The 55025-nt window shown below is 55.6% G+C and carries 61 protein-coding genes, 1 tRNA gene and 1 riboswitch (2 of these 63 only partly in view); of the genes, 28 read left to right on the top strand and 34 right to left on the bottom strand.

What is annotated here, in order from left to right; all coding sequences use genetic code 11:
- The 3 genes in view from leuS to holA are tightly spaced (at most 42 nt apart) and all read left to right on the top strand, a layout consistent with a single transcriptional unit that may run on beyond the window.
- Window positions 1-1313: the 3' portion of a leucine--tRNA ligase gene (gene leuS / locus QMN23_RS07680; RefSeq protein WP_282003142.1), read on the top strand. The gene continues 1162 nt to the left of window position 1, outside the view; only the last 1313 of its 2475 coding nucleotides appear in the window; its start codon lies off the left edge, out of view; its stop codon occupies window positions 1311-1313.
- Window positions 1314-1331: 18 nt separating this feature from the next.
- Complete coding sequence (lptE, locus tag QMN23_RS07685) at window positions 1332-1844, top strand: LptE family protein (RefSeq protein WP_282003144.1); 513 nt, start codon at window positions 1332-1334, stop codon at window positions 1842-1844.
- Between the two features lie 42 nt (window positions 1845-1886).
- Window positions 1887-2891 (top strand): DNA polymerase III subunit delta, encoded by a 1005-nt coding sequence (holA, locus tag QMN23_RS07690; RefSeq protein WP_282003146.1) that lies wholly within the window; start codon window positions 1887-1889, stop codon window positions 2889-2891.
- A gap of 117 nt (window positions 2892-3008) precedes the next feature.
- Here holA and rpsT read toward each other — a convergent pair whose 3' ends face one another.
- The 3 genes from rpsT to QMN23_RS07705 form a co-directional block, all read right to left on the bottom strand.
- The gene (gene rpsT / locus QMN23_RS07695) at window positions 3009-3272 is read right to left on the bottom strand and encodes a 30S ribosomal protein S20 (RefSeq protein WP_282003148.1); all 264 of its coding nucleotides are present in this window, start codon (window positions 3270-3272) and stop codon (window positions 3009-3011) included.
- A gap of 190 nt (window positions 3273-3462) precedes the next feature.
- Complete coding sequence (locus tag QMN23_RS07700) at window positions 3463-5817, bottom strand: GSU2204 family CXXCH-containing (seleno)protein (RefSeq protein ID WP_282003150.1); 2355 nt, start codon at window positions 5815-5817, stop codon at window positions 3463-3465.
- 24 nt (window positions 5818-5841) lie between these two features.
- Window positions 5842-6927 (bottom strand): GSU2203 family decaheme c-type cytochrome, encoded by a 1086-nt coding sequence (locus QMN23_RS07705; protein ID WP_282003151.1) that lies wholly within the window; start codon window positions 6925-6927, stop codon window positions 5842-5844.
- Window positions 6928-7202: 275 nt separating this feature from the next.
- On the opposite strand from QMN23_RS07705, the gene QMN23_RS07710 reads away from it, so the two are divergent.
- A complete protein-coding gene (locus tag QMN23_RS07710; RefSeq protein ID WP_282003153.1) occupies window positions 7203-8123 on the top strand; it encodes a LysR family transcriptional regulator in 921 nt (306 codons plus the stop codon).
- A gap of 63 nt (window positions 8124-8186) precedes the next feature.
- Here the strand turns inward: QMN23_RS07710 and QMN23_RS07715 are convergent, their stop codons facing one another.
- From QMN23_RS07715 to QMN23_RS07725, 3 genes are all read right to left on the bottom strand, one after another.
- Window positions 8187-9731, bottom strand: a complete 1545-nt coding sequence (locus QMN23_RS07715; protein WP_282003155.1) for a tetrathionate reductase family octaheme c-type cytochrome — start codon at window positions 9729-9731, stop codon at window positions 8187-8189.
- 136 nt (window positions 9732-9867) lie between these two features.
- Window positions 9868-10191: a hypothetical protein gene (locus QMN23_RS07720; RefSeq protein ID WP_282003157.1), complete on the bottom strand. Its 324-nt coding sequence runs from the start codon at window positions 10189-10191 to the stop codon at window positions 9868-9870.
- 157 nt (window positions 10192-10348) lie between these two features.
- Window positions 10349-11998 (bottom strand): DUF3373 domain-containing protein, encoded by a 1650-nt coding sequence (locus QMN23_RS07725; protein ID WP_282003159.1) that lies wholly within the window; start codon window positions 11996-11998, stop codon window positions 10349-10351.
- A gap of 508 nt (window positions 11999-12506) precedes the next feature.
- On the opposite strand from QMN23_RS07725, the gene miaB reads away from it, so the two are divergent.
- The 9 genes from miaB (at window position 12507) to QMN23_RS07770 (ending at window position 23234) form a co-directional block, all read left to right on the top strand.
- Window positions 12507-13826, top strand: a complete 1320-nt coding sequence (miaB, locus tag QMN23_RS07730; RefSeq protein WP_282003161.1) for a tRNA (N6-isopentenyl adenosine(37)-C2)-methylthiotransferase MiaB — start codon at window positions 12507-12509, stop codon at window positions 13824-13826.
- 33 nt (window positions 13827-13859) lie between these two features.
- Window positions 13860-14360 carry a bifunctional nuclease family protein gene (locus tag QMN23_RS07735; RefSeq protein ID WP_282003163.1) on the top strand — a complete coding sequence of 167 codons (501 nt, stop codon included), beginning with the start codon at window positions 13860-13862 and terminating at the stop codon, window positions 14358-14360.
- A 70-nt stretch (window positions 14361-14430) separates the two neighbouring features.
- A complete protein-coding gene (locus QMN23_RS07740) occupies window positions 14431-15501 on the top strand; it encodes a M42 family metallopeptidase (protein ID WP_282003165.1) in 1071 nt (356 codons plus the stop codon).
- Between the two features lie 214 nt (window positions 15502-15715).
- Window positions 15716-17191, top strand: a complete 1476-nt coding sequence (gene guaB, locus QMN23_RS07745) for an IMP dehydrogenase (protein WP_282003167.1) — start codon at window positions 15716-15718, stop codon at window positions 17189-17191.
- The gene (guaA, locus tag QMN23_RS07750) at window positions 17188-18738 is read left to right on the top strand and encodes a glutamine-hydrolyzing GMP synthase (protein WP_282003168.1); all 1551 of its coding nucleotides are present in this window, start codon (window positions 17188-17190) and stop codon (window positions 18736-18738) included. Before guaB ends, guaA begins: the two co-directional genes overlap by 4 nt.
- Before the next feature lie 160 nt (window positions 18739-18898).
- Window positions 18899-19384, top strand: coding sequence for a ferritin-like domain-containing protein (locus QMN23_RS07755; protein ID WP_282003170.1), 486 nt, complete (start codon window positions 18899-18901; stop codon window positions 19382-19384).
- A gap of 114 nt (window positions 19385-19498) precedes the next feature.
- Window positions 19499-20167 carry an HAD family hydrolase gene (locus QMN23_RS07760; protein ID WP_282003172.1) on the top strand — a complete coding sequence of 223 codons (669 nt, stop codon included), beginning with the start codon at window positions 19499-19501 and terminating at the stop codon, window positions 20165-20167.
- Window positions 20164-21918, top strand: a complete 1755-nt coding sequence (locus QMN23_RS07765; protein WP_282003173.1) for an aldehyde ferredoxin oxidoreductase family protein — start codon at window positions 20164-20166, stop codon at window positions 21916-21918. The genes QMN23_RS07760 and QMN23_RS07765 overlap by 4 nt, the downstream gene beginning before the upstream one ends.
- 140 nt (window positions 21919-22058) lie before the next feature.
- Complete coding sequence (locus tag QMN23_RS07770; protein WP_282003174.1) at window positions 22059-23234, top strand: class II aldolase/adducin family protein; 1176 nt, start codon at window positions 22059-22061, stop codon at window positions 23232-23234.
- Window positions 23235-23237: 3 nt separating this feature from the next.
- On the opposite strand, the gene QMN23_RS07775 is transcribed toward QMN23_RS07770, so the two are convergent.
- Window positions 23238-24404, bottom strand: a complete 1167-nt coding sequence (locus QMN23_RS07775; RefSeq protein WP_282003175.1) for a PAS domain-containing sensor histidine kinase — start codon at window positions 24402-24404, stop codon at window positions 23238-23240.
- Between the two features lie 309 nt (window positions 24405-24713).
- Between QMN23_RS07775 and flgM the strand changes: the two genes are divergently transcribed.
- The 3 genes from flgM (at window position 24714) to QMN23_RS07790 (ending at window position 26506) form a co-directional block, all read left to right on the top strand.
- Complete coding sequence (flgM, locus tag QMN23_RS07780) at window positions 24714-25049, top strand: flagellar biosynthesis anti-sigma factor FlgM (RefSeq protein WP_282003176.1); 336 nt, start codon at window positions 24714-24716, stop codon at window positions 25047-25049.
- A gap of 89 nt (window positions 25050-25138) precedes the next feature.
- The gene (locus QMN23_RS07785; protein ID WP_282003177.1) at window positions 25139-26413 is read left to right on the top strand and encodes a CCA tRNA nucleotidyltransferase; all 1275 of its coding nucleotides are present in this window, start codon (window positions 25139-25141) and stop codon (window positions 26411-26413) included.
- 18 nt (window positions 26414-26431) lie between these two features.
- Window positions 26432-26506: transfer RNA gene (locus tag QMN23_RS07790), tRNA-Gly, on the top strand.
- 412 nt (window positions 26507-26918) lie between these two features.
- On the opposite strand, the gene QMN23_RS07795 is transcribed toward QMN23_RS07790, so the two are convergent.
- Window positions 26919-27332: a thiol-disulfide oxidoreductase DCC family protein gene (locus tag QMN23_RS07795; protein ID WP_282003178.1), complete on the bottom strand. Its 414-nt coding sequence runs from the start codon at window positions 27330-27332 to the stop codon at window positions 26919-26921.
- Window positions 27333-27704, bottom strand: a complete 372-nt coding sequence (locus tag QMN23_RS07800; protein ID WP_282003179.1) for a pyridoxamine 5'-phosphate oxidase family protein — start codon at window positions 27702-27704, stop codon at window positions 27333-27335.
- Window positions 27705-27956: 252 nt separating this feature from the next.
- On the opposite strand from QMN23_RS07800, the gene QMN23_RS07805 reads away from it, so the two are divergent.
- From QMN23_RS07805 to QMN23_RS07855, 11 genes are all read left to right on the top strand, one after another.
- Complete coding sequence (locus QMN23_RS07805; protein ID WP_282003180.1) at window positions 27957-28406, top strand: Hsp20/alpha crystallin family protein; 450 nt, start codon at window positions 27957-27959, stop codon at window positions 28404-28406.
- A gap of 37 nt (window positions 28407-28443) precedes the next feature.
- The gene (locus tag QMN23_RS07810; RefSeq protein ID WP_282003181.1) at window positions 28444-28842 is read left to right on the top strand and encodes an Hsp20/alpha crystallin family protein; all 399 of its coding nucleotides are present in this window, start codon (window positions 28444-28446) and stop codon (window positions 28840-28842) included.
- 29 nt (window positions 28843-28871) lie between these two features.
- Window positions 28872-29354 carry an Hsp20/alpha crystallin family protein gene (locus tag QMN23_RS07815; RefSeq protein WP_282003183.1) on the top strand — a complete coding sequence of 161 codons (483 nt, stop codon included), beginning with the start codon at window positions 28872-28874 and terminating at the stop codon, window positions 29352-29354.
- Window positions 29355-29427: 73 nt separating this feature from the next.
- Entirely contained in the window at window positions 29428-29589 is a 162-nt protein-coding gene (locus QMN23_RS07820) for a hypothetical protein (RefSeq protein WP_282003184.1), read from the top strand.
- Between the two features lie 24 nt (window positions 29590-29613).
- Window positions 29614-30555 (top strand): DnaJ C-terminal domain-containing protein, encoded by a 942-nt coding sequence (locus QMN23_RS07825; RefSeq protein WP_282003185.1) that lies wholly within the window; start codon window positions 29614-29616, stop codon window positions 30553-30555.
- 13 nt (window positions 30556-30568) lie between these two features.
- A complete protein-coding gene (locus QMN23_RS07830; RefSeq protein ID WP_282003187.1) occupies window positions 30569-30871 on the top strand; it encodes a chaperone modulator CbpM in 303 nt (100 codons plus the stop codon).
- 19 nt (window positions 30872-30890) lie between these two features.
- Window positions 30891-31391, top strand: a complete 501-nt coding sequence (locus QMN23_RS07835; protein ID WP_282003188.1) for a phosphate-starvation-inducible PsiE family protein — start codon at window positions 30891-30893, stop codon at window positions 31389-31391.
- Between the two features lie 29 nt (window positions 31392-31420).
- Entirely contained in the window at window positions 31421-32551 is a 1131-nt protein-coding gene (locus tag QMN23_RS07840) for a S1C family serine protease (protein ID WP_282003190.1), read from the top strand.
- A 26-nt stretch (window positions 32552-32577) separates the two neighbouring features.
- Window positions 32578-33186 carry a hypothetical protein gene (locus tag QMN23_RS07845; protein WP_282003192.1) on the top strand — a complete coding sequence of 203 codons (609 nt, stop codon included), beginning with the start codon at window positions 32578-32580 and terminating at the stop codon, window positions 33184-33186.
- A gap of 1 nt (window position 33187) precedes the next feature.
- Window positions 33188-33631, top strand: coding sequence for a thioredoxin family protein (locus tag QMN23_RS07850; protein WP_282003193.1), 444 nt, complete (start codon window positions 33188-33190; stop codon window positions 33629-33631).
- A 12-nt stretch (window positions 33632-33643) separates the two neighbouring features.
- The gene (locus QMN23_RS07855; protein ID WP_282003194.1) at window positions 33644-34144 is read left to right on the top strand and encodes a DUF2127 domain-containing protein; all 501 of its coding nucleotides are present in this window, start codon (window positions 33644-33646) and stop codon (window positions 34142-34144) included.
- Window positions 34145-34247: 103 nt separating this feature from the next.
- Here QMN23_RS07855 and QMN23_RS07860 read toward each other — a convergent pair whose 3' ends face one another.
- The 17 genes from QMN23_RS07860 to QMN23_RS07940 all read right to left on the bottom strand — a co-directional run bounded on the left by QMN23_RS07860 (window position 34248) and on the right by QMN23_RS07940 (window position 48307).
- Entirely contained in the window at window positions 34248-34730 is a 483-nt protein-coding gene (locus QMN23_RS07860; protein ID WP_282003196.1) for a glutathione peroxidase, read from the bottom strand.
- A 14-nt stretch (window positions 34731-34744) separates the two neighbouring features.
- Window positions 34745-35314, bottom strand: coding sequence for an SOUL family heme-binding protein (locus tag QMN23_RS07865; protein ID WP_282003197.1), 570 nt, complete (start codon window positions 35312-35314; stop codon window positions 34745-34747).
- A gap of 111 nt (window positions 35315-35425) precedes the next feature.
- A complete protein-coding gene (locus tag QMN23_RS07870) occupies window positions 35426-36028 on the bottom strand; it encodes a nitroreductase family protein (protein WP_282003199.1) in 603 nt (200 codons plus the stop codon).
- A 44-nt stretch (window positions 36029-36072) separates the two neighbouring features.
- On the bottom strand, window positions 36073-36576 hold the full coding sequence (locus tag QMN23_RS07875; RefSeq protein ID WP_282003201.1) for a DUF2127 domain-containing protein: 504 nt from the start codon (window positions 36574-36576) through the stop codon (window positions 36073-36075).
- Window positions 36577-36594: 18 nt separating this feature from the next.
- Window positions 36595-36978, bottom strand: a complete 384-nt coding sequence (locus tag QMN23_RS07880) for a hypothetical protein (protein WP_282003202.1) — start codon at window positions 36976-36978, stop codon at window positions 36595-36597.
- A 58-nt stretch (window positions 36979-37036) separates the two neighbouring features.
- Window positions 37037-37732 carry a Bax inhibitor-1/YccA family protein gene (locus QMN23_RS07885; protein ID WP_282003203.1) on the bottom strand — a complete coding sequence of 232 codons (696 nt, stop codon included), beginning with the start codon at window positions 37730-37732 and terminating at the stop codon, window positions 37037-37039.
- A 169-nt stretch (window positions 37733-37901) separates the two neighbouring features.
- A complete protein-coding gene (locus QMN23_RS07890; RefSeq protein ID WP_282003205.1) occupies window positions 37902-38537 on the bottom strand; it encodes a VIT1/CCC1 transporter family protein in 636 nt (211 codons plus the stop codon).
- A gap of 143 nt (window positions 38538-38680) precedes the next feature.
- Window positions 38681-39529 (bottom strand): ABC transporter permease, encoded by an 849-nt coding sequence (locus QMN23_RS07895; protein WP_282003206.1) that lies wholly within the window; start codon window positions 39527-39529, stop codon window positions 38681-38683.
- Window position 39530: 1 nt separating this feature from the next.
- Entirely contained in the window at window positions 39531-40235 is a 705-nt protein-coding gene (locus QMN23_RS07900) for an ABC transporter ATP-binding protein (protein ID WP_282003208.1), read from the bottom strand.
- A gap of 135 nt (window positions 40236-40370) precedes the next feature.
- Window positions 40371-41330: a cation diffusion facilitator family transporter gene (locus tag QMN23_RS07905; RefSeq protein WP_282003210.1), complete on the bottom strand. Its 960-nt coding sequence runs from the start codon at window positions 41328-41330 to the stop codon at window positions 40371-40373.
- Entirely contained in the window at window positions 41327-41875 is a 549-nt protein-coding gene (locus QMN23_RS07910) for a hypothetical protein (RefSeq protein ID WP_282003212.1), read from the bottom strand. The genes QMN23_RS07905 and QMN23_RS07910 overlap by 4 nt, the downstream gene beginning before the upstream one ends.
- A 26-nt stretch (window positions 41876-41901) precedes the next feature.
- Window positions 41902-44460: a cation-translocating P-type ATPase gene (locus QMN23_RS07915; protein ID WP_282003214.1), complete on the bottom strand. Its 2559-nt coding sequence runs from the start codon at window positions 44458-44460 to the stop codon at window positions 41902-41904.
- A gap of 53 nt (window positions 44461-44513) precedes the next feature.
- A complete protein-coding gene (locus QMN23_RS07920) occupies window positions 44514-44798 on the bottom strand; it encodes a zf-TFIIB domain-containing protein (protein WP_282003215.1) in 285 nt (94 codons plus the stop codon).
- 12 nt (window positions 44799-44810) lie between these two features.
- Window positions 44811-45050: a PGPGW domain-containing protein gene (locus QMN23_RS07925; RefSeq protein ID WP_282003217.1), complete on the bottom strand. Its 240-nt coding sequence runs from the start codon at window positions 45048-45050 to the stop codon at window positions 44811-44813.
- A gap of 516 nt (window positions 45051-45566) precedes the next feature.
- Entirely contained in the window at window positions 45567-46835 is a 1269-nt protein-coding gene (locus QMN23_RS07930; RefSeq protein ID WP_282003219.1) for a magnesium transporter MgtE N-terminal domain-containing protein, read from the bottom strand.
- A gap of 14 nt (window positions 46836-46849) precedes the next feature.
- Entirely contained in the window at window positions 46850-47023 is a 174-nt protein-coding gene (locus QMN23_RS07935; RefSeq protein ID WP_282003221.1) for a hypothetical protein, read from the bottom strand.
- Between the two features lie 12 nt (window positions 47024-47035).
- The gene (locus QMN23_RS07940; protein ID WP_282003223.1) at window positions 47036-48307 is read right to left on the bottom strand and encodes an NRAMP family divalent metal transporter; all 1272 of its coding nucleotides are present in this window, start codon (window positions 48305-48307) and stop codon (window positions 47036-47038) included.
- Window positions 48308-48631: 324 nt separating this feature from the next.
- Window positions 48632-48799, bottom strand: a riboswitch (M-box (ykoK) riboswitch).
- Between the two features lie 145 nt (window positions 48800-48944).
- Here QMN23_RS07940 and QMN23_RS07945 point away from each other — a divergent pair.
- Window positions 48945-49295 carry a hypothetical protein gene (locus QMN23_RS07945; protein ID WP_282003225.1) on the top strand — a complete coding sequence of 117 codons (351 nt, stop codon included), beginning with the start codon at window positions 48945-48947 and terminating at the stop codon, window positions 49293-49295.
- 215 nt (window positions 49296-49510) lie between these two features.
- Here QMN23_RS07945 and QMN23_RS07950 read toward each other — a convergent pair whose 3' ends face one another.
- The 8 genes from QMN23_RS07950 to trfA form a co-directional block, all read right to left on the bottom strand.
- Window positions 49511-51007: a Fic family protein gene (locus QMN23_RS07950; protein ID WP_282003226.1), complete on the bottom strand. Its 1497-nt coding sequence runs from the start codon at window positions 51005-51007 to the stop codon at window positions 49511-49513.
- A 108-nt stretch (window positions 51008-51115) separates the two neighbouring features.
- On the bottom strand, window positions 51116-51430 hold the full coding sequence (locus QMN23_RS07955) for a hypothetical protein (protein WP_282003228.1): 315 nt from the start codon (window positions 51428-51430) through the stop codon (window positions 51116-51118).
- A gap of 1 nt (window position 51431) precedes the next feature.
- Complete coding sequence (locus QMN23_RS07960; protein ID WP_282003229.1) at window positions 51432-52319, bottom strand: ParM/StbA family protein; 888 nt, start codon at window positions 52317-52319, stop codon at window positions 51432-51434.
- 177 nt (window positions 52320-52496) lie between these two features.
- On the bottom strand, window positions 52497-53129 hold the full coding sequence (locus tag QMN23_RS07965; protein ID WP_282003231.1) for a hypothetical protein: 633 nt from the start codon (window positions 53127-53129) through the stop codon (window positions 52497-52499).
- A gap of 67 nt (window positions 53130-53196) precedes the next feature.
- The gene (locus tag QMN23_RS07970) at window positions 53197-53676 is read right to left on the bottom strand and encodes a hypothetical protein (protein WP_282003233.1); all 480 of its coding nucleotides are present in this window, start codon (window positions 53674-53676) and stop codon (window positions 53197-53199) included.
- A complete protein-coding gene (locus tag QMN23_RS07975; protein ID WP_282003234.1) occupies window positions 53609-54265 on the bottom strand; it encodes a sigma-70 family RNA polymerase sigma factor in 657 nt (218 codons plus the stop codon). Before QMN23_RS07975 ends, QMN23_RS07970 begins: the two co-directional genes overlap by 68 nt.
- Window positions 54266-54388: 123 nt before the next feature.
- Window positions 54389-54700 (bottom strand): hypothetical protein, encoded by a 312-nt coding sequence (locus QMN23_RS07980; RefSeq protein WP_282003235.1) that lies wholly within the window; start codon window positions 54698-54700, stop codon window positions 54389-54391.
- 252 nt (window positions 54701-54952) lie between these two features.
- On the bottom strand, window positions 54953-55025 hold the end of the coding sequence (gene trfA, locus QMN23_RS07985) for a plasmid replication initiator TrfA (RefSeq protein ID WP_282003236.1). Its footprint extends 767 nt past the window's final position; only the last 73 of its 840 coding nucleotides appear in the window; its start codon lies beyond the right edge, outside the window; it ends in the stop codon at window positions 54953-54955.

Raw genomic sequence — 55025 nt, forward strand, 5'->3', positions numbered from 1 at the left:
GGCCTTTCGACGGTCTGCGCAGCGACGAAGCCAAGGAACGGATCGCCGATTACCTGGAGCGGGAAGGGGTCGGACGGAAAACCGTCAATTACCGGCTCCGCGATTGGGGGATTTCCCGGCAGCGTTACTGGGGCAACCCGATCCCGGTTATCAATTGCGACATCTGCGGCGTGGTGCCGGTGCCGGAGAAGGACCTGCCGGTGGTGCTGCCGATGGACGCCACCTTTACCGGCGAGGGGGGGAATCCGCTGGCCAAGGTCCCCTCGTTCGTCAATGTCACCTGTCCCCAGTGCGGTGCCGCCGCGCGCCGCGAAACCGATACGATGGACACCTTCGTCCAGTCCTCCTGGTACTTCCTTCGCTACTGCTGTCCCGATTTCGCCGCCGGGCCGCTCGACCGGGCGCGGGCCGAATACTGGATGCCGGTGGACCAGTATATCGGCGGCATCGAGCATGCGGTGCTCCATCTTCTCTACGCCCGTTTCTTCACCAAGGTGCTCCGCGATCTCGGCTACGTGAATGTCGATGAGCCGTTTAAAAACCTGCTCACCCAGGGGATGGTGATCAAGGATGGCGCCAAGATGAGCAAGTCGAAGGGGAACGTCGTCGACCCCGACGCGCTGATCAACCGTTATGGCGCCGATACGGCCCGGTTGTTCTCGCTCTTTGCCGCCCCCCCCGAGAAGGACCTGGACTGGAGCGACCAAGGGGTCGAGGGGAGTTACCGTTTCCTCAACCGGGTCTGGCGGCTGGTTTACGACACGCTTCCTTTCATCTCGACGGCGGGGGCGGTCAAACCGGACCAACTCGGCGACGAGGCCAAGGTGCTCCGGCGGACGGTGCACAAGACGATCCGGAAAGTCACCGACGATATCGACGAGCGCTTCCATTTCAATACCGCCATCGCTTCGATCATGGAGCTGGTCAATGCCGTCTATGCTTTCGAGCCGAAGAACCTGCCGGCCAACGCCGCAGTGCTCAAGGAAGCGGTTGAAAGCATCGTCCTGCTCCTTTCCCCCTTCGTTCCCCATGTGGCCGAAGAGCTCTGGGCGGCACTCGGTCATGCCGGCGGGGTCGAGCAGGCCGGCTGGCCCGGCTTCGACGCCGCAGCGGCAGTGGATGAGGAGCTGCTGATCGTTATCCAGGTGAATGGCAAGGTGCGCGGCAAGGTGACCGTTCCTGCCGGCGCCGCCGAGGCCCAGGTCAAGGAATCGGCCCTTGCCGACGAACGGGTCGGCTCCTGGCTTGAAGGGAAGCAGGTGCGGAAAGTTATCTACGTCCCCGGCAAGCTGCTGAACATTGTGGTCGGGTAGGCTGCGGTGGCCGGCGTCATGCGGAAATACTCGCTCGTCTGCCTGCTGGTGCTGGCCATGGCGCTCGGCGGCTGCGGCTACCACACGATGATGCCGGCCCGCGGCGAATTCGGTCGCGGCGGCAAGACCATCGAGGTATCGATCTTTGCCAACCGCACCTATCGGCCGAACATCGAGGCGGTAATTACCGACAGCATCATCGATGAACTGGTCAGACGCGAGGGTGCCCAGGTGGTCAATTCGGGGGGTGAGATCGTCCTCTCGGGGACGGTGCTCTCCTATGGGACTGCCGCCGTCTCCTACACCGCCACCGATACGGTCAAGGAGTACCGGGCGACCATCACGACCGAGGCGACATTGCGCCGGGTTGGCGACGGCAAGGTGCTCTGGAAGGGGATTGTCTCGGCCAATACGGTCTTCCCGGCCAACGACGACCTCGTCCTTCAGCAGAACAGCGAAGACGACGCCATCCGGGCAATCTGTCGCAAACTGGCGCAGCAAATTTATCTGCATACAACCGAGGATTTCTGAGTTGCCGCTGGCAGTGGCTCTCGCTCCTCTCCTCCCATCCCCATGAAAGTTGAAGAACTCGAAAAAACGCTTTCCCGGGGCGAAATCGGCCCACTCTATTATTTCCATGGCGACGAGCCGTATCTCATGGAACGGGCGGCCAAACGCCTGGTGGACCGGGTGGTCTCCGCCGACTTCCGGGATTTCAATCTTGACGTTTTTTACGGCAATGAGGTCAAAGGGGAGGAGATTGCCACCGCTGCCCAAACGTTGCCGATGTTCGCCGAGCGGCGACTGGTGCTGGTCAAGCGGGCGGGCGACCTGAATGCGGCGGCGCTGGATCTTCTGCTGCCGACTGTTACCGATCCGCCATCATCCACCTGTCTGGTCTTTCTCGGCGAAAAGGTCGACCAGCGGAAAAAGTTCTTCCAGGAAGTGAAAAAGCACGGCGAGCTGGTCGACTGCAAGCGCCCCTACGAGAACCAGCTCGGCGCCTTCATCCGCGAGGAGGCGCGCGAACTCGGCAAGCGGGTTGAACCGGCGGCGGTGGAACTGTTGCTTTACCTCGTGGGGAACAATCTCGGCGAGCTGGCGACGCAGCTGGCCAAGGTCGCTACGTTTGCCGGCGAGCGCGAGACGGTTACCGTAGCCGACGTCAAGGAGATCGTTTCGGACACCAAGGTCGAGAGCGTCTTCGATCTGGCCAATGCCCTGGGAGAGCGTAACCTGGTCAAGGCGTTTCGCAGTCTCGCTACGATCCTCCGGGACGGCGAGGCGCCGCTGATGCTCCTGGCGATGATTGCCCGCCATTTCCGCCAACTCTGGCGGGTGCGCGAGCTCGTGGCAAAACAGGTCGGCCAGCAGGAGATTGCCCGCCAGACCGGCATCAATCCGTATTTTCTCAAGGGGATTGTCGATCAGGCCCGCAACTTTTCCGTAGCCGAGCTGCGGGACGTTTTCGAAGCGCTTTATATGGCTGACCTGGCCCTCAAGGGAGGCGAGGGGGGCGGGAAACCGGCGCTTGTCATGGAGCGGTTGGTAATGGGTATCTGCGGTCCGCGAGGCTGACTGCCTGCCGTCGGAAGGAGCTAGGTGACGGCTTCGTTGCGGTGAGACGAAATTCGGGAACAAAAAAAGGGACACCATGTATTGGTGTCCCTTTTCGTTTAACGGTTCGGGAGTGGACTAGCCGAGAGTATTGACCAGCTTGGCGAGACGCGATACGCTCCGTGAAGCGTTGCTGGTGTGGATAATCCCCTTCGAGGCGGCCTTGTCGATAACCGGGATGGCGGCCTGGAGTGCTTCCTTGGCCAGCGCCTGGTCTTTGGCCTCGACTGCTTCGCGTACACGCTTTATAAAAGTCCGCAGAGTGGAGCGGTAGTGTTTGTTTTTCAATTGACGCTTTTTGTTCTGCTTGATCCTTTTCAGGGCCGACTTGTGATGAGCCAAACTGCACCTCCATTTTGTGTATGAATTCAGGGGATTTTCGTTTTTCGAAAGGTACTTTGATACCACTGCCGGGCGGTTGTGTCAAGGGAAAAATGCCGGTGCGGGTGGGCGATGGGGAGAGAAAAAACGGGCGGGCCAGTTGGCCCGCCCCAATAACAACCCCTGAAGGAGACGGTGGTCAGAAACGCTTTTAGAACCGGTAGCCGATACCGAGCGATCCCGAATAGACGGTGCCGTCCTGGTCGCCGTACACGTAGGGGGCATCGTCGATGAACTGCTGGAAGCCGGCCTGGGCGGTGACGAACAGATTCGTCGTGACGTTATAGGTACCGCCGACGCTCAGGTCGATCTGCCGGTAGTGGAGATCGGAGTACTCCTGGATCGCCGGGAGGTCCTCCAGTGCGTAAAACGAGGATGTCAGGACGGCGTCGGTATAGCCGAGTTCGGCCAACGACGGGAAATAGAGCCCGTTGATCCGCGCCTTGGCGTCGTTGTACATCGCGTTGGCAAACAGTTTGAGCTGCTCAGTTGCTTCGTAGTTGGTGCTGAGTGAGACGGTGTGGACATCAATGTCGTACTGATAGTTGTCACAGGTCGACCCAAACTGGGTCGATACGATTACGCCCGCTCAGCCGTCGTAAAGTCCCTGGCACATCATGTTTTCCGTCTTCTGCTTCTGATAGTTGTATGCCAGAGTCATGGCTACCTTGTCGGTTGGGGCATACCAGACGGTAAGCCCGGGGCCGTGGGAGGTCTGCTTCCAGGCCCCCTTGTTGAGGTCGTTCCGCTCTGCCTTGATCCGGTAGTAGGCGGTCGTCGAGAAGCGGGGTCCGGGTGACCAGGTGGCGGAGACGTTTCCTTCGTGAACCGTGTCCGGCTGGTTGGAGAGGTCCGCGGTCCGCCGGTTGTAGAAGTCTATTCCGTAAGTCGGGCCGTTGCCGACGGTGATGTTACCGCTGACGTCGGTCATCGGCACGAGCGCTGCTGCCGGGGTAACGAAGGGGTCGTCGATTTTCTTGAAGGTGTAGCTTGCCCGGGCGGAAAGGGTGGTGGACGGACGGGTATTGATCGACGCCTTGACGGTGTGAATCTTGGAATCGCCGAATTCCTGCTCGTGCCGGTTTACTTCATTGAAGTCGTAGCCGAGTCGCAGGGTGGTCCGCCGGGCCAGACGATAGACCGCGTCGAGGCCGATGGTGTAGCTGTCGCGGCTGAGCGACGAGTACCGCGTGGCCTGCAGCGAGGTCGGATCGGGAACGAACTGGTTCGGGGCGGTGCCGGTACCGCTGAGAGTGGTGAAAGCGATCCCGACATCATCGTTGCGGATTTTTTCTGTCTTGCCGCGCAGCGTGAAGGTGAGCCGCTTGCCCACCTTGGTGGTAACCCGGCCGCCGAAGGAGTCGTAGGTGGATTCGAGCTTCTGCCGGTCCAGGGTGAAAATCCCCGGCTCGTCGCTCTTGCTGCTGTCGACCTTGGTATTGACGTAGCTGGCGAATACCGATGCTTCGCCGGGCAGGTCGACCTTCGCCTTGACGACATGGCTGTTCTTGTTCGAGTCGGGGGTGGCGTCGTAGCGAAGCGGCCCGTTTTCGTAATCGTAGAGCAGCCGGTTGTCGAACGGACCGTTGACCGCATAGGCCTGGCCGGGGGAGAGGGCCGGGTCGTACAGGCGGGTCGGCGCGGCGGCATTTTCCCGGAACTGGCGGTTGAGGAAGGTGTAGGTGAGGGTCAGCAGTCCGAACCGGCCGGTCACCCCCGCCGAGATGTCCCGGGTGTTCTCGTCGATGTTTTTCCCGCCGCCGGTGATATGGCAGGAGGTACACTTGCTCATGCCGATCGACTGTTCGACCCCCTCCCGCTGCTCGTTCCGGTAGTTAAAGTGGAACGTCAGGTTCGGCAACTGGGGGATGGTGAGATCGGTGTCGCTTTTCCATTCCCGGCGGACGATGGAAAAGTCGCTGTTCGGCGTCAGGTCCTCGCCGTAGAGGGTGGCGCGGCCGATCTGCTGGGCCTGGTAACCGGCCGGCGGCGTGGCTGAACTGCCGCCGTACGCCGGGGTGGTCGTCCCGGGGAGCGGCGTGTACCAGTAGCCGGGGACGGTATTCGGCGTCAGCGGCAACGGGTTGGCCGCATTACCGGTATAGCTGCTGGCGGGGGGAATCGCCGCGTCAAGGTAGTTCAACTGGTCGTGATCGAGCCAGTGCTGGAAGGCATCGTAGCTGAACGAGGTCCTGAAGACTCTTTTGACGTCGAGCGTCCCCTCATGGGTCTGGTCACGGGAATCCATGAAACGGCTGGTACCGTCAAAGACGATCCCCTGTTCCCGCACCCTAAGGTCGACCTTGCCATAGGGGTTGACCCCCGGTTTGGTCCTGATAACGGAATATTCGTTGACTCTCTTGATGTCGTCACTCACCGCGATCCCCGCACCGCCGGTTTCGACGGTGGCCGAGACGGAGCTGGCCGAGTTTTCTGCCGAAACCGACAGTGGGACGAACAGCATCAGGAGCGGCAACGGGATCAGCAGTTTTCTGGCAAAATTCATGGTTGCTCCTTTCCTTAAGCTGTTTTAGCGGGTCAGCCCCTTTGCACCGTCGGGCCATCCCTTGGTGCCCGTCGTGTTGACGGACGGAGCGGTCTGGGACGGCAGGTCACTGCCGTGAATCTGGGTATGGCAGACGGTGCATTTGGTGCCGAAGCCCATCCGCCATCCATCGGCACCGAACTTGTTGGTGTACTGGACATCGTTGGTGCCGGAAACCGTCGTCCCCGGGGTGATGCCGTTGATCTTGCTGGCGTCGAGGGCGGTGTTGCCCGGATCGACCGTGGCCCCATCGCGTACCGCGTGAAAGTGCATTTCGTGGCACTGGAGGCAGAGGAACGGTTCGTTCTGCCGCAGCAGGTTGTTGGCGACGGTGCCATGGGCGTCGTGGCAGATGGTGCAGTCGTCCTGAACGGGGGCGTGCTCGAAGACGAACGGCCCCTGGTAGCGGCTGTGGCAGTTGAAACAGAGATCGTTCACCCGCTCTTCGCTGCGCAGGTTCCTGAGGGTCGAGCCGTGAGCCTGGTGGCAGCTCGAACAGGTCATTTTCCCTTCCTTGATCGGGTGATGCGACGGGAAGTTGGCCTTGGCCTGGTATTCCTGATGGCAGCCGTAGCAGAGTTCCGGCTCCGCTTTTTTCAGGCTCTTTCGGACGGCGTTCTTCGGCTGATGGATGGCGTGGCAGTCGGTGCAGGCCACATCGTTGAGGGCGTGCTCGTTGCCGTGCCATTCCATGAGCGCGCCGGCGCTATGGCATTTCAGGCAGAGCGCGGAGGCCTGGTCAGCCGCCAGCTGACCAAACGTGAGGATTTTTGCCGGGTCGCCGTCCTGGGCGTGGAGGCTGCCGGGACCGTGGCACGATTCGCACCCCTTAGTTCCGCCCAGCAGTTCGAATTCGGCCAGCCGGCCGTGAACCGTGGCGGCGAAGGGCGCCATCTTGTCTTCGTGGCACTGGGCGCATACTGCGTCGCCCGTATAGGTTGCCCCGTCAATGACCGGCAGGGTAAGCATCCGTTCGCGAATGGCCCCGGTCGCGCAGGCGCCGAGAGCCAGCGAAATGGCGGCAAGAATCGCCAGATGCACCAGTCGGGTTGCAGGCAGCAAGTTTCGCATGACTTCTCCTTTCCGTGATGGTGTGACATTGCAGCGGTAAAACGGTACGTTGCACCATGAGGCGGGGAATTCCCCCGTGACGAACTCACCTCCTTTTCTGGTTGGCCGGCTGGCGGGAAAATTGCTTGGCTGCCGGGTGTATAAGTGTTGCTAATTAGCCTCTTGTGATGTATTGAGATTATCGATGAACCGAAAAGGAAACAAAAGCGAATCATTCTGATAGCGCTATAAGCACTGCTTATGTGTCGATCAGGGAGGGAGTAGGGAATCAGGAGATGGAAACACTCTATTTGAAGACGTTACTGGTGGCGGCGGACAAGGGGAGCTTCTCCAAGGCGGCGGCGGACCTGTGCATCACTCAATCGGCCGTATCGCAACGGATCAAGTTTCTGGAGGAACGCTACGGCTGCGAACTGCTCGACCGATCCGGACCGGTGGCGCTCCTGACCCCGGCTGGGGAGATGGTGGTGAAGAAGGCGCAGGCGATCCTCGAACTCGAGCACGCCTTGCACGAGGAACTGCAGAAGTTTCACGGTAAGCAGCGGTTGTCGCTCTGCTGCACTCCCTCCTTCGGGATTTCGTACCTGCCGGGGATTCTCAACCGGTTCATGATGGGCAATGCCGATATCGTCGATCTGAAGTTCATGTTCTATACCCCCGAACAGGCGGTCAAGGGGCTGACGGAACGTGAATTCGACATTGGCATCATCGAACATTGCGAAGATCTCGATCTGAGTGAGTTCACCACCATTCCCCTGCCGAAGGATGAACTGGTTTTCGTCAGCGCCCCGGCGCTCGGCCTGGAGTCTCCCGTTGCCGCCATCGACACGCTGCTTGAGCAGCGGCTGATCACTCGCAAGGACGGCTGCAGCTCGAAAAAGCTGTTGCGGCTCAATCTTGAAGCGCTCGGCCGTGAGCTGGAGGATTTCAAGAGTATGGTGATTTACGACGATCTACGGCTGACGGTGGAAACGGTCCTCTCCGGCGGTGGGATCTCTTTCATGTCGACGAGTCTCATTCACCGGCATCTGCGCAGCGGAACACTTTTGGAGCACCGGGTGGCAGGGTTCTGTCACAGCCGGTTCCGGACCGTTGCCCTTGGCCGGGTGAAGCGGAACGATGCGTTGGTGGAGGATTTTCTGGAATGTATCAGTTCGGAATTTGCCGAACGGTGTGACTGGGGCGGGGAGGCATGAAAAAAGGGTGGGCCGTGGCGGCCCACCCTTGGGGTGAAACAATTGCTGCCCAGTGGCTGTTGCTTACTTGGCGGCCACTTTGGAGTGCTTCTTCACCGGAGTCGGGCAGGCAGTGTTGCCGGAGTGCTTCTGTACCCAGTTCTCCTGGATGAAGTTGAGGTCCATCGGCTTCAGGCCGTGCTCGATGGAGGACTTCTTGTCACGGCCGCCACCCATCAGCATCGGGTCGCCTTTGTAGCCGAGGGCTTTCCAGTCGAGCCGGTTACCACCCATATGGCAGTCGCCGCAGGTGAGAGCCTCTTCTTTCGGGGCAATCATGTGGTCCTGACCGATATAGGAAACCGTGCTGACGAACTGGTACTTACCGCTGTAGGGGAGACCGGACCCTTTGGCGCCGTCTTCGAGAGACTTCTGCCAGTTCAGGGTGACCCAGAGCCCTTTGTACTGCTGGAAGACATTCAGGTACTTGAACTGCGCATCCATCGGCTGCTTGCCGGTGAAGTACTTGAACGGATAGATCTTGGCATTCTTCTCGGTGATGGAGCCGTAAGGCTTCATCATGATCAGCGGCTTGGAAGGATCCTTGATCTTGTCGCCTTTCATGTAGCGGTCGATGGTGCCGTCATACCACATGTAGGTCGGAACAACGTTTTTGGCCCATTTCCAGGTCCCTTTGGCGTTGTCGAAGGCGATCCGGCCTTCCTGGGGCGGCAGCTTCAGCTTGTCGCCGACGGTCGACCAGTCCCAGCCCACGCGGGTAGCTTTGCCGCGGGCGAAGTAGGGGATGTGGCAGGTCTGGCAGGCCACGGTCTTGAGGTGATTGTTGATGAGGGCGCGGTTACGGGATTTCTGGTGCGGCGCATTCTTGCCGCTGTGGCAGTTTTCGCAGAAAACGCGGCCGTCGTAAGTGGCCATCATGGTCGAGGCACCGGCGATGCGGTGGTCCTTGGTGGTGTGGCAGGCCTGGCAGGTCATCCCCTGGCCGCCTTTTTCCTTGCTGGCCATGTGGACGTCGAGGGACTTGTCCGCCGTGTTGAGGGTCGAGTCGAGGTCGCCGTGCTTGACGCCGTCATCGCCGCCGCCGGAGTAGTGGCAGGCGCCGCAGTTTCTGATCGTCGGCAGCCCAACGCTGACGGCCGCTTTCTTGAGATCGGTGAAGTCGCTGATGACGTCGTCTTCTCTGCCGTAGTCGCCTTTCTGGGCATGGCAGATCAGGCAGTCGATCTTCGTCGTATCTTTGAAGTTGAAGTTCTTCTCGTTCCAGACGTAGCTCGGGTGGCACTCGCTGCAGTGCCCGCGGGCCTCCTGATTCGGGCCACCTTCGACGGAAACGCAGAAGGCATTCAGCATGTTTGTCTTGCCGTATTCGACGTTGCTGTGTTCATAGCCTCTGACATGCCCCTTGGTCGGCCCTTTCCAGAGCCAGTGCGGGGTCTTGATGATGTCGTCCGCTTCTTTCTCGTGGCACTCAAGACACTTCTTGGTGACCTCGGTCCCACTCTTGAACGGCCCGGTGATGAAGTCGGCGTGATCGACCTGCGCCATCCCGGTGCCGGAAATGGCGAGCAGCGCTGCGCCGACGATCACTCCGGTCAAACCCTTTTTCATGGTAGCTCCTTGTTCACTTCTGCAGTTCATTGTGTAGTAGTAACGATATATGCAAATAATTTAATGTATTGGCGCCAAATAAATGCAGCATCGGTTTGATGCTGCATTTATTTAAAGCTCCGTTTGGCGTGTGCCGTTAGCAGCCTGCGGTCTTGCGGAACAGCTTGCTGACGTTCTTGCCGCTGGCGTTGTCATACTTGCAGCGGATTTCGTCGCCTTCCACGATCCGGTGGTCTTTGAACTTGTCGAGAGTCAGGTCATCGTTGATGGTAATGGTGACGTTCTTGCCGGACTTGTTGTCCTTCAGGATAGCGGTGGCCGTCTTGGCGCCTGCAGCCATTTCGATCTTCTGGATGACCCCAACCATCTTCACCTCTTCGGCGCTGGCTACGCGAGAGAACGAGACGATGCTGAGGGCCATGAGGGTGATTGCCATGACGATGGATACTGCTTTTTTCATTGTTCTGCTCCTTTTCTTGGGTTTTGACGGGGTCTTTCCGCCGTCGTCATACACCGATCTACGTTGACTTTACCTGTCCTCCGAAGTAAGGGGGGCTTGCGCCCCCCCTTTGCATATATCAAGGGCTATAATAATATAGCCGATAATATATATCAAACTAAAAATGTAGTTCGAAGGTGGCGTAGACGTCTTCGGCGTTACGCAGCGGCGCCGTCATCTGAGCGCTCATCGGAGAGTTCAGCTCCGCCATGTCGACCGGAGCGCCGAGCCAGGAGTTGCTGCCGGTGTAATCGAAATCATAGTACTGGTAGCCGATCCTGAAGAACACTTTGCTGAAGTACGAAGAGATCGGCTTCAGCGGCAGTTCCTGGATCAGGTAAGCTTCGTAGACGTTGCCGCGGGTACCCACTTTGGTCGTCCACATGTCATCCTCGGCCGGCGAGAAGGTGATCCAGTTCTTGGAGCCGTGGTTGAACTCGAAGCCGAGCTTGGTGAGGGTCGGGAGGAAGTCGTAACGCATCCCGGCAAAGACCGACCAGCCGGTGGTGCTGTTCGGGGAACCCGACCAGAGGAGGCCCTGGTTGGTTTCGATGTAAGACTGGCCGGACGGATCGTAGGGGTTGTAAAGCTTCAGCGTGTTGCTGTTCGGATGGGTAACGTCGACGGCACCCTGGACGAACCAGTTGAAGGTACCGGGGCCGACGTTCTTCACTTCACCCAGCAGGTTGACACCGTACCAGTCGATGTCGCCCAGGTTGGCTTTCGGCCCGGTCAGCATCTGCGAGAACGGCCCGGTAACCATCTCGGGAGCATCGAAGACGTTGAAGGCCCGGTTGTACTGGAGGAGGACCTGCAGGGCGTCGGTGTTGTACGGCGACATCTGGACGCCGATCATGTCGGTGTCTTTCAGCGAGTTGCCGACGCTCCGGGTGTCGGAGAGGCCGGTGCTGAAGCCGCGGCCGTAGCAGAACTTGCCATAAGCGCCGGGGAGCATGTCGAAGTCCGGGGCCCAGCCGAGGGTCAGGCCGTCAAAGGCATAGTTGACGAGCAGAGCCGGAATCCCACCAACGCCGGGGCGCTTGGTATTGTTCTTGAGGTGGGTCGGAATCCCGTCAGTGGAGGGACGGCGGCCGATGGAGAACCAGATCGGCTCGTCGGCGATGTTTTCCCAGTCCACATAGATCCGGTCGACATCGAGGAAGCTGGAGCCGGGGAGGTGGCCGATGGTGCCGTCAAAGAGACCGGCCCGGTCGAAGGAGTACGCGGTATTGCCAGCCTGGAGCACGCTGTCGCTCTGGTTGCCCCATGCCTTGTACATCAGCAGCCGGGCAGCGAAGGTGACGTTTTCGACCGGCTTGGCATTGAGGTTCAAGCCGAAGCGATGGGTGTAGACGGCGGTGTTGCTGACGGTCGACGCCGGAGCAGCGCTGCCGACGAACGGACCGGTCGGGCCGAAGGGTTGGGCGTAGGGGCCGAGGCCGAGGTACGTCGCTGCGCCTGCCGGCGAGGTGCTGGTGGCAGGGGTGAAGCCCGGCATGAAGGGATAGTAGCTGGGCGACTCGGCCCGGAGATAATCGTAGCGGAACATGTAGTCACCGCTGATGGTCAGCCAGCGGCCGAGCGACTTGCTCTCGACCCGGTCGACCTTGTGGGCCGTGTCTTTCAGCTGGTCCTTCAGGAGGTTCAGCTCTTTCTCCAGTGCGTCCATCTTCTGTTGCAGGTCCTGGTCAGCCGCCAGAGCTACGACCGGCTGGCAGAGCCCGAGCAACAGGGCACCGGCCAGAACCTTTGAGGTTGTGCGCTTCATGTTTTCTCCTTTCTGTGGGTGTGATGCATCGCAATGTGCCAGACAGTGCACAAAAAAAAACCGCGGTTACCGGTTCGCCAAGGAAGACTTGCGACTTCTTTGTGTTCACCTCCTTTATTACGAAGTGACGGCGGGAATTATAGTGAAATTTCAATAGAGTTCAACGTTTTTTTACGTGGCAATTATTATTTTCGACCAAAAGTCAATATAGTTAAACATTCAAATTTCCGAATAAGCAATTTAAATGCCACGAATGGATGTTGCGCTTTTCCGGACGGTTAGGTGTTTTACGGTGAAATGACGGGGGTGGGATTCGGTGATTTGGCGGTGGGCGAGCCTGTTTTTTGACAGATGCGTGTCGGTGACGGTGTGGTTGTGTGCCGACAAATCGAGGTTGACGTGAGAACCGGCAATTGCGTAGTATTATCGGATTAACCGGTTTGCGAATCGGCAGCGGGTCGCGTTGCCGGCTTGTTGCCGGTCTGGCGCTGACCGACCAAGAGGACCCGTGGACGGACAAAAACTTCTCTATATTGAAACGTTTGGCTGTCAGATGAATGTCAGCGATTCGGAAAAGATCGCCACACTCCTCCAGGAGTGCGATTACCACCCCACCAGCGATGTCTCGCGGGCAAACCTGATTATCCTCAACACATGCAGCGTTCGGGCAAAGGCCGAGCAAAAAGTTTACCACTACCTCGACCGCTTCAAGCGGGCAAAACGGGAAAAGCAACAACTGCTGCTCGCCGTCGGGGGATGCGTGGCACAACAGGAGGGCGAGCGCCTCCTTGAGCGGGTGCCATGGCTCGATCTCGTTTTCGGTACCCACAATCTCCACCTTCTGCCGGAGATGGTCCGGGCCGCCGAGCGGGGTGAACGGCGGGCCGAGGTCCGGTTCATCGACAATGATATCCGCCTCGACCTCTTTCCCCGGGGAGACGAAGGGCGGGGGATCAGCCGCTTCGTTACGGTGATGCAGGGGTGTGACAATTTTTGCTCATACTGTATTGTTCCCTATGTCCGCGGGCGTGAGATCAGCCGCCGCTCGACGGAGGTGATCGCCGAGATTCGGAGTGCCGTGGCGACCGGGACGAAAGAAGTGACGCTCCTGGGGCAGAATGTCAATTCTTACGGGCTGAAGAGCCAGGATGAAGTGTCGTATCCGCAACTGCTGCGTGAAATCTCGGCCATCGACGGTCTGGAGCGAATTCGCTTTACCACCTCTCACCCCAAGGATATCTCCCCGGAATTGATTGCCTGTTTCGCCGAACTGCCCAAGGTCTGCGGCCATATCCATCTTCCCGCCCAGGCCGGGAGCGACCGGGTGCTTGCCCGGATGAACCGCGGTTACACCAGGGCCCAGTATCTGGAGAAGGTGGCGGCGCTCAAAGCCGCACGGTCCGATATCCTGATTACCGGCGACATGATCGTCGGCTTTCCGGGGGAGACGGAGGATGATTTCTGCGAAACCCTCTCCCTGATGGAAGAGGTCCGTTATGCCGACCTCTTTTCGTTCGCCTATTCGGTGCGTCCTGGCACCTCGGCGGCCGCGCTGGCCGATGATATCTCCCGGATCGAGAAACAGGAGCGGTTAAGCCGCCTTCAGGCGCTGCAGCGGACGCTGACCCTCGAATGCAACCGGCGTTTTGTCGGGACGGTGCTGCGGGTGCTCGTCGAAGGACCGAGCAAGCGCGGCGATCAGCTGTTCGGGCGAACCGACGGCAACCGAGGGGTGAATTTCACCGCCGATCGTTCGATTATCGGTTCGATGGTCGATGTGCGGATTGTCCGCGCCTTTCAGAATTCCCTACTGGGCGAGCTGAGCTGATACAGCCCTGACATACACCAGGATGGAGGTTCCATGCATCTCAAGCTCAACGTCTACGGTTTTGCCCTCGATTCCATCGCCCAGATGCCGGTGGTGCTGCTGAAGGATGAAGAAGACAGCATTACCCTGCCGATCTGGATCAGCAGTAACGACGCTCTCTATATTGTTGCCGAGCTGATCCGGCACGACGCGGCGGCGAAGAGTGACCGGAAGGATCTGCAAACCGCGTTGCTGAACCATTTCGAGGCCGAGATCGCCGAAATTGTCATCAACGATATGAAAGACGGGCTGTTCAGCTCGTCGGTCGTCCTGCTGGTCGGCGCCGAACAGGTGAAGCTTGACGTGCGCATCTCCGAGGCGCTGGTGCTGGCACTGAAGCAGTCGCTGCCGGTGATGGTTTCCCGCGAGCTGATGGAGCGAATCTCTCTCGTCGATGAGGCTGCGGAAGAGCGCTTTACCGACGTCGACGAGCGGCGTTTCGTCGATTTTCTGGAAAACCTCGATCCCGCCGATCTCGGCAAGTATCCGATGTGACGAACCGGTCCGGTCATGGTGCCGGTGAGCGGGATCTCCCTACTTTCCCTGCCTCTCAAAGGAGTTATTCATGCGTCAGGAATCTCTCGAGTTCATGCAACGGTTGCTGGAAGCGCCGAGCCCCTCCGGATACGAACAGCCGGCCCAGCGGGTCTTTCGCGACTATATCGCTCCGTACGCCGAGGTGACCACCGACGTGATGGGGAACGTTTTCGGCCGGATTCCCGGCAGGGGCGACAACCCGCCGCGGGTGATGATCGTCGGCCACTCCGACGAGATCGGTTTCCAGATCAAGTACATCGACGATAACGGCTACCTCTATTTCGCCGCGATCGGCGGCGTCGATCCCCATCTGACCCCCGGCAAGCGGGTGCTGGTCCATGCCGCCGGTGGTAGTGTTCCCGGCGTGATCGGCAAAAAACCGATCCATTTGATGGAAGACGAAGACCGGAAAAAAATCGTCCGGCTCGATGCCCAATATATCGACATCGGCGCCGGTGACCGGCAGGAAGCCCAGGCGCTGGTCCGGGTCGGCGATCCGGTCACCTTCGCCGACGGCGTCCAGCAACTGCTTGGTGACCGCCTGGCGGCGCGGGGATTCGACGACAAGGCGGGGAGCTTCGTCGTTGCCGAGGTGTTGCGGACCGTGGCCGAATCGGGGGTTACACTTCCCGTCGATCTCTACGGGGTGTCGTCGGTGCAGGAGGAGATTGGTTTGCGCGGCGGGACCACCAGTGCCTACCGTGTCAACCCGGACGTCGGTATCTGCGTCGAGGTCGATTTCAGCACCGACCAGCCCGACGTGGAAAAGAAACACAATGGCGAGGTGAAACTCGGCAAGGGTCCGATCCTGCCGCGGGGGGCGAATATCAATCAGCCGCTGTTCGATATCCTGGCTGGGACCGCCGAGCGGGAAGGGGTGCCGGTCCAGTTCACCGGCATTCCCCGGGCGACCGGCACCGACGCCAACGTGATGCAGGTGTCGCGCGGGGGCGTCGCCACCGCGCTGGTGAAAATCCCTCTCCGCTACATGCATACGCCGGTGGAGGTACTCTCCCTGGCCGACCTGGAGAATGCGGTGCGGCTGATCGTCGCCGCCTTGCCGGGGATGGGTGAACGGGATACTTTCATCCCCCGCTGATCCGGCAACGCCGCCTTCGGCCCGGCGAACGTGATGATGATTCATGATTAGTGCGTAGCTTCGGTTCAATTGGCCTCTTCTCCTTCAAGGGGGCGGGGGGGATTTGTCTGACGGCAATTTGGCACTAACCAGGTGACGATTTATCTTGACACTGCCGACCTTGGCGGTTATAGTTCCCGGTTAATATTTTGAGAACGTGACAAAGGAGTTCGCGATGTTAGACGAAACGATTGTGGAAGGCCTGACCTTCGACGACGTGCTGCTCGTTCCGGCCCATTCCCAGATTCTGCCCCGCGATGTCGCCCTTTCAACCCACCTTACCCGCACCATCACCCTCAACATTCCCCTCGTCTCCGCCGCCATGGATACCGTTACCGAAGCCCGCACCGCCATCTGCATGGCTCGTGAGGGGGGGGTCGGCATCATCCACAAGAACCTGACCATCGAGGAGCAGGCGATGGAGGTGGACAAGGTCAAGAAGAGCGAGTCGGGAATGATCGTCGACCCGATCACCATGCGCCCCCACCAGAAGATCCACGAGGCCCTGGCGATCATGGAGAAGTACCGGATCTCCGGGGTGCCGGTCATCAACGCCAAGGGGAAGCTGGTCGGCATCCTTACCAATCGCGATCTCCGCTTCGAAACCAACCTCGATCTCCCCATCTCAGCCCGCATGACCAAGAAGAAGCTCGTCACCGTCCCCGTTGGCACCACCCTCGAAGAAGCCAAGGAACATCTGAAGCATACCCGGGTCGAGAAGCTGCTGGTCGTCGACGACGACAAGAACCTCAAGGGGCTGATCACCATCAAGGATATCGAGAAGGTCCGCAAGTACCCCAACGCCTGCAAGGACAGCCTCGGCCGGCTGCGGGTCGGCGCCGCCGTCGGTCCGGCCGGCGACATGGAGGCCCGGGTCGATGCGCTGATGAAGGCTGGGGTCGACGTGATCGTGGTCGATACCGCCCACGGCCATTCCCAGGGAGTGCTCGACGGCATCCGGACGATCAAGGCCAATTTCCCGGGGATCGAGCTGGTCGCCGGCAACATCGCTACCGCCGAAGCGGCGGAAGCGCTGATCAAGGCCGGGGTTGACGCCATCAAGGTCGGGATCGGCCCCGGTTCCATCTGCACCACCCGGGTCGTCGCCGGGGTCGGGGTGCCGCAGATCACCGCCATCGCCCAATGTTCGCGGGTGGCCCGCAAGTACGACGTGCCGATCATTGCCGACGGCGGCGTCAAGTATTCCGGCGACGTCACCAAGGCGATCGCCGCCGGGGCCGACGTGGTGATGATCGGCTCCCTCTTTGCCGGGACCGAGGAGTCGCCGGGCGACACCATCCTCTACCAGGGGCGCGCCTACAAGAGCTACCGCGGCATGGGCTCCATCGGCGCCATGAAGCAGGGGAGCAAGGACCGCTATTTCCAGAGCGACGTCGAGAGCGAAGTGAAACTCGTCCCCGAGGGGATCGAGGGGATGGTGCCGCTGCGTGGTCCGCTGGGGGCCAACGTCCATCAGCTGATGGGCGGGCTGCGGGCCGGGATGGGCTACACCGGCTGCCACACGATCCGCGAGCTCCAGGAAAAGGGGCGCTTCATCCGGATCACCGGCGCCGGGCTGAAAGAGTCTCACGTTCATGATGTCATGATTACCAAGGAGGCACCTAACTACCGGGTGGAAAACGTTCGATGAGCCATGACATCCACAGCGAAAAGATCCTGATCCTCGATTTCGGTTCCCAGGTGACCCAGCTCATCGCCCGCCGGGTGCGGGAGCAGAGCGTCTACTGCGAAATTCATCCCTATAATATTTCTCTTGCTCGCATCAAGGAGTACGCGCCAAAGGGGATCATCCTTTCCGGTGGCCCGTCCAGCGTCTACGACAAGGATGCGCCCCATTCCGACGCAGGGGTCTTCGATCTCGGCATCCCGGTCCTCGGCATCTGCTACGGCATGCAGCTGATGACCCACCAGCTCGGCGGCCGGGTGGAACGGTCCCACAAGCGGGAGTACGGCCGGGCGATGATGGACCTGGACGATACCGGCGACCTGTTCAGCGGCTTCGCCGCCAAGGCCGAGGTCTGGATGTCCCACGGCGACCGGATCGAAGAGATGCCGAAGGGTTTCCATGCCATTGCCCATACCGAACACTGTCCGGCGGCGGCGATGAAGGATGAGAAGCGGCGTTTCTACGGGGTGCAGTTCCATCCCGAGGTGGTACACACCCCGCGCGGCGAGGAGATGCTCGGTAATTTCCTTTTCACCGTCTGCGGTTGTCAGCCGACCTGGACGATGGCCAGTTTCATCGAGAGTGCGGTGGCCGAGATCCGGGCCAAGGTCGGCTCCGGCAAGGTGATCTGTGCCCTCTCCGGCGGTGTCGACTCATCGGTGGTGGCGGTGCTGATCCATCGGGCGCTCGGCGACCAGCTGCAGTGCATCTTCGTCAATAACGGCCTGCTGCGCAAAGGGGAGGCCGAGCGGGTGGTCAACCTGTTCCGGAGCCACTTCCGGATCAATCTCGATTACGTGGATGCCGCGGACCGGTTCCTCGACCGGCTCGCCGGGGTTACCGATCCGGAGAAGAAGCGGAAGATCATCGGCAACGAATTCATTTTCCTCTTTGAAGAAGAGGCCGCCAAGCTCGGCGCCGTCGACTACCTGGCCCAGGGGACGCTCTATCCCGACGTGATCGAGTCGGTTTCCACCAAGGGGCCCTCGGCGGTGATCAAGAGCCACCACAACGTCGGCGGTCTGCCGGAGAAGATGAATCTGAAGCTGCTGGAGCCGGTGCGTGAGCTGTTCAAGGACGAAGTCCGGCTGCTTGGCAAAGAGCTCGGCATGCCCGACGAAGTGATCTGGCGCCAGCCGTTCCCCGGGCCGGGACTGGCCATCCGCTGCATCGGCGAGGTGACCAGGGAACGGCTCGATATTCTCCGCGAGGCCGATGCCATCGTTCTCGACGAGATCCGCAAGGCCGGTCTCTACCGGGAGATCTGGCAGTCGTTTGCCGTCATCCTGCCGGTCCGGACCGTCGGGGTGATGGGCGACGCCCGAACCTACGACTACACCGTGGCGCTGCGGGCCGTTAACTCCACCGACGGGATGACCGCCGACTGGGTCAAGCTTCCCTATGAAGTCCTCGGTGCCATTTCGTCGCGGATCATCAACGAAGTGAAAGGGGTTAACCGGGTGGTGTACGACATCAGTCAGAAGCCGCCGGCCACCATCGAGTGGGAATGATCGCAACGGTTGGCTGACAAGAGGGGGGCGGTGCCGATGGCATCGCCCCCTTTTTCGTTGCGGCGCCGGGAGAGTGGTTTGCGCTATCTGTGGCGCGTTTCTGGTATAATAACTATAGGTATATCGGACGCAATTGCCGGGCGTCGGAAAGGAGGACGTCATGAACATCTTCGACTGTGCCCTGAAAATGGAAGCGGATGCCAAGGAGCATTATGACAAACTGGCGGCGGCCGCGCCGACGAGCGAACTGCAGAATCTCTTCCAGTTGCTCGCTTCGGCGGAAGAGGAACATCTTGCCGCCCTGGCTGCCATGAAGGAAAATATCGCCGGCGGCAAGACGGAGTTCAAGGCGCTGGATAAAGCGGCTTGCGTCTTCAGGCCGCTCCTCGACCGGCGTGAATTGATGGCCGAGCTGCAGCAGGACCCGGACGGCTATCGCCATGTGGTGCACGAGGAGGAAGAGAGCATCAAGTTTTACGAGCAGCTTGCCGGAGAGGCGGAGAACGACGGCACGCGGCGCCTCTTGCTGGATCTGGCGGCGCAGGAACGGCGGCATTTGAATATCGTCGAGAATATCTACTCCTTCATCGAGGCGCCGCGGACCTATCTGGCCTGGGGTGAATTCAGCAATCTCAATGAATTGTGAACCGGCTGTCCGGCCGCTGCATGACGATCAGCCTGTCCCGGGGACAGGCTTTTTTATTGCGGCCCGCCCGGCAATGGCATTATAGTGAAAAGGAAATCCTGCCTGGAGTTGCCCGTGTCCGAATGCCTCGATCTGGTTATTTTCGATCTTGATGGAACCCTTGTCGATTCACTTGCTGACCTGACCACCGCTACCAATGAAATGCTTGCTGTCTTCGGCCGCCAGCCGCTCGATGAAACGGGCGTGCGGGCACTGGTCGGCCAGGGAGCGCGGCGTCTGGTCGAGCGGGCGCTGGCTGGCGCCACTTCGACGGACGTCGATCGAGGAGTCGAGTTGTTTCTGCAAGCCAATCTCAACCACCTCGTTGAGCGGTCCGCACTCTATCCGGGGGCCGCTGAAACGCTAGCCGCTCTGCGGGCCCGCGGCATGCGTCTGGCGGTGGTTTCCAACAAACATGTCGCCCTTTGCCGCCGTATCCTCTCCCTCCTTGGGATCGGCGACTACTTTGCCGAGATCCTTGGCGCCGATTCGTTGCCGTTCCGCAAGCCGTCACCGGAGCCGGTCCTGAAGCTCTTGGCCGATTTCGGGGTGGCCGCGACCCGGGCCGGCATCGTTGGCGACAGTGTCAACGATGTGGCGGCGGGGAAGGGGGCCGGGGTGGCCACGGTCGGTTGCACCTGGGGATACGGCGGCAGCGACGACCTGGTCGAGGCCGATTACCGGATCGATACTTTTTCCGAACTGCTGGCGTTGCCGCTGTTTTGCCACGGGGCGCGGCAATGACGAACGGCACGGCGGCCGGCTGGACCGGCGTATTGCTGCGGGTCGATTTGACCGCCCGGCAGTGCTGGCGCGAAGAGCTTCCCGAAGAGTTGCGCCATGCCTATCTCGGCGGCCGGGGCCTCGGGGTGCGGCTGATGCGCGACTATTATCGGCTTGCCCCCTTCGATCCGGACACGCCGCTGATCTTCGCCGTCGGCCCGCTGTGCGGTACTCCCGCACCCACCGCCGCCCGGCTGGCGGTGGTGAGCCGTTCGCCGCTCACCGGGACGATTTACGACTGTTCCGCCGGCGGCCGGTTCGCTTGGCGGCTCAAAGCCGCCGGCTTCGATACGCTCGTCGTCACTGGGCAGAGTACCGTGCCGCTGGCCCTGGCCATCACCCCGACCGGCGCGGAGCTTGTCGCGGTCCCCGCCCTGTGGGGCAAGACGGTGCCGGAAACGGTCGCCGCCCTCGCCGCTCGCGGCAGTGTGGCCGCCATCGGTCCGGCGGGGGAAAACGGTGTCCTCTTCGCCAACATCATGATGGGGGAGGGGAATTCGGTCGGCCGCGGCGGTCTTGGTGCCGTAATGGGGAAGAAGGGGCTGAAGGCAATCGTCGTCGATGGCGACCGGGAGACGCTGATTGCCGACCGGGAGCGCTTCGATCACGCCCGGAGCGACGTGATGCGGCTGTTCCGGGCCTCGCCGGTGATCTTCGGCGAACTCGGCATCGCCGAGTATGGCACTCCAGCCCTGGTCGATCTGATGCGCCAGCGCCGGATGGCGCCGACGGCCAATTTCCGCCGCACCGTCTTCGAGCAGTCGGACAATTATTCCGGCCCAGCCATCCGGCGCGCCTACCAGGCAAAGAAGGACGGCTGCTACGGCTGCCCGATCCAGTGCAAGAAGAGCACCCCCCAGGGGGAGCACCTGCCCGAGTACGAAACGGTCTCCCATTTCGGCGCCCTCAACGGCATTGCCGACTTGGCGGCGATCGTCAAGTCCAACACTCTCTGTAATCGGCTGGGGATGGATACCATCTCCGCTGCGGTGACCCTTGCCGCCTGGGGAGAGGCGCGGGGGGCTTTCCCCAGGGCGGAGGAGGTGCCGCCGCTCCTCGAGGAGATCGCCTGGCGGCACGGCGCGGGCGAACTGCTGGCGGAGGGGTCGTCCCGGGTTGCCGCGGCGATGGGGCGGCCGGAACTGGCGATGGGCGTCAAGGGGTTGGAATTGCCCGCCTACGATCCGCGGGGCGCCTACGGGATGGCCCTGGCATACTGCACCAGCAACCGGGGCGGCTGCCACCTGCGCGCTTACCCCATCTCCCACGAGATTCTCCGCAAGCCAATTGCCACCGACCGTTTTTCCTTTTCCGGCAAGGCCCGGATCATCGCCATCGCCGAGGATACCAATGCCGCGGTCGACTCGCTGGTGGCCTGCAAGTTCTCCTTTTTCGGTGCGACCCTCGAAGAGTACGGCGAACTGCTGAGCGCGGCCACCGGTATCGACTATCCCCCCCAACAGTTAAAGGAGATCGGCCGGCGGATTTACCTGACCGAGCGGTTCTACAACTGCGCCAACGGCTTCGCCAGCCGGGACGATTACCTGCCGGAGCGTTTCTACTGCGAAGGGGGCTCCAGTGGTGAGGGGATCGAGATCCCCCCCATCGACCGGGCGCGCTTCACCGAGGAGTTGCAGAAATATTACCGGATCAGGGGACTGACCCCGGACGGGACATTTGCCGACCCGGATTTTCTGGCCACCCAGCCGTAATTTGCCTTCCATGGTTTACTCGGCTAGGTGTTGTGGTAACGCTTTAAAAAATATGCACAACCCATCGATCCTGAAGAGTTTACAATGAGAGTTTGGACCGCCGCTGTAATCGGTGGGTGCGCAGGTAAATAGGTAAGTATATGTATGACCAGATTGCACAGTATACAAACAAATTGATTGCCGACCGGGCGGTGCTTACCGGGGAAATCGCCTTCGCCGCCCAGGACGATGCAGTGCTGACGGCGGGCGAGCCGGCGCTGGCCGAGCTGGCCGGGGCAGTCCTCGCCCGGCTCAGCTGTCTGGCGCTGGCGGTGGCCCGTCCGGCACTCCCCTTCGCCGATCTGCTCGTTGCCCGGGCGCCGGTTGGCGAGAGCTGCATCGTTCCCCGCGATACCGAAACCCGCACCTTTCTCCACGACATCCCGTTCGTCCGCCGGGCGGAACTGGGAGACGAGCCGGCGGCGCTGATCGCCCGGCTGCTCGGCAACCGTAAGGGGGTGATCGTCGAGGGGGTGGGGATCGTTGCCAGCGGCACTCTGACCGTGGAGCAGGCCTATATCAACTACTCGTCGATCTTCCACTCCACCTTCGTCAAGTATCTTGAGGATGTGCTTCAGGAGGGCTTCCGTCTCCCCGGTGAAACGGACGTCTTCTCTGTTTTCCGCCGCGACTGGCTACGCCCCCTCACTGCCGCCGGCCTCGACTTCCGCGCCGGACCGCTGACCGATCACGACGAAATCCTTGCCGAAATTACTGCCGTCGGCCGCTACACGGTCGAACGCGGGTTGGTCGATTCGTTCTTCGGCAACATCTCCTACCGGGCCGGCGAGGTCGTCTACATCTCCCAAACGGCGGCCAGCCTCGACGCTCTGGCCGGCTGCATCGATCCGGTGGCGATGGATAACTCCTCTACCTGCGGCATTACCGCCTCCAGTGAACTGCTCGCCCACCGGCGGATTTACGAGCTGAGCGGCGCGCGGGCGATCCTCCACGGCCATCCCAAGTTCGCCGTGGTAATGAGCATGCAGTGCGAGGAGGCCGGTTGTCCGGTGCGGGACTGCTGGAAAGAGTGCCCGTCGGTCCGCTTTCTCGGCGATACGCCGGTGGTGGCGGGAGAGATCGGCGCCGGCGGCCTGGCAAAGCGGGTACCGCCGGTGATCGTTGGTCCGCGCAAGGCAATCGTCTACGGTCATGGCGTTTTTACGGTGGGGGAGGCGGATTTTGCCGAGGCGTTCCGGGCGCTGGTCGAGGTGGAGAATTGGTGCCGCAACGAATACTTCCGTCGGGTGGACGAACGGTGGCGGGAAAATCGTTGAGCGTCAGTGCAGCTGTTTCGGAATGGTGACGGTGAAGACGGTCCCCTCCGGGTCACAGCTCGAGAAAGCGACCTTCCCTTTCAGGTAGCGCTCGCCGAACAGCTTGACGCTGTAGGTGCCGATCCCCCGCCCCGAGCCCCCCTTGGTGGTAAAGGAACGCTGGAAGATCTGCAGCTGGACGTCGGGGGAGATTACCCCCGGGTTGGCGACGGTGAAGGTCAGGGTGTCGCCATCGTCGGTGGCGGAGAGGGTGACCGTTCCGCCTGCCGGCGTGGCTTCGAGGGCGTTTTTGACCAGGTTGCCGAGAATCCGGCGAAGGATCTGGCCGTCGCTGATTATCGAGCAGGACGGTGATTCCCTGAGCAGCAGCTGTCGGCCGGCGGCGATGTCGTGGGCCGAGTAGAGCGCCTGTACCTCCTGGAGCAGTTTTCCCACCTCAACCAGGCCGAGGTCTGGCTTGAAGGTCCCTTGTTCCGCTGCCAGCAGTTTACGCTGGTGATTGATTTCGTCGATCAGGCGGCTGGAGAGGTGAACCATCCACCCCTTGTATTCCGCTTCCTTGTCCGGCGGGATCGTTCTGCCGTCGGCAAGGAGCGAGGCGAGCCCGTGGATTCCCCCCGCAGTATTGATCACGTCGTGGAAAAAGACCCGTTCGAGCACGGAGCGGCGCTTCTGGTCGCTGATGTCGCGGATGATGCAGAGCGTCAGCGGGATGCGGTCGATGGTCGCCGGGTTGGCGATCACCTCCAGATCCAGTGCCACGCCGCCGTCCCTTTTCAGGGTGATACGACATTCGTGGCAGCTCTGCGTGTTCCGCTCCTGGCTTTCGAGAATCGCCATCAGGGCACCGCAGACAGAGCAGTGGATGCCGGTACCGCAGCCGTCAGGCCCCTCATCGGCGTTGATACAGCCGAAGACCTCGCCGATACGCTTGCCGAGCAGCGTGGTGATGTCGGTAAAGCCGAACCCCTGCAACAGCCTGCTGTTGACGGCCACTACCTGCCGTTCCTGGTTCAGGACCAGGACGTAATCGGGCAGCGCCTCGATCAGTGAGCTGAGGACGCGGTCGAGAAGCAGTCGCTGGCGGATGGCAACGACTTCCTTGAGTGGCGCTCTCCGGGCGGAAGCTGGAGAGGTGAGCCGGTTGAGTTCGGGGTACAGGTTTGCCATGTGACGATCATTCCTGGCGCGTAGCGGTTGTTTTACTCTAACCATAAACGATTCATCAGTCAATTGCGATGATTGGGGGAGTGCGTCGGTTGTTGCCGGTGGCATACCGTCGCCGGCTGGTGGCTTATAAAACCGCTCTGGTAGCCGATTTGTCTGGGGTGGTGCAGGTCGGTCATGGTGTCTTGAGTGATTTTTTGTGTCGGTTAATTGACGTTTTTGGCTGTTTTTAACGGATTTTTTTTAGGGGGGTGTCATTTTTTTCTAAAGATTTTTTGCTGCCAGTCGATATAGAATACCAAAGAGAAAGATATGGAGGCGACGGAGGCGGTGAGTGCCATGAAAATCGATGAGAAATCCCCACTTACGGTGGTTAACTCGGTAAAGACCGATCCCGCGGCGGCGGCTTCAGCCGGCAGCCAGGCACAGCGGGGCACCACTGCGGATGCCAGTAAGGATACGGTGGAGCTCTCCAGCGATGTGCAGCGGTACGCCAAGGCGGCCGAAGCGTTGCCGAAGGTGCCGGAGATTCGCACCGAACGGGTGGCGGAGCTGAAGGCGGCGATCAAGGCCGGCGAATATAACGTCAAGGCCCGCGATGTCGCCGAGAAAATGCTAATGGCCATGAAAAAAGGGATCGTCGTCTGACGTTCCTCCCCTCTTTGGATGTTTATAAAAGCCCGCCCTGTGCGGGCTTTTTTGTTGCCCTGGTCCCTGACCGCGGGTAAGCTGACGATATGATTTTCAGCGAACTTGCCAACCGCTACCCGCAGCTGCACCTGCTGGCCGAGCTGGCGGCGGGGGAGGGGGGCGCCTACCTCGTCGGCGGCTGTCTCCGCGATCTCCTCCTGGGGCGGCCGGTGGCCGACCTCGACCTGGCCGGTGGCCCCGCCGACCTACCCCGGCGCTTCGCCGCCCGGGCGGGGGGGAGCTTCTTCTGGCTCGACGAGGCGCGGGGGCACGGCCGGGTGGTTATCAAAGCTGCCGGGGGGGCGGTCACCTTCGATTTTGCCCCGCTTCGCGGCGCTGACCTTGCCGCCGACCTCCGGTTGCGCGACTTCACCATCAACGCCCTGGCCGTGCCGCTCGTTGCCGACGGAGCGCTCGTCGACCCGCTCGGCGGCGAGGCCGACCTGGCCCGCCGGCTGGTCCGGGCCTGCTCGCCGCAGAGCTTTGCCGACGACCCGCTGCGGCTGGTCCGGGCGTTCCGGTTCGCCGCCACCCTCGGCTTCGCCCTCGAACCGGCCACGGCGGCGGCGATCCCGCTCCACGCTCCGCTCCTGGCCCGGGTGGCGGGGGAGCGGCTACGCGACGAACTGTTCGCCATCCTGGCTGTGCCGGAGCCCGGCCCGTTCCTGCGGGCGATGGGAGAAGCGGGGCTCCTGGCGATACCGTTCGGGACGCCGCTGCCAGCACTTGCTGCCGCCACAGCGGCGGCCGATGCCGTCGACCGGGCCGGCTGCCGGCTCGCTGCCGGCGATGCCCGGTTTGCTGCGCGCCTGCAGCAGCAAGTCCAGGAAGGAATTACGGTCGCCTCGCTGGTCAAGCTGGCGGCCTTCCTGAGTGTGGCGCCGCCGGCCGGTCGCGCCTGGCAGCGGCTGAAGCTGGGCACCGTGGCGGCGGCTCTCCTCACGCGGCTCGCCGGCCTCGACCGACAGAGCTGTCGTGCCGCCGTGCCTGCGGCCGGCGCCGGCCGCTTCCACTTCTTCAGCGACCGCGAGCCGGCCGGACCGGAGCTGGCGCTCTTGGCCCATGCCCGAGGCGAGCTGGCCGAAGAGCCCTGCCGGGAGCTGATCGTCTATTATTTCGAGCGCTACCTGCCGAAAGGGGCGCCACTCCTCCTTACCGGCGACGAGGTGATGGCCCTCCTCGGCATCCCGCCCGGCCCGCTGGTGGGGGAGGCGCTGGAGCTGCTCCGCCAGGCCCAGAGCCTCGGCACGGTCGCCACCGCCGCCACGGCGCGGGCCTGGCTGCGGAAAAAACTATTGACAACCGACGAGCCGATAGGCTAATAGATATCTTTCCATCAAGCGGGAATAACTCAGTGGTAGAGTGTCAGCTTCCCAAGCTGAAGGTCGCGGGTTCGAATCCCGTTTCCCGCTCCAATAAAAACAAGGGGTTAGACAATATGTCTAGCCCCTTCTTTTTTGCCAATGAACGCTTTGCATCCGTTTTTGCATCCGTTTGTATTTGAACGGATGTGAGTCAACATACAACCCAGAGAAACAAGATGCAACATTTACGTGAAAATCCTATTGCATTTAGAGAGTAATCAATGGGTGTAGGCTCGAAACATGGGTTGATCCAGTGACAGAATAGTAGGTTGCATCCGATTTTGCATCCGTTTCTCGTTTAACCAACTGATATAATTTGACTAAAACTTTATTGCACGAGAAACAATCAACTTTCAGGCTTGCTGATTGTCCGGCACTATTTTTTCATAAAGAATCGGGAGAAGATTGAACTGTTTCTGGAAGGTCAGCAAACGTTCTTCTCTTAAGCCGAAATTATGATTGTTCACCTCTTATGATGAATGCTGCAGGTCCCGCTGTCACACTGATTTCGTTTAGGCAGATATGGTCGAACTCGGGCAAACAGCCAGTAGCCGATGCGGGCTAACTGATTTACCACCGGTAACTGGATGATGTGCCCCATGAGACCATAGATCGTCGAGGTTGGGAATGCCTGCCAGATGGCCCAAAATGAGTCAACCCCTTTGAAAACCTGTCCGTCCTGATCAATAGCATGTAACTGAAGCATGAAATCAGCGAGTGAGATCTGGTACTGCATCGGATCGAAATCAGGGCTGCTGATGTCACTTGCCACCAGTTTGTCACCGTGATCCTTCCGCAGGTAGTGCTCAATCTCTTTAGAACAGACAATGCATGATCCGTCGTAGAACACTCTGAGTGGAAACCTGATTGTTTTCATTCAGATAATGGGACGCACTTCCGTAACCGTGAACCAGGCAGCGTGGGTGACGGCAGCACCGGTACCGGGGCCAACGGTAGCATCGGCGTTTTCTTTGATTTTTGCCAGCATGGGCCCGGACTCTTCTGTCTTTACCAGTTCCAAAGCCAGACGGACACCACTGAAGCCGGGATCTGAAGTTTTGAACAGGAATGAGGCCTGCGGGTTCTCGGTAATATTACGGTAGGTTCGCCCATTGGTCATGCCCCATACCAAGGTCTGTTCATCGATGACGTGCGGTCGGGCGTAGACTGCAGTATTGACGGCACCATCCTTTGATGCTGTGGCCATGACTCCCAGGCCTTGCTTATGGAACAGTTCGTTCAGGTTCATGCTGTTCTCCTCTTAAAACGGTTCTCTGGATTTTTGATCTCTACCGTTTGACACAAGCTGTCTTTCATAAGAACAGTATCCCACGAAAATATTATTCACGCTATCCTTCTGAAAAACCATCTTGCCGTCTTCAGCCCAACCATATAACCAGCCAATATCATGAACCAAACTTTGATTGCCTCCCCTTGACATGTAAAAAGTGCATACTTATTTTTCGATCAGAAAATCACGTATCGAAAGGAGGTAATCCACATGGCAACCTGGGATGTTTTCAAAGAACTCGACACTCTGAGAAGGGAAATTGACGAAGCGTTCCGTGGCGCTGGTTACAACCGGCCGTTTGGACCGACATTCCTTTCGCCGGTAACAACCCGTCGTTTTCCGCTGGTCAACTTCAGCGAGGATGAGGGGCATGTTTATATCGAAGCACTGGTTCCCGGCGTTGATCCGAAGGATGTCGATCTGACTGTGCTGCGGAATACGGTCACCATCAGCGGCGAGCGCAATCCGTTCGTCGAGAAGGAAGGGCAGATCGTGCACCGCTCCGAACTCGGCTCTGGCAAATTCTCCCGCACACTCGAACTGCCGGTCGACATCGATCCCGAAAAGATCACGGCCAGTTGCAAGGACGGCATCATGCAGATCACCCTGGCCAAGGCCGAACATGCCAAACCGAAGAAAATCGACATCAAACTTTCGTGATACCGAACGACATGATACGGAAAGGAGGTAATCAATCATGGCAGCCAACAGCTTGACGGAAAGAAACGATGAACGGAACGTGCAGGGCCGTGAAGAGACCCGGTCCAATGAAAAATATATCCGCCCGGCCGTGAATATCATCGAGACCGAAGAAGGACTGGTTCTGACCGCTGACATCCCCGGTGCCTCCAAGGATGCTCTCGATGTCAACGTGGAAAAGGGAATTCTGACCATCAGCGCCCCGGCCCAGCACACGGCACCTGGAACCTCGGCTTACCGGGAATTTGAACTGGCCAGCTACTATCGCCAGTTTACTATCCCTGAGAGCCTCGACCACGAAAAGGCCCATGCCGACTATGCCAACGGCATTCTGACCCTGCGGATACCGAAGGCTGAAGTCGCCAAACCGAAACGGATTGCCGTACAGGTCAGCTGAGAAAGGAGTCTGCGAAGGAGGTGATCAACATGTCAAACCTGTTGCCCGAGAAGTGGAGCGAGGCGCTGGAGCGGGTTCATGACAAAGTCGGCCATTTCCTGAACAAACTGAATCCGTTGAAAAAAGAGGTGCAAACACCGGAGCGGATCACAGCCGACACCCTGCCAGCCTTCATGCAGTTTGGTGGTCCGTCGCTCGACATGCACGAAACAGCTGATGAACTGATCATCAGGGCAGAAGTACCGGGACTGAAAAAAGACGATTTCTCGGTTGAGCTTGTCGGCAGGCGGTTAACGATAAAAGGTGAAAAGAACGTCGTACGAGAACGGAAAGGAGGTGATGGGTGTCTCATTTCAGAATGTCGGTACGGCAGTTTTTCCCGCAGTATCCAGTTGCCGTACGAAATAGATGAGCAGACGATTGCTGCGGACCTCAAACACGGGGTCCTGACCATCCGGCTACCCAAGCCGGACAAAGGACGGCAGGCCCGCTACCGGGTGCCGGTATCCTGAACCAGCAGGGATGATGTGAGGGCCGCTAGATGCGGCCCTCGCTGTTCCGGGGCAAATCAGAAGGGAGCATGGCATGCATTACTTCATCAAAGACAACAAGCTGCATCGCTATCCCGTTCCGAAGCGCTGTGGCGTCCAGTTTCAGAAGGAAATCCTGCGGGACACGATTCCGCATAAAGTTGAACAGTGTATCTACTGTATGCGCAGGTGGCCGGAAGACGACAACAAAGAATAACAGTTTCTGGCGAGAGTGAAGATCATGGCAACGTATCAGGATTATTACGCCACCCTCGGCGTAGGGAAAACAGCAACTCAGGAAGAGATTCAGCGGGCCTACCGTAAACTGGCCCGGAAGTACCATCCTGACATCAACAAGGAAAGCACCGCCGAGGAGAAATTCAAACAGATCAACGAAGCCTACGAGGTGCTGGGCGACCCGGAAAAACGGGCCAAGTACGATCAGTTCGGCAGCGGCTGGGATGGGCAGTTTGCCAACCAGGGGTATCAGGAAGGCGATAATGTTCGCTTCCACTACACCAATGCCGATCCGGGCCAGTTCAGTGATTTCTTCCAGAACCTCTTCGGCGGCGGGTGGAGTTTTGGTGAAGAAGCCGAATTCCGGGGCGGCGGCACCAGGAGGCGGCGAGGCCGTGACCATGAGACCACCATCAACATCACGCTAGCCGATGCCTATCATGGCGCCAGGAAAAGCATCGAACTGGAGAAGGTCGAAGCCGATAGCAGCGGCAGACCGACCAGGACCAGGCGCAGCTATGACGTCACCATTCCCCCCGGAGTAACTGACGGCTCCCTGATCCGGCTTGCCGGACAAGGTGGCAGCGGCAGTGGCGGCGCGGATGCTGGCGACCTGTTCCTGCGGGTCAGTATCCTACCCGACAGCCGCTTCAGTCTGAACGGCCATGACCTGGCCACGACGGTCGACATCACCCCCTGGGCGGCGGCCCTTGGGGCCAAGGTACTGGTGCCGACAATCGATGGCAAGATCAACCTGACCGTGCCGGCCGGTACCCAGAGCGGCCAGACCTTGCGGGTACGGGGCAAGGGAATGCCGGTTACCTCGGGCCGCAACGGAGACCTGCTGGTGAATGTGTGTATTGTGGTGCCGAAACATCTCTCGGCCAGGGAGCGGCATCTCTTCGAGGAATTGGCAAAAGAATCGCGATTCGATCCGCGTGTGTGACCGAGGAACAGTTATGACCGTTCAACAGTATGAAATAATCATCAGCAGAAAGCATGAACTGGTCTCCGTGCCGGGCATCACCATCCATGAATTGAGCCGGCTGTGCGAGTGCCACCTTTCGGTGGCAAAACGGCTCTTCTCCATCGGCCTCATCGAGCCGCTGTCTGTAGGGACAACTCCTCTATTCGACCGGAGCGCCGTAGTCAGGGCCAGGAAGGCCCTGCGCCTGAAACGGGATCTTGGCCTCAACTTCGATGCAATGGCCCTGGTGATGGAACTGCTTGATCGCATTGACGAGCTGGAACGGAGATTCTGAGGAAAAGTGAGGACTGGATGTGCTGACCGAACGAAGCAGACTGCAATCATTGTTACACAGAGCAAGTGAGGGGCTCAGTAAAGCAAAGCCTTATCACCTGTTCGAGCACCTGATCGCCAATATACTGGTGCTGCTCATTTCGTTCATCGTGGTTGTCGCCTTGTACAAGCTGGGTGAAGATGTCCTCAGCCTGCTGGTGAGCAGAGCCTTCGATCCGCTGAAACACGAAACCTTCCAGACAGTATTTGGCGGCATCATGACCCTGCTCATTGCCATGGAGTTCAAGCACTCCATTTTGGTCGTCACCAAGCGGCAGCAAAATATCATCCAGGTAAAAACCGTCATTCTGGTGTCGATGCTTGCTTTGGCCCGTAAATTCATCATACTGGACATCCATGCCCTTGAAGCGGCCAAGATCGCCTCACTGGCTCTGGCACTCGTCGCTCTAGGGGCCGTGTACTGGCTGATGCGGGAAAGGGATGCCTGGAACATGGAACATGGTCGGCAAGAAGAAGGATAATACTACCTGTTGGATGATCGGAGTACCACATGCCTCAGTACTCGCCAAGTGACCCGTTCCTGCGCCGCCTGCGTTGGCTGACCATTGCGGTCATCACGGTGCTGTTTGCCTGGCATGCCCTGTCGTGGGCGGACCGGGCGTTCCAGAAAGAATCGGCAACACCGCGAGCGGTAACCGCCCGGGGCGATCTGGCCGCCGATGAGAAATCGACCATCGAACTGTTCGAACGGTCCCGCGATTCGGTCGTGTATATTTCCACTTCGGAACGGGTTATGGACTTCTGGAGCCGCAATATCTTCACCATCCCCCGTGGCACCGGGTCAGGGTTCATCTGGGATGACAAGGGACATGTGGTCACCAATTACCATGTCATCGAAGGGGCTTCAGAGGCCCGGGTCAGATTGTCGGACGGCAAGGAGTACAAGGCCAGTCTGGTCGGCGCCAGCCCCATGCACGATCTTGCTGTGCTGAAGATCGGCACCGGCTTCAAAGGACGTTCGCTGCCGGTGGGCACCTCACACAACCTGAAAGTTGGACAAAAGGTCTTTGCCATCGGCAACCCGTTCGGTCTCGACTGGACTCTGACCACCGGGATCGTCTCTGCTCTGGACCGGTCATTGAAGGGAGAATCCGGCAGCGTCATCGAGCATCTGATCCAGACCGATGCCGCCATCAACCCGGGCAATTCCGGCGGCCCGTTGCTTGATTCCGCCGGTCGGCTCATAGGCATCAATACCGCCATCTACAGCCCGTCCGGCGCATCCGCCGGGGTCGGCTTTGCAGTGCCGGTCGATACGGTCAACCGGGTGGTTCCGCAACTGATTGGTCAAGGGAAATATGTTCGTCCATCCTTGGGAATTGAAATTGACCAGGATCTCAACGAGGCGATTACCGAACAGCTTGGCGTCAAAGGTGTGGCAATACTCAAGGTGCGTTCAAATTCTCCTGCAGCGCGTGCAGGGTTCAAAGGCATAACCATTAACCGTGACCGGACATTTTCCCCGGGAGATATCATTATAGCCGTACAAGGAAAACAGGTCGAAACGATTCCCAAATTGCTGGCTCGACTGGATGACTTCAAGGTGGGCGATACGGTGACCATCACCATTCTCCGTGACGGCAAACAGCAACAGCGCAGCGTTCAGTTGCAGGCAGAGTAAGCAAAATCAAGCCATGGAGAAGCGGAATGCCCCAAAACATTGACGATCTCATACGACGGATCAAGGAACTGCAGGAGGAACTCGAAGTCGAGTTCAAGAAGAAGCGGGACGAATTCGAGTTCATCATCGAAAAGAATCGGGTTCGTTTTGCCGAGGAGGTGGCACGGCAGCAACGACGTCTGAAAATCGGCTGGTTCCGCTATCTGATCAAGTCAAGGCCGCTCAATGTCCTGACCGCTCCGGTTATTTACGCCGGTTTCATCCCCTTCATAATCCTGGATCTGTTTCTCTGGCTCTATCAATCGATCTGCTTTCCGGTGTATGGTATTCCCAAGGCAAAGCGCTCTGATTATCTGGTCTTCGACCGTGAAGACCTCCCGTACCTGAACGCCATCGAGAAGTTCAACTGTTTCTACTGTTCCTATGGCAACGGCCTTATGGCCTACGGTCGGGAGATTGCTGCACGGACCGAGCAGTACTGGTGTCCGATCAAGCATGCTCGCAGGATCAAAGCTGCCCACGAGCATTATCCGCGCTTCTTCGAGTATGGCGATGCTGAGAGTTGGCAGAAAGGGCTCGAACGGCTGCGTCGGCAATATCCAAAAGAACAACAACCTGCAACCGAGGTGAAGTGACATGGCTACGGCAAGCTACCTGATTTCCTGCCCGTCCTGCGGCACTGGTAATCGTATCCCGGCTGATAAAGAGGGTCTGCGTGGGCGCTGCGGCAACTGCAAGTCAGCATTGCCGCCGTTGTACTGCCATCCCCAGCAGATGAGCGACCGGACCTTCGACTCCTTCATCAACTCCTACCCCGGTCCGGTGCTGGCGGAGTTCTGGGCTCCTACCTGACCGCACTGCCATACTTTCGCACCGGTGGTGCGAACCGTTGCTGAAAAACTGGCCGGCCAGGCCGCAGTAGTGCAGATCAATACCCAGGACAATCCAAATCTGGCAGCTCGATTCGGTATCAGGGGTATTCCGGCCATAGTGCTGTTGAAACAGGGACGTGTTGTCGATCAGCTGCCGGGTGCACAACCGCTTGATGCGGTTCTGGCATGGTTCCGTCGAAAGGCATGATAAATTTTGAACATGACTTCTGCAAAGCGAAGGAAAAATCCAATTGCAGCCGCTCCACGTCACACCAAAGGTCTGCATATTGTCGCCCTGTTCGAGGGAGCCAAGGGGGTGTTGGTCCTTCTGACCGGCTTCGGACTGTTAGCGCTCATTCACAAAGATGTCCACGAAATTGCCGCGCGCCTGATCGCTAATTTTCATTTCAATCCAGCAAGCCATTATCCGCGGATCTTCCTCGACTTGTTGGAACGTCTCGACGACCATAAGCTGTGGGCAATGGCGTGGGCGGCACTGCTCTATTCGACAATGAGACTGGCGGAATCGATCGGTCTCTGGCTGAGGAAAAAATGGGCCGAGTGGTTTGGCGTGCTGTCTGGCGGGATCTACCTTCCGGTTGAAATCTACGAACTCTCACTTGGCATTACCTGGCCCAAGGTTTCAGTATTCGTAATCAATCTTGGTGTTGTTCTCTACCTGCTGTTTGTATTAATCAGGAATGGCGGTGACGAACGATAAACGGCGTCATGGATTTAGAAAGCTTTACATTTTGCTTGAGTTTAACAGCCTGTCATTTCAGGGAAACCCGGAAATTCCAGGGGAACTCCAATTTCGATATCTTTCAATGCAATGCCGCTTCGATATCCTTTTCCAAGCTTTCGGGAGTGGTCGTCGGGGCGTACCGCCCGAGCACTGTGCCGTGACGATCCACCAGGAACTTTGTGAAATTCCACTTGATCGCCTCACTCCCCAACACCCCTTTTGCTACAGATTTCAGGTGCTGAAACAACGGCGAGGCATCAGAACCGTTAACATTGATCTTGGCGAATAGTGGAAACGTCACATCATAGGTGAGCGAACAGAAGTTCTGAATTTCGGTAATATCTCCTGGTTCCTGTGAGCCGAACTGGTTGCAGGGAAACCCGAGCACGACAAACCCTTGCGAAGAGTACTTGCGGTACAGCGCTTCAAGCCCGTGGTACTGGGGGGTGAAGCCGCATTTGCTGGCGGTGTTGACTATCAGCATGACCTGACCACGGTATTCGCTCAGGGTCTTGATCTCCCCGCTGGCCGTCTGTACTGGTATTTCATAGATTGTGGACATGGCGGCGCTCCTCGTCATGGAACCGGTCGCGTAACGACAGGGATCAGAATCTCATTGCGGCGCAGAAACCAGAGGGTAAAGGGAGGATTGTAGCGAGCCCACACCGGTTCACCGCTGATCTCGAGTCCGTTTTCCCGAATCCAGTTTTCCAGTCGCTCCTTGTATTCGAGGTAGTTCTTTTCGCTCCATGTCCCGGAATAGCGGACAGCAGCCAAACGTCTGGCCGGAACCTGGCGCAGCTTAATGTCTGGATCATCGGGAATCGGCAGGTTTTCCATTGTATATGAAGCCGGCATCATAAAGCTCACAGCCCACTTTCCCTGTACACTCTGCTGACTGACAGGTGCGGTCATGGATATTTTCTCCCCGGTCTGTTCCTGCGAAACAGGAGCCGTCATAGCAATCTTGCCGCGCGATTTGTTCTCACCTGAGATGTAGCGAAAAAGCGGTCTGAAAGCCTTGTTACCGGCACCATCCAGGTCTCCGTCAACAATGATTTCGGCGAGTACCTGAGTCGCATACTCGCGCAGTTCAAATATATCGTCAGTTTTAATAACCGTGTAGGGTGCTTCATCGGTTGCCATGGCAGTAGTCGCTCCTGTGAGCAGTAGAAATAGTATGCCAGCGAACAATCTCATTTCCTGCTCCTTGGGTGTATATGTATAAAATGCAGGCGGTCTCTTTTTGCTGCTGATTCAGAATGAATTTTCAACAAGGACTTCTGCCAACGACAGCTTGCCCGTCCGGGGGAATGATTCCTGCGCACGACTACCCACCGCAATCATCAAACTGACGACATGGTCGTCTGGCAGGTTGATCAGTTTCCCCACGGCATCGAAATCAAATCCGTCAATGGGACAGGAATGCCAACCCTGTTCCTGCGCCAGCAGCATGATGCTCATGGCAAGCAGCCCACAGGAGCGCATCGCTTCGTCCCGTTGTACCTGCGGTTTATCTCGATAATATGCATCAATTGCGGGTATGAGCATGTCCTGATACATCTGCGGTGCTCCAGCCCAGTAACGAGCCGGTTCTTTTGCCCAGGCATTCAGGTCAGCACAAAGGACAAACAGGAGGGTTGCATCAGTTACCTTGTCCTGGTTCCAGGCAACTTCACGAATCCTCTGCCGCAAAGCAGGGTCTTTGACATTCACAATACGCCAGTTCTGGATATTGAAAGCAGTTGGCGACAGCATAGCCTTTACCAACAGGTCAGTTACCTGCTGTTCGCTGATAGTAAATGCCGGGTCAAACATTTTCTCCGCACGTCTTTCCTGTATTGCCGTTGAAACATTCATGGTTATCTCCCTTAACTTGATTAGTTTGCTAATACTGCAAAATTTCATGGTGTTTTCTTTTCGCGGTCCTTAATAAGTACAAACAACAGGTAGGATACAATGCCAAGATTTACAACGAGTACGGTGACTCTCGGCCATGTAACCTTAATGGCCACCTCATATATCTCAACTGGAATGTATATGCCACCTGTAAGGACGGCAAACCACTCGGCCCATGTTTTCCTCAGCCAAAGTCCAACTGCTTCTATCATGCGCACAACAAAGTACATTGCCGCAGCTAGAGCCATGCTCCAGAGTTTGGTATCGTCTATATGTTCTATCAGGTCGAGAAAAATTCGCGGATAATGACTGGCAGGATTGAGGTGAAGATGTTTCACCAGATGCATGGCGGCTTCATTGATGTCCTTGTGGATGTAGGTCAGAAGCTCGAAACCCACAAGGAGAACCAGTAGCCCCTTTGCTCCTTCAAAGAGCGCAACAACATGCAGCCCACGTGCGTGTGACTGCTTGATCTGCTGCTTTGGGACTTTGGTACGGCTCTTTTTCATTCGTATGTCTGCATCAATTCACTCCGCAGACCCAACTATTTTACAGGGTATAAGTTCATCCTCATTGAACGAGTAAACAGCACACATCCTGTGATAACCATCAGCAATAACGACTTTGCCAATGCGCTCGTCTCTCACCAGAAGTATCGGTGATATTGATTTTCCGTTCTCGATCTTGTTTCTGTCTTTCTCCACATGGGAATTACTGACTCCAAGCAAAGACAGTCCCGATGCTCGAAAGATGTCTTTTGCTTTGAACTGAGCTAGCTGGGCACTCTTCAGGCTACTTACGATCACCTTAACTGTTGTGTCATTGTAGAGCAGCCCAAGGTACGATTCTGCTGCCGGATAATTCTTGTCCTCAGGCTCTGGCAACCATTTGATCTTGATTTGTTTGGCCATACTGATACCCCAACCTCACCCAATCCATACCCGTTTAGATGCCTGGATTATAATCGCGTTATCGCCGGTCACCGGTAAACCGTAGCAACATGAGAAAAAGGTTCATAAAATCAAGATACAGTGTCAATGCCCCGAGAATAGCAGGTTTTCTTCCATCAGTTCCCTGAGCTGCCATTGCTTTGATTTTCCAGGTGTCATATGCAGTAAGACCTGTGAAAACAATGACGCCGATACCTGATATGACCCACGAGACTGCACTGCTGCCAACGAAGATGTTGACGACCGAGGCGATTACCACACCTATCAACCCCATGAACAGAAAACTGCCCCACGACGTAAGGTCTCGCTTGGTCATAAATCCAAAGAGGCTCATGGCACCAAACATCCCGGCAGTGGTAACAAAGGTGGATGTAATAGAGTTGGCAGTGTAGGCTAGAGCCACACTAGAAAGGGTAATTCCGTTAAGCGCGGAGTAGGCAATGAATACAAAAGTCGCAGTTGAGGCACTCATCTTGTTGATCGCACCCACCAGAGTGAACACCAGAGCCAGTTCTCCGATCATTATTCCGTAAAAGACAAGCCTGTTTCCAAATACGGCATTGAGTATCGCCGGTGAGGAGAGTGTGATGAGCGAAACAAAAGCTGTAATTGCCAATCCAGCTCCCATCCAGGCATATACCTGCCGAATAAGAGAATTTTGTCTCACAACGACCTGCGTTGAGGTACGTGACTGCGTGGTACTAAAGTCATTCATGATAAATCTCCTGTTATTAGACTTTCTGGAGGTTCGATAACTGCAAATCTCAAATATGACGACTGTTGATAGTCACCTTGTGGATTATACTTTTACTCAGCTAGCTATGTTAATGATGTTAATGAAAGTATACCATTTTAAGCAAACCCTTTGGTGATTGTTTTGTGTCTCAAATAACTGCGCCAAATAACTTGCCGACTCCGGCAGTTAGCCCCATTGCGAGCACGCCCCAGAAAGCAACACGAATTGCACCCTTAGCAATGGGAGCGCCTCCTGCGTATGCTGCGGTAGCCCCCAAAATTGCTAAAGTAATCAGCGCGGTTACAAATGAAACCTCCGTAACCAAGGACTTAGGAGCGAGTAATACGGCAAGAATCGGAATAATTGCCCCTACAACAAATGCAATTGCAGACGCAAGTGCTGCTTGAAGCGGTCTAGCCCGTAATGTTTCCGTTATGCCGAGTTCATCTCGGGAGTGCGCTCCAAGCGCGTCACCGGACATCAGTTTTTCTGCTACTTGGCGTGCCAAAGGTTGGTCGAGACCTCGGCTCACATAAATTGAAGTGAGTTCATTTAGTTCGTGTTCCGGTTGAAGTTCAAGTTCACGCTTTTCTCTGGCAATGTCAGCATGTTCAGTATCTGCCTGCGATTGAACCGAGACATACTCGCCTGCAGCCATTGACATTGCTCCAGCGACAAGACCGGCTATACCAGCAAGCAGAATGCTATTTTGTGATGCTCCGGAAGCTGCAACTCCAACGACAAGACTTGATACCGAAATTGTTCCATCGTTAGCACCAAGCACTGCTGCTCGAAGTCAACCTATTCTTTCTGACCTGTGAGATTCGCTGTGAATTTGTAGCATTAACTGAATCACTTTGAGGTCCAACTTACTACTGGACTGTTATTCCAGACTGCTGATACATCTTCATCAATCACCCCATAAATCTAGACGATATCTTCATCCCTGAATCGCTTGAAAAGCAAAGCGCCAAGAATAAGGCAATAAACAAGGACATTTATGAAAGGATAAAGAGAGCCAATTCCATGGTTTGATTCGCTCTCAATCAACGAAGATGCCAACTGCTGAACTCCTAAGAGCTTCGGCCACAAAACATACACAACTTTCCACCATGTAATGTCTGACTGTGGGCCGGTGCCAGGTTGTTGCATCATTACCTGTGCTATCTGACTGTGGCTGGCAGCAGCTATGCCATCAGCTACAAAGCCGACGGAACCAACGCCAAGAACACAAAGAAAAGCGACAATGTCGGACATCAGGACCGATAAAAGTAGTACGGCAATAACCACAAAGAGCAGGTTGATAGAGCAGAGCATCGAAGCAACAAGGTACCCCGGCATGAAAACCTGCAAATTGATGGAGGTGATCAAGAAGACAATACTATGCAAGATGAACATAAAAAGTGTCGATAAGACCCATAATCCAAGAATTTTGCCCATAACATACTGCCACCGAGCTATCGGTTTTGACAAAATGCACGATTGCATTCCCTCATTTCGGTCACGTCTGAAGATTCGCATCGAAAGCAAAGCTGCTATGACCATCACACCAGCACCAATTACGTGGAAGGTCGCTTTCGATAATGTCCTGACAATGGTTCCGGCATCAAGAATCTGTCCGTTCACCATGTAATTACCTTGATAACAGCCACGAACAAGAAATACACAGAGTGCGCAGAATACGAACATGACGACGAAACTTCTCTGCTGCACTTCGTCGATAAGCGTATATTTTGTAATCCTTGTAATGGGGGGTAATGATTTTGAAGTTTCCATGTCAACCTTTCACCAATCGAACAAACACATCTTCCAACGTCTCCCCGTCTTTGACAATGGAGGAAATTGTGTCTTTTACCAAGAGCTTGCCTCGGTTGATGATAGCTGCGGTATCACAGATTTTTTCAACTTCCGACAACAGGTGTGAATTTAAGAAGATAGTCATGCCTTGACCTTTAAGCGAATCCAGGAGCAGGCGTGTTTCCCTAATACCAATTGGGTCTAAACCAGAGGTGGGCTCATCTAGAATTAACAGTTTTGGATTTCCCATGAGTGCGGCGCCTAATCCGAACCGTTGGACCATGCCCTTGGAATATGTGCTAACCTTAGTATTTTCCCTGCCTTGCATTCCAATCAACTCGACAATGCGCCTACAGTGATCTGCAGCCTCAGACCGGTTCATATCCAATAAATCAGCACTTCGTAGAAGGTATTGCCACCCTGAAAGAGAGGGTGGAATATGGTTGTTTTCGGCAAGATATCCGACTGATTGTCGGCATTCTGCCTGGGTGCTTGGGATGCCGTTTAATGATAAGCTACCCGATGTCGGTCGAGTGAAGTCGAGCAGCATCTTGACGATGGTCGTCTTCCCGGCCCCATTGGGTCCAAGCAGGGCAAAACACTCACCGATATTGACAGAAAAGGACACATCGTCCACAGCTGTAAGCGATTCGTATCGTTTGGTAACGTTTTTTAGTTCAATCATATAATGGACTCTTATGGAATCTCAGAAAACTTTCCATCTGCAAGGTATTCGTGATTAATCTGGTCGTTGTTCTCTATCAGTTGTACGGTACGGATCATAAATGGTGGTAATGGCAACAGGCAATAAGTACGCTGACTAATAACCCAGTTCCTGGCATGCTTCAGAGTAGACCTCCCCAACCTTTGGACACTCCACGGCACATGTTTCACACTCCCCTGGACACGGTTCGATATGAACAAGGATATGGCTGTGAGCGAGGCACTGTTCAATGTCTGCCGTAATTTGATGGGAAAGGGTATGTCCGTCCTCGACCGTCATTTTTTTCGGAACTACCAGGTGCATGTCGATATGCCTGATATGGCCTGACTTGCGGGTGCGAAGCTTGTGGTATTCGATAATCCTGTCGGAGTATTTCTCCATCACTTCATGAATCAGCCCCTCTTCATCGTCAGGCAGTTTTACGTCCAGAATATGGAAGAAGGCAGCCTTGGTTAAATCCCAGGCAGCCTTGATAATCATGAGCGCCACGACTATGGCAATAATAGGGTCTAGCATGGCGATACCGGTAAATTTAATTGCAACTAAACCGCCAAGCACGCCAACCGACGTATAAACATCGGTCCTGAGATGCATGGCGTCAGCTTCCAGGGCAACGGAATCAGTCTTTATCGCTACATTGAGCAGATAACGGGAGACAAAGTAGTTGGCTACTGCTGATACAAGCATGACCAATGCGCCCAGTCCAAGGCTTTCGACCGCAATTGTTCCAGAGCGTAGTTTGTGTATCGCCTCCCAGATGATATAGAATGCAGCACCGAAGATAAGCACCGCCTCGATTGTTCCTGCTACGTTTTCAATTTTTCCATGTCCAAAGCGGTGTTCGTCATCAGCAGGTTTTCCTGATTCCCGGACAGAAAACCAGGCGATAATTGCCGCTACGAGGTCAATTCCGGAATGAACCGCTTCGGAGATAACGCTAACCGACTGCATCATGATGCCGACAATCAGTTTTAGGACGATCAGTATGGAATTCGAGGTAATGGAAAATACAGCAGCCTTGCTTTTTGCTCGTTGTACTTCAGGTGATTGGATCATTGCGATACTCCGGCGGCGGTCATAATCAGTTTCAGCTTTTCCGTGGCGCCCTTGAGCAGTTCCTGAGCCTCGGTATTCTTCTTTCGGTACTCCAGAAGCGTCATTGGATTTTTGTCCGTGACAAAGTTTCTGATGGCATCGAACGAAGCAGCGTATGTTTGGTAAGCAGCGATCAAGCCCGTTTTCGCTTCATCCAGAAGCTTCCTGGCTTCGGGTGGCAGGGCTTCCGGAATTGCCTTCTTAGCCAGAGATTCCCCAGCCCGTAGGCTCTCGGACTTTGCTCTGTCGATGATGGAGGGGAGGTTGATGGATATCTCGCCCCCTTTCAGGACGCTTTTCAGTTCATCTAGCGCCAGTTGAATAGCCTTGTCCGTGAGGTTTTCAATGCTCAAGACCTCTTTCTGAAATGCCATCAGCTTTTCTTTGTCGGCAGGAGAGAGCGTGATAGCGGGGATCTGTTGCTGCGGAGCCGGCGCTTTTTCGGTCGAGCAGCCACATAGTGCCATAACTCCAATTATGAGAGCAACCAATACGATATTTTTCAAAATGTATCCTCCAGTAATAGTTCGTCTCAAGGGGTATTTTTCTCTTTTTTCCTACTAAACATCTTAAACAACTCGAACCATACAATGCTCGATATGCCGGCAGACACACATATGACAACGTCGACCGGATGGATCACTGAGAACCTGAATACTTCTCGAAAAATAGGAATATTAAGCGCCATCCCGAGGAAGATTACTGCACCGCCTGTTACCCACCAGAGAGCGGCATTCTGAGCCCCTAATATCCTGACAATTGTGCTGGTCCAGGAACGGTTGGTCATCATCAGGCCAAGGTTGGCGATTATGAGGGTAGTAAATGCCAGAGTTCGGGCCTCAAGTTCTCCATGCCCTCGGACAAGACTGACGCCAAACACAATCAGAAGTACAACTAGGACACTCACCCCTTGAAGTGTGCTTAACAACAAGACGCGCTTGCTGAACAACGGTTCCTTTGGATCGCGGGGTGGCCTTTGCATCGCATCCATCTCCGCCGGTTCAACCTCGTACACTATTGAACAGGCAGGATCTATGATCAGATGGAGGAATGCGATATGGATCGGCATGAACAGCAGCGGCCACTTGAAAAGCACCGGAATGAGGGACATCCCGGCAATCGGAATATGTATGGCCAGAAGATAGGCCATGGCCTTCTTCAGATTGTCGAAGATACGCCGACCCATTTTCACGGCCCGAACGATGGAGGCAAAGTCATCGTCCAAGAGCACGAGATCGGACGCCTCGCGTGCTACGTCTGTCCCTCTGCCACCCATAGCTATACCGATATGAGCTGATTTAAGAGCCGGTGCATCGTTCACCCCGTCTCCGGTCATGGCAACAACCTCGCCGTTGCTCTTCAAGGCTTTCACTAGGCGGAGCTTCTGTTCCGGTACAACTCTGGCGAAGATGTTGACTGTTCTGATCCTCTCCTGTAGATCCACTTCACTCATGCTCTCCAGTTCAGGACCGGTTATGACTTCATCCGGTTGGACAAGCCCGATCTGCCGAGCAATACTGCGCGCCGTGCCGGGATAATCACCGGTGATCATCACCATTCTGATGCCGGCCCGGTAGCAATCCTGGAGTGCTGCAGCCACGGTTGGTCTGACCGGATCGGCCAATCCCACAAGCCCTAAAAACTCGAAGGTGAAGTCGTGTTGTTCACCTGGCAGACCAGGTTTACTGAAGTATGAGCGCGCTACTCCCAGTACCCGCAGTCCGTCATCAGCCATCCGGGTCACCGCCGTCATCATCTCCCTATGTTGGCTGTCACTGAAATGGCAGAGGTCGGCAACCGCTTCCGGTGCGCCTTTGGCGGCAATAACATACTCATTACCTTCCGGAGCCCTCCAGACATGAGACATGGCAAGAAGTTCAGGAGATAGCGGGTATTCCTTTTCAAGGCGCCAATCACCGTGGAGATGCTCGGTATGGGCGAGATACTCTTCGCCAAAATCCTTGATGGCCCGCTCCATCGGATCATAGGGGTCGCGCTGGCTTGCGAGAATGCTGAATTCCACCAGATCGTGAAATGTATCAGGAGGCGGGTCATTCCGAAAGTCACCAATTTTGTACAAAGTCCCATCGGTGTTGAGCGCAGTGACCGTCATCCGGTTCAATGTAAGGGTGCCTGTCTTGTCCACGCACAGGACGGTCGCCGAACCGAGTGTTTCCACTACCGGTGCACTGCGGGCAAGAACCTGAGTCCGGGAAAGTCGCCATGCCCCCAATGCCAGAAATATTGTCAGAACCACCGGAAGCTCATTCGGCATGACCGCCATAGCCAGGGTTAGTCCCGCCAGTACCCCATCGAGCCAGGCGCCGCGGGTGAACCCGTAAATCAGAATAAGCAGTGCACAGAGCACAAGGACAGCCGTTGCAAGAATTTTTACCAGACGACCGGTTTCACGTTGCAGCAGGGTTTCTTCGCTGGTCACTGCTTGCAGGGCCTTGCCAATTTTGCCGATGGCGCTCTGCTGTCCGGTAGCAATCACGCGGGCAATTCCCTGACCACGTACCACCAAGGTTCCGGAAAAAACAAATGGGAGATCATCTCCCCCTGGTTGCACTACAGGTGATGTAGCATCGCCGGGCACCTTGCGTACCGCAATGGATTCGCCTGTCAGGAGCGACTCGTCTGTAGATAGACTGGTGCAGTCCAGCACCAGAGCATCGGCAGGAACCCTGTCACCTTCTGCAAGAACAATGATGTCACCTCGAACTACGTCTCGACCGGCAATCCGCTGCTGGGTGCCGTTGCGAATAACAAGGGCTCTTGGGCTGGAGAGGTCACGGAGGGCCTCCAGTGCCCGCTCTGTTTTCCGCTCCTGGTAAAGAGTTATTCCCATGACGAAAAAGACAAAAGCCAGAAGCATCATCGCTTCCTGCATGTCCCCCACCAGCAGATAGATTGCGCCACAAGCCACCAACAGCAGGAACATCGGCTCACGCATTACGTCGAGGGCTATCTGAAAGTTTCCACGTTGCTTTGAAGACGGAAGTTCGTTGGGACCTTCTTCCCCGAGAATTCTGGCGGCTTCCTGTGAGGTTAGTCCAACATGTTCATGTATTTCAGGTTTTCGCGCCATAACTGCCACCTTTTTACGGAGAGAGGAGATATCCCCTCTCTCCGAGGCTGATATCAATCGAACAACTCTGACAGCCAGGACTTTTTCTTGTATTGGCCGTTATGACCATAGCCATGATCATCATGATGTTTTCCATACTGCTGCTGAATGTCGCCGGAGTGGTATTTTTGAGGTTCCAATTGTGTATGAGTTGGTGTTTGTGTAGTTGACCGTTCGATGATTTTATCCAGTTCTCCCCTGTCGAGCCAGACACCACGACATTCTGGACAATAATCAATTTCTACACCTTGGCGTTCAGCGATCTTAAGGTCAACTCCTGTGCATATCGGGCATTTCATGACGAATTCTCCTTATGTTTTTTGTTTGTTATTGTTTTTAGAGTTGTTAACAGAGCGTTGTATCCGCTCCCGTACAATGTGAAGCATTCTCCTGGCCCAGGCAAACTCGGTTGCAAGAATTCCCAATGCAAGAGGAATAACGACAACTGTCGGACCGGGCAGAACTATCATGGCAATACCAATTATAAGAATGGTAATGCCGATAACTGCCACGAGTAGACGCTTTAGCTTTTTAAGCGACCATTGCTTCATGGTAATAGAATGCTCTTGATTTTAGTGATTACAATGAACTTGATACAGCCTGAACTACAAAATGAGGAGTCATGTGTGGTTTTGCGGGGGGACGAATATCCTGTCTATTAGGCGTGGAAGTGCAAGATGTGGTTCATATAGGGATGTTCGCTCGATAATTACTTGGGAGATTATTTTCGGCAAGATGTTGGCCAATATTTGACCGGCGCAGCAACAGGTTGTTTCACAATCATCTGCATCATGATTTTCGGGACATTCATGATCTTGGTCAGTAGTCAGATACTCACATGTATCTTTATGGACCAGTTCGCCAAGAGATGAACAAGGATGTGCCAGGCATGCCACAGGAAGTATGAGATACAGAACGATCAATATGATTGATACAATCTTCATGAAGTTCACCTATCTCTAAATTCCAAGACACCAAACCATCTACGGACGTTTTGTCTAAATGAGTTATTTATATCACCAATGTACATTTTTAGATAGATATGACTATACACTATGGCGAAATCATTACGAATAATTGTGTTCCAACTGCATGATGTCCCGGTACGGAACAACGCCATGGATAGTATCCTCTTCATCAAGTACCGGCAACGCTGAAAACCCATAGCGTTTGAACTTTTCTTCGGCATCGGTGATGGAGTCGTTGCAATCCAGACTAATGAGCTGCGTAGTCATGATCTCTGACAAAGGCGTACTTTGCTTGGCCATGAGCAGTTCCGGCAGACTGACGACTCCTTTGAGCTTGTTGTCATGATCAACAACGTAGATGTAATCGAGAACGTCAGACTCTTGGCCAACCGTGCGGTAGGCAGCTATGACCAGGTCGGTATGAACATCGGGTAGGAACCTGACATAGGCTTTGGTCGTCAGGTTCGCAATGGTGTCGACCTGCTTATCCAGAAGTGCCTCGATCTTTTCCGTCTCGTCGTGTTCCATCAGATCGAGAATCTCATCCGCCTGATCAGTCGGCAGGACCGAAAGGACATCGGCTGCCTGGGCCGGGGTCATCTCGTCAATCAGGTCGGCAACCCGTTCCTTATCGAGAGAGGAAATCAGGCTGCGCTGCACCCGTGGCTCCATCTCCTCCAGGGTGTCCGACGCCTGATCCGTCTCCAGTTCATTGAAGATGGCCAGGCGCTGTTCCTCTGACAGCTCTTCAAGGATATCGGCCAGATCTACCGGGTGGATATCTGGTAGGGCATCCTTGAGGATGTTCAACTGCACATTCCCCTTGAAGCTGCCGATCTTCTCCGGCAAGCGCTGTACATACGTCCAGGGGATCGTCTCCTTCTTAAACATCTCTGCCAGATGGTAGGCAAACTGGGCCACATAGCGCAGCCCCAGACGTTTCAGCAACCCGTAGCGGCTGAAGTCCACATCTGTTGCATACAGACGGCCATTCCGTAATAAAAGCTTAACGTCATACACCACGTCAATCTCATTGCCGTCCAGATCAATCACCTTCTTGTCGAGGATATGATCCTTGAGCAGGATCTGATTCTCTTCCGGTTCACCTTCAAATGCCTCGACATCCTGTAGAGAGAGTTCTATGCCGCTGTTCTTCAATTCATCAACTTTGCCGATTGGCACCAGCAGTGATTTGTAACCGAAGGGGCGGCTTATGATAAGGCTAGTGACTTCGGCAACTTTCTCGTGTTCAACAATCATCAGGTCATCAAGCTTGCCGATCTTTTTGCCGAGGTTGCGGACCGGTATCCCGGCCAGATCACTCAGGAAGAAAACCTGGTCTTGTGGGGTATTGTTTAATGGCGTCATGGTTGTTCCTCCTTTCACAGCAAGGTGATGAATTTGTAGAGCAGCAGGCCGACGAGCAAGATCAGGTACAACCGTAAAAACAGCAATGATCCCTTGACCCAGCCGGACATTTCGACATTCGGAGTGGCGTATTTTCGGTTGATCTCCTGAATCTTGGAGAAGTTATGTGAAAAGAAATCTCTGATCATAGTCGTGTCCTCCTACTTGAACATGTTCGGGAACAGAGTGCTAATCCCGTAGAGAGTTGAAAGAATGACTATCGCCACCACGATGATGCTGGTGATGATGTTCTGCCAAAGGGTATTGGTATAGTCACCCATGGTCTTCTTGTTGTTCAGGAGCAGGATCAGGAATACCAATGCAGCCGGCAGCAGGGTAACGGCAATGACCTGCACAAACAGGGTGATCAGCACCAGCGGAGCCTTGGGGATCAGAACCACACAACCGGCGGTGATCAGTGTCAGGAAGTAGTTGGCGTAGAACCAGGGGGCCTCCCGGACCTTGTTGTTGAGCGAGTGTGCCCAGCCGAAGACCTCCCCGAAAGCCCAGGAACTGGCTAACGAGATGCAGATCGCTCCCAGCAGACCGGCGTCAAAAAGACCGATGGCCATGAAGGTGCCGGCGTACTTCTGGGTCTTCATCAGCAGGGTGGAAGCCTGGGCCGCGTCGTCGATGTTGACTCCCGGCAGGATAGTGCCGGTCACGATAACGATGAAGATCGCTACCACCACCGTCAGGATCGAGCCGACCAGAGTGTCGAGTTTGCCCCACGGGATGTCTTTTTCCCTGGTTCCTTTGTCCACCACGGCGCTCTGCTGGAAGAAGAGCATCCAGGGGGCGATAGTGGTACCGATATTGGCCATCAGGAAGAAGAAGAGTTCGTTGTTGAATCCTCCCGGTGGCAGGTGCGGTCTGAACCCGGTCTGGACGATATCATGCACTGACGGGTGCACCATGAAGGCGCCCGGGATATAGATCAGATTCACGGCGCAGAAAACCAGGGCGATCTTCTCCCAGGTCCAGTAGCGGCCATTAAGCACCATGATCCCCATAAGGACACAAACGCCAAGAACGGTAGCCCATGGTGGCACACCAAAGATGCGCAGCGCCGAGGTCATGCCGATAAATTCGGTAACCAGGGTCAGCCAGTTGACAATCATGAGATCGATCAGGGAAAACCACCCCCAGAAGGCGCCAAAGCCAGCAAAAATTGCCTCGCCATGACCTCGCTTGGTGACAGCCCCCAATCGGACGGTCATCTCCTGTACGTAGTAGGCGACCGGCACCAAAATGACCAGAAACCAGATCAGGTGGTAGCCGTACTTGGCACCGGTGGCGGCATAGGTGGTAATGCCACCGGCGTCATTGTCGGCAACCATGACGACGATGCCCGGACCGGAAATGATGAAGAACAGTTTGATCGCCTTCCAGATGCGGCGAAATTCGTAGTAAAGCTGGGACACGCTGAACACGTGGCACCTCCTTCAGCCTGAAGTTGCGCAGAAATAGTCAAACTACGGATTACGAAGTTTATTCGTACCGTTATGGAATCAATCTGCAGACGTGTTGAGGCTTGGGGAGAGGAAAACAAGGAAAGTCTCTCCGCCGGCCATAGAAGCATCGGCCCAGCGGAAAAACCTGAAAATCAGAAGGTGATGAGGTTTACCGCCGGGGGGTATCAAATACGCATGACTTGTTACTAGGACTGTCCAACCTGGATCACCACCACCTTTCCGCTTCGAAGTACGCTCAAAAAAAAAGACCACGGGGGGAACCGTGGCCTCATAGAGTTTGCCGTGATTCCCCTCTCGTAGGTTTTCGGCAGTGCACAACGTAGGTCGGTTGACCAGCTACCTTAAGTCAAGCCTTAATCCGGCAAGACCTGGTCTACCCATTGGCGTCTTTCGACGTTTCCGGGCAGTAGCCTGTGTTTGTGCAAACGCCTCATGCTAACGAGGAATTCAACTTTTTACCAATTACGCTTTCAATTCTTGCATGTCAAGAAATTTGTCACAAATTGTGGCTATCCCACTGACACGTTGACTCTTCAACTCATCTCACATATATAATCTTGTTAAAATAATTGGGGTAATAATGAAACGAATAAACTTGGAAAACAAGAAAACTCAACTGCTTTCCCGGCGAGATTTCTTCATTCGTATGGGGTGGTATGGATTTTTCGGGAGTCTGTTTTTGGTGTTTTCGCTTGGAGTCGGCACCGTAGGGTATCACATCACAGCAAATTTGGGATGGGTTGATGCCTTTCTCAATGCGTCGATGATTCTGACTGGAATGGGCCCCGTTGATAAGCTTGAAACCAATACTGCAAAGCTTTTCGCTTCATTTTACGCAATCTTCAGCGGAGTATCTTTTTTGACATTTTGTGGGGTGTTATTTACACCTGTCTACCATCGGTTTATGCACAAATTTCATCTTGATCTAGGAGACAAGAACCTTTGAATGGAATTGACGTAGATTGTCGAGGGTAGTTGAAAAGCTTCACACTCCGTCAGAGTGTAACAGCCTGTTATTTTGGCTACCTGGCAAATTCAGGGATGTGTTAACCGTTCTCTACAATCGTATGTAAGACGGCACTCGTTCTCAACCGCAATTCCCCTCGAAAAACATCCATTCCCTTGCTATCCCTTCAATCCCAACAGGTGACACCCCAATTATTATCTTATTCTCGCACTAACCAGTAGAAGCAATCTCTTGTCGTCCGCCGGATCATCGAAGGCATTGCACTCTTCCATTTGTATCCGTGCTGTGGCATAGCTGTCGAATGAAATCCTGGATACAAAATCCTGTGCAAATGACATCACACTTATGAATGACTCCGGTTGCAAGTGATTGGTCAATCTCTTGAGCGAAGCTACATACTCGTTTCTGAAAACCGAAGGGATGATTATTCGTGTTTCTTTTGCGGCAACCAGTTCGGAATTCATCATTGCCCGGGCGGCCCTGCCGTTACCATCGTCAAATGGGTGTACTTCAGCAACGAGAAACATAATCAATAGAGCCCGGGAGAATGGGTGTTCTAGTGACTTATACAAGCTGAAACCTTGTAAAAGGGTCCCTCTAACCAGATTCGGGTCAACAAAACGAGTGGCGCCTGCATAATTAACTTCTTCCTTCAATTCACCCGGGCGCTTATCCGGTCTTCCCACCATGATGTCGGCATGTCTTGAGTGAAGCAGTTCGATAAGCTCTTCAGGGCTATTTGGCGTTCTTGTCATATTTTCCAAACTGCTGACGACTCGATACGTACCAAGAATGTCATGGCCGTCTGCTGGACGTATTGCAGGGATCACTCCTGAGTCTACAATTTCCTTTGCCTCGTCGACCTTGAATCGGGTACCCTCGATGTAATTCGAAAAGTAAGCATCAAAGAATGAAACCGTATAAAAAGGGGTTCCGGTTCCGGCGCTAGTAGGGCGATAATTGTGTGGCATCGAAGCGAGGACAGACCAGAGCTTTTCAACTCTTTCCAACGCATGGGGATCATACGGGGTACCCAATTGATGAGCTTTTGCTACCGGATCAGCAAGAGTTGCCTTACGGGTTCTCAGTAATGTCCCTATTAGGTTGTCCAGTTCTTCGAACTCCCTCTCCAGTCCTAACAACGGAGCTATCTGACGAGCTTGGTCTCGCAGCCTGTTGAGAGAATCTTCCTTTTCGACGTTCAACAGCTCAGCAAGTCGGCGTTCGATCATTTCCCTGGGGAGGTTCTTCAGTTCACCGCCACTTCGCTCCCGGGAGGGCGTCAGGTTTTCCAGTAAGGCGCGCGCACGCGATGCCATGAAAATGCCTAACAATGGCGTATCACCTTCTGCCGGTGGAGCACCTTTAACCTGAACGAATTTGGTTCCATGTAATTCGAGAGTTCGTGCGTACTCGCCTGTTACATACACGCGGCCGGCAGGCGAAACCCGGCTTTCGAGTGCTGTCCGGTTGCTGACGACGCAGCCCGGAAACAGCAATGTCAACGCCTGCAGCCAGTTTTGCCGAATGATGTATGCCGGATCGTCACTGGTGTTGGACGTATAGAGTCGTGGTCCGATCTTCCTGATGCGCCCGGCCTTCGCTTCGCGGCTGATCGCAACCGATGTTGTCGAATCCGAGAGGAACAGGATCGGTAATTTTTTCAAGTTAAGCGCCATCGGCATCCCCATGAATTGTCAGTTTCTTGATAATACATACCACAGAATGCAAATTCTATAAAGTTAAAGATGCTTTTGTAGAGTTATTGCTTGGAGTGAAGCGCGAACAAGGACACTGTCTTACTCAAGGATGCTGTTCAAAACATCGCTGCAATCAACGTCCTGAAGGAATGCGGAAGCACTTTTGGGAACTATCGATTCATCCGGCGGCTTGTCGGCAGGCTTCATAACCGACATGGAAGTAAGAACTGGCGATTGCAGATCTGATGTGCCCCCATCCATATTGGCCAGCACCTGCTTTCCCCGTTCCGTCGCAAGGAATTGCTTGATCGCTTCGTGAGTAAACGTCGCCTGCTTTCTGTTTTTGCGCAGCCGTTCAAAAGCGTTGATGATTTCGGGATCATAGGTGGAAAGCTTGAGCGAGTACAAGGGCACTTTACACCCCCTTGGCAAAGGCGAGCGTTTGGAATCCCCTGGCATTAGCATATTCCGGTTCAGGCAGAACAATAACCTCGATGTTTCTGGTTGGCAGGCCGTTCTTCAGGAATGCAGCTCCACCACCGAACAGCAGAACACGATCAAAATCGGCATGCATGCCGACATGGGCCTGCAACTCACCCTGAATGTCACGGATGATGTGCTCGATATACGCAACGCCGGCTTCCTGGATCTCCCGGGTGACATCGTGCCGTTCGAAGCCGTACTGCAAATAGCCCTTCTCGATCAGGAAAGCGATTTCCACAGGGGTGAAGGTCCCTGATGGAGCGAGATTCTTGATCCGTGGCAGCAGAAAGCTGGTAGCCATCTGGTGAACGCCACGTTTGTTGAGGGTCTTGCCATGGATGATCTGCTTTTTCTGTGGTGAGAACAGGGTGAAGATGATGGTGTTGAAGCCGATATCAATACCGAGAACATTGCCGGTCGGGCGCTCCGGAAGTCCATCGAGATAATCCCGCAAGCCGCCCAGCCCCTGCGGGAACACCGCCACATCCTTGATTGCTCCGTCGGTCAGAGACTTGGCCAAGGCCGGCACGACGCCGCCCGGCTTGTGCTGCTCCTGCCAATAGGAGTACGGCAGCCCGACGGCAAGGAGAATGTCCCCCTCACAGCCCGCCTGCTTCAGGCATTGTTCCGCAAATACCGGATAGTAGCGCACAAGCTCTTCCATCGTTTTCAAATAGGAAGAGCCCGACGCCATCAGGGAATCTTCTCCGATCAGCAGATTGTCGCCGTTGTAGCTGAACGCAGAAATGATCCTTCCCTTGCGCTCCCCGTAAATCCACTTGGCCGAAGAAAACCCGAGATCACACACCAGCACATTCATATCAACCCCCAAAAGTTTTGTAAGGCAAGTACGCCTCCATACAAAATATCTATAGGGGGGGCAGGTAGCGGTGGCAAATATGGGGATATATTTGGTGACAAATTTGCCACCTCCGGAACTTGGCGCATATTTGGTAACAAACTTGGTACCAAATTTGGCGCAAATACGGAGATGTGACTATTCGACTCCACTGGCCGGATAAAACCCATCGCCAGATCTGTTGAGAAGCCAGTCAATTCGTTTTACATATTCGTGCATCAGATGCACCGATTTTATGGCGTAGAAAACATCATCCCAGTTCTTGCCACTGGCTTCGATGCCTGGACATTCCGGGACAGTCGCTAAAAACGATTTCCGCTCCGAACTCCATTCGATCATTAGAGAAGCAGGCTTGGACCGGTATTTCCTCTCTTTTTCCGATTTGATCTTTGATCCATCGTACAGCCTGAGATAGATGTCCGGGAAATCTCTCTTCAATGCCATATGAGCAGCACTCTCGTTCACTTTGTCTGGAGCAGATTTCAGTTCAGCAACTGTCACATACGGATCAAGCCTCCATCCGAGGCACCATCGTCCAAAGGATAAACCCTTTCGCCGGCACGCGGTTGTCAACTTCTGGTCGATATCGTATTGACGGCGGTACTCGCTTCTTTTCATAGCTGGGATGCGGCCGGTATCTCGCAGCAGTTTGTAGACCGAATCTACGGTTGTTTTCCTCAGCGCCCTGGTGATTTCAACAACACTGAACCCTCTTGAATACGCTTCGATGATCCGGCTGTTGAGCAGTTCTTCGATATCTTCAACTTTCATTGCAGCCTCCTGTTGTAATACAAACTTTTCTATAAAGACTTTTCCTTAGAAAAGTTTGTTAATTGGATTATTTGACAGATTTACTGCGCTGTTTTTCCATCGACTGACGTTCCAAAGCCGTCAAGGAAAGGTACAGTCTCCGACTCTCTCCCCTGCAGCTTCGCAACATGTTGTAGGCAATCTGGCGGATACGTTTGATTTTGAACTCCGGGTACTCGATGTGGAAATAGGTGCGGAGGTTATTGGCAACATCGCGCACCGAGACTCTATACCTGGGTCCGTGCTCTTTCGGGAGATAGGAGCACAGAATATAGCGCTCTATCTTGCCGAAGTTCGGGAATGCGAGCATCAGCGCTCTCTTGTCTGATTTGAAAGACATGTTCATCCGGGCGACATACCATTCATTCGACCAAATGCTGGAAAGCAGTTGCAGGGCGTGCTGATCTTTCTCGTCCAAGGGCTCGGTCAAAAGTCCCTCGTCAGCCATTCTTTTCAGAGCTTTCAGTGGTACTGGTTGATACTGCAGTGCGGCCTGCTCCAGGTTCATCGTTTTCCTCCTTTGTCGATGGTGTCTTAGTGTCAAACAAACGCTTTGGATCGATGCTGCCTCTCTCGACAAGGGAGTTGATCCGGTCGAGTGCTCTGATAAGGGTTTCCCTCACATTCGAAACAACACACCCCAGGCGTTCAGCAATTTCGTAATTAGACAACTTTCCTTCCATGCCTATTCCGAGAGCCCAGTAAAGGGCCTGTTGCTCCTTGTCCGTAAGGTGGTGGCTAACTGACTGGAATATCATCTCAATATCATGTTCCTTCTGACTTTCTATGGCGCGTGTTTCAGCTACGGTATCCAGGTCGTCACAGCAGACATGAGAGGGAATTGAATTCGATCCATGGGTCAGAATATCCGGTGCCGGGGTTATGACACTGATCTGATTTCGGAATATCTTCCAGAAGGCAGCCTCGAATTTGATCTTCTTCTCGCTGTAGCGACTTGCAGCTACGAGAGCAGACTCATAGGCCTCCTGCATATAGTCGCATTCTTCATATGGTGAAAAATTCCTGTACTTGGCGATGTAACCCTTTATAATCGCCTCATTTTCTTTGACCCATGACATAGCTTGCTGAAAGTCCATGTAGGAACCCTCCAGATAAAAAAAAGCCGGCTTCGGGTAATCCCGATAACCGGCCTTGCTTTCGCCATCTTTCTTAGCTAGTTGCCGTGCCGCAGCATATTCAGTTGTAAACTTGCAGTTATGTTAGATACTGATCCCTAAATTAGCTGCGATACCAACCAGCTCTGAAACTGATGATGTCTTCCTGATATGATCTTCCACTTTGCGGCGTATCTTGCCAGTGTCCCAACCTGTCTGGATGTACTCACCAGCGACATAAACAGTTCCGTCTTCAGCGATACTGATGTGGTGATCTCTTATTGCCTGCTCAATGACTGAAAGGTCTGGCTTTCCCTTCTTCAATCGATAACCATTCCTGTCAGACACCAGCGCCATTCCCCTTTTTCGGAGGTTAAGAATTACAACCTCCATCAGCTTGTCATTCGGGCATTTCATCAATCTCTACCTCCAATCACTTGCCTTCACGCACGCGCGCGTTTTGGTTAAAAAAGGTTAGAAGAAGGTTAGCGGGGTGTTGATAACCTTCTAACCAATCGATTGATCATTGAAATCAGGACAGTGGCGGTCGGCCAAAAGTCATGGTTCGGGTCGGTCAATAGTCAATAGTCCGGTCGGCTAAAAGTCAGTACCGGTCGGCCATAGGTCAATAGTCAGTCGGTCAAAAGTCAATGTCCGGTCGGTCATAGGTCAATGTCTTCGAACAACCACAACAAGCTCATCCTTAAGCTCCCACGCTTCCAGAAAGCCTGATTTCTTGAGA

It is taken from the genome of Geotalea uraniireducens, assembly GCF_027943965.1.
GTDB classification, from domain to species: domain Bacteria; phylum Desulfobacterota; class Desulfuromonadia; order Geobacterales; family Geobacteraceae; genus Geobacter; species Geobacter uraniireducens.

Bases quoted from the DNA above. Each gene is read 5' to 3' on its own strand.
- lptE (WP_282003144.1), top strand. From the start codon at position 1,332: ATGCGGAAATACTCGCTCGTCTGCCTGCTGGTGCTGGCCATGGCGCTC.
- holA (WP_282003146.1), top strand. From the start codon at position 1,887: ATGAAAGTTGAAGAACTCGAAAAAACGCTTTCCCGGGGCGAAATCGGC.
- QMN23_RS07705 (WP_282003151.1), bottom strand. From the start codon at position 6,927: ATGCGAAACTTGCTGCCTGCAACCCGACTGGTGCATCTGGCGATTCTT.
- QMN23_RS07710 (WP_282003153.1), top strand. From the start codon at position 7,203: ATGGAAACACTCTATTTGAAGACGTTACTGGTGGCGGCGGACAAGGGG.
- QMN23_RS07715 (WP_282003155.1), bottom strand. From the start codon at position 9,731: ATGAAAAAGGGTTTGACCGGAGTGATCGTCGGCGCAGCGCTGCTCGCC.
- QMN23_RS07720 (WP_282003157.1), bottom strand. From the start codon at position 10,191: ATGAAAAAAGCAGTATCCATCGTCATGGCAATCACCCTCATGGCCCTC.
- QMN23_RS07725 (WP_282003159.1), bottom strand. From the start codon at position 11,998: ATGAAGCGCACAACCTCAAAGGTTCTGGCCGGTGCCCTGTTGCTCGGG.
- QMN23_RS07735 (WP_282003163.1), top strand. From the start codon at position 13,860: ATGCATCTCAAGCTCAACGTCTACGGTTTTGCCCTCGATTCCATCGCC.
- QMN23_RS07740 (WP_282003165.1), top strand. From the start codon at position 14,431: ATGCGTCAGGAATCTCTCGAGTTCATGCAACGGTTGCTGGAAGCGCCG.
- guaB (WP_282003167.1), top strand. From the start codon at position 15,716: ATGTTAGACGAAACGATTGTGGAAGGCCTGACCTTCGACGACGTGCTG.
- guaA (WP_282003168.1), top strand. From the start codon at position 17,188: ATGAGCCATGACATCCACAGCGAAAAGATCCTGATCCTCGATTTCGGT.
- QMN23_RS07755 (WP_282003170.1), top strand. From the start codon at position 18,899: ATGAACATCTTCGACTGTGCCCTGAAAATGGAAGCGGATGCCAAGGAG.
- QMN23_RS07765 (WP_282003173.1), top strand. From the start codon at position 20,164: ATGACGAACGGCACGGCGGCCGGCTGGACCGGCGTATTGCTGCGGGTC.
- QMN23_RS07770 (WP_282003174.1), top strand. From the start codon at position 22,059: ATGTATGACCAGATTGCACAGTATACAAACAAATTGATTGCCGACCGG.
- QMN23_RS07775 (WP_282003175.1), bottom strand. From the start codon at position 24,404: ATGGCAAACCTGTACCCCGAACTCAACCGGCTCACCTCTCCAGCTTCC.
- flgM (WP_282003176.1), top strand. From the start codon at position 24,714: ATGGAGGCGACGGAGGCGGTGAGTGCCATGAAAATCGATGAGAAATCC.
- QMN23_RS07785 (WP_282003177.1), top strand. From the start codon at position 25,139: ATGATTTTCAGCGAACTTGCCAACCGCTACCCGCAGCTGCACCTGCTG.
- QMN23_RS07795 (WP_282003178.1), bottom strand. From the start codon at position 27,332: ATGAAAACAATCAGGTTTCCACTCAGAGTGTTCTACGACGGATCATGC.
- QMN23_RS07800 (WP_282003179.1), bottom strand. From the start codon at position 27,704: ATGAACCTGAACGAACTGTTCCATAAGCAAGGCCTGGGAGTCATGGCC.
- QMN23_RS07805 (WP_282003180.1), top strand. From the start codon at position 27,957: ATGGCAACCTGGGATGTTTTCAAAGAACTCGACACTCTGAGAAGGGAA.
- QMN23_RS07810 (WP_282003181.1), top strand. From the start codon at position 28,444: ATGGCAGCCAACAGCTTGACGGAAAGAAACGATGAACGGAACGTGCAG.
- QMN23_RS07815 (WP_282003183.1), top strand. From the start codon at position 28,872: ATGTCAAACCTGTTGCCCGAGAAGTGGAGCGAGGCGCTGGAGCGGGTT.
- QMN23_RS07820 (WP_282003184.1), top strand. From the start codon at position 29,428: ATGCATTACTTCATCAAAGACAACAAGCTGCATCGCTATCCCGTTCCG.
- QMN23_RS07825 (WP_282003185.1), top strand. From the start codon at position 29,614: ATGGCAACGTATCAGGATTATTACGCCACCCTCGGCGTAGGGAAAACA.
- QMN23_RS07830 (WP_282003187.1), top strand. From the start codon at position 30,569: ATGACCGTTCAACAGTATGAAATAATCATCAGCAGAAAGCATGAACTG.
- QMN23_RS07840 (WP_282003190.1), top strand. From the start codon at position 31,421: ATGCCTCAGTACTCGCCAAGTGACCCGTTCCTGCGCCGCCTGCGTTGG.
- QMN23_RS07845 (WP_282003192.1), top strand. From the start codon at position 32,578: ATGCCCCAAAACATTGACGATCTCATACGACGGATCAAGGAACTGCAG.
- QMN23_RS07855 (WP_282003194.1), top strand. From the start codon at position 33,644: ATGACTTCTGCAAAGCGAAGGAAAAATCCAATTGCAGCCGCTCCACGT.
- QMN23_RS07860 (WP_282003196.1), bottom strand. From the start codon at position 34,730: ATGTCCACAATCTATGAAATACCAGTACAGACGGCCAGCGGGGAGATC.
- QMN23_RS07865 (WP_282003197.1), bottom strand. From the start codon at position 35,314: ATGGCAACCGATGAAGCACCCTACACGGTTATTAAAACTGACGATATA.
- QMN23_RS07870 (WP_282003199.1), bottom strand. From the start codon at position 36,028: ATGAATGTTTCAACGGCAATACAGGAAAGACGTGCGGAGAAAATGTTT.
- QMN23_RS07875 (WP_282003201.1), bottom strand. From the start codon at position 36,576: ATGAAAAAGAGCCGTACCAAAGTCCCAAAGCAGCAGATCAAGCAGTCA.
- QMN23_RS07880 (WP_282003202.1), bottom strand. From the start codon at position 36,978: ATGGCCAAACAAATCAAGATCAAATGGTTGCCAGAGCCTGAGGACAAG.
- QMN23_RS07885 (WP_282003203.1), bottom strand. From the start codon at position 37,732: ATGAATGACTTTAGTACCACGCAGTCACGTACCTCAACGCAGGTCGTT.
- QMN23_RS07895 (WP_282003206.1), bottom strand. From the start codon at position 39,529: ATGGAAACTTCAAAATCATTACCCCCCATTACAAGGATTACAAAATAT.
- QMN23_RS07900 (WP_282003208.1), bottom strand. From the start codon at position 40,235: ATGATTGAACTAAAAAACGTTACCAAACGATACGAATCGCTTACAGCT.
- QMN23_RS07905 (WP_282003210.1), bottom strand. From the start codon at position 41,330: ATGATCCAATCACCTGAAGTACAACGAGCAAAAAGCAAGGCTGCTGTA.
- QMN23_RS07915 (WP_282003214.1), bottom strand. From the start codon at position 44,460: ATGGCGCGAAAACCTGAAATACATGAACATGTTGGACTAACCTCACAG.
- QMN23_RS07920 (WP_282003215.1), bottom strand. From the start codon at position 44,798: ATGAAATGCCCGATATGCACAGGAGTTGACCTTAAGATCGCTGAACGC.
- QMN23_RS07925 (WP_282003217.1), bottom strand. From the start codon at position 45,050: ATGAAGCAATGGTCGCTTAAAAAGCTAAAGCGTCTACTCGTGGCAGTT.
- QMN23_RS07930 (WP_282003219.1), bottom strand. From the start codon at position 46,835: ATGACGCCATTAAACAATACCCCACAAGACCAGGTTTTCTTCCTGAGT.
- QMN23_RS07935 (WP_282003221.1), bottom strand. From the start codon at position 47,023: ATGATCAGAGATTTCTTTTCACATAACTTCTCCAAGATTCAGGAGATC.
- QMN23_RS07950 (WP_282003226.1), bottom strand. From the start codon at position 51,007: ATGGGGATGCCGATGGCGCTTAACTTGAAAAAATTACCGATCCTGTTC.
- QMN23_RS07960 (WP_282003229.1), bottom strand. From the start codon at position 52,319: ATGAATGTGCTGGTGTGTGATCTCGGGTTTTCTTCGGCCAAGTGGATT.
- QMN23_RS07965 (WP_282003231.1), bottom strand. From the start codon at position 53,129: ATGAAAGTTGAAGATATCGAAGAACTGCTCAACAGCCGGATCATCGAA.
- QMN23_RS07970 (WP_282003233.1), bottom strand. From the start codon at position 53,676: ATGAACCTGGAGCAGGCCGCACTGCAGTATCAACCAGTACCACTGAAA.
- QMN23_RS07975 (WP_282003234.1), bottom strand. From the start codon at position 54,265: ATGGACTTTCAGCAAGCTATGTCATGGGTCAAAGAAAATGAGGCGATT.
- QMN23_RS07980 (WP_282003235.1), bottom strand. From the start codon at position 54,700: ATGAAATGCCCGAATGACAAGCTGATGGAGGTTGTAATTCTTAACCTC.